This window comes from Listeria kieliensis, from assembly GCF_003369925.1.
Classification (GTDB): Bacteria; Bacillota; Bacilli; order Lactobacillales; family Listeriaceae; genus Listeria; species Listeria kieliensis_A.
In genome coordinates, this window is record NZ_LARY01000003.1 from 1 (window position 1) to 57,671 (window position 57,671).

The window sequence follows — 57,671 nt, forward strand, 5'->3', positions numbered from 1 at the left end:
TTCATCGCTTTTTCGTCTTCTTTTTGTTCAGTTTTCAAAGGTCGATTTCTTGAGTTTCTGTTGCGCATTTAGCGCATCAGCAACGTTTATTAATATACCAATTTTCAAGCCGTTCGTCAATAGATTTTATGATTTTTTTTGAATAAAAATTATATCTGTTCTTTTTTTCTTTTACAAAGCCTTATTTTTCCCTATTCCAGCCACTTAAATGAGCATCATGTTAAATAGATATAAACACCTTTTTCTTCAAATTGCTTAAGCAAAACCTCATCGAGTTCTTTTCCTGTGACAATGCAAGAGATTTCATCTAAGTCTGCGTACTTATAGAGGGAAATTCTTCCAAACTTTGTATGGTCAGTAATCAAGATCACTTCATCAGCCGAATGCAAGATTTCTTTTTTTACAGAAACTAAGTATTCATCATAATGCATTAATCCCTTATCTACATCTAGTGCAGGCGTTGTGACAAATGCCTTATGCACGTGGATATTTTGAATGGTTTCATCTGCAATCATCCCATTCAAAATGTAAGTTTCTGGATAAATCACCCCACCTGTCACAATGATTTTTGATTTTGAAAACCGCAAAATCGAAGCAGCACGAATATCATTCGTAATGATTGTTAGGCCTTGCCTCTCTTTCAACGCTTCCGCAATATAGCCCGTTGTGGTTCCAGCGTCCAGTAAAATCGTATCACCATCTTCTACCATTTCAGCTGCATAAGTCGCAATACGTCGTTTCTCTTCATAGCGGACTTCACTTCGCTTACTCCAATCCGGTTCAGAAACAACCTTCTCCTCGAGCATTACTCCACCATGCGTACGCTTTAATTTTTTATCTTTCTCTAGAGCTGTTAAATCTCGTCGAATGGTCGCCTCATGGACATCAAAATGTTTAGCTAGTTCTGAAACGGTAGCTACTTTTCTTGATTTCACGTAGCGAACTATGGCTCTTTTCCGTTCTATGGATAGCATAAAGTTTTTATCTCCTTTCAAAGAAAAAAGCCTTCAAAAAATTTGAAGGCTTTTTCTCTTGATTTTTAATCGTTCAAACGTTTTTCAAGTTCAGCTTTTTTATCTTCAAAGCCTGGCTTACCAAGTAGCGCAAACATATTTGCTTTATATGCCTCTACTCCAGGTTGATCAAATGGATTTACACCATTTAGATAGCCACTGATTCCCACAGCTTTTTCAAAGAAGTAAACTAAATAGCCAAACGTATATGGATCAAGTGATGGGACTTCAACGACAAAATTCGGAACTTCCCCATCTGTATGAGCAAGTAGGGTTCCTTCAAATGCCTTCGTATTCACGAAGTCTACTGTTTCGCCTGCTAAATAGTTAAGGCCATCTAGGTCGACTTCTTCTTTATTAATGGTTAAGTCATGCCGCGGGGTTTTCACCTTAACAACGGTTTCGAATAAATTACGACGTCCATCTTGGATATATTGCCCAAGTGAATGCAAGTCTGTCGAAAAGCTTGCGCTCGATGGGTAAATCCCCTTTTTATCTTTCCCTTCACTTTCGCCAAATAGTTGTTTCCACCATTCATTGAAATATTGAAGTCCTGGTTCGTAGCTAATCAAAAGCTCTGTTACTTTTCCTTTGCGGTAAAGCACATTACGAGCTGCTGCATATTGATACGCAATATTTTCTTTTAAAGAAGGTTTGGCAAAATCTTTACTTGCTGCTTCTGCCCCTTCCATCATTTTCTTGATATCTACGCCACTTGCTGCGATCGGAAGCAAACCAACGGCAGTGAGTACCGAAAAGCGTCCGCCAACATCATCAGGTACAACAAATGTTTCGTAGCCTTCATTATCTGCAAGGGTTTTAAGAGCGCCTTTCGATTTATCAGTCGTTGCATAAATGCGAGATTTCGCGCCTTCTTTTCCGTATTTTTTTTCAAGAATTTCTTTGAACACGCGAAAAGCAATCGCCGGTTCTGTTGTTGTTCCTGATTTTGAAATAACATTCACAGAGAAATCACGGTCGCCAACAACTTCGATTAAATCGTGTAAATAGGAAGAACTGATACTGTTTCCTGCGAAAAATACTTGTGGCGTTTTGCGATCTTTTTTATCTAATACATTGTAGAAAGAATGATTTAGCGTTTCAATCGCTGCACGAGCTCCAAGATATGAACCACCAATTCCGATGACGATGAGTACCTCGGAATCATTTTGAATTTTTTGGCTAGCCTTCAAAATGCGGTCAAATTCTTCTTTGTCGTAATCGCTCGGCAAATTCACCCAGCCTAAATAGTCGCTTCCTGCCCCAGTTCCGTTATGTAACATATCATGTGCGACTTTTACAGCTGGTTCTAGATAGTCAAGCTCATGTTCGTCAAAAAAACGTAGCGCTTTGGAATAATCAAAATTAATATGAGTCATTTTATTCCCTCCAAAAATTAAAAAAGATTCTGCATTAACTTTATATCATATACCCAACTTTCGCAAGGATAGTCACTGATTTGCCGGAAACTCATTACAATGATCGTAATGGGCTCCTGTGGCATCTAATAAAAGGTTAAGCGAGGAATACTCAAGAGGGAGCAGATTATCTGCTAAAGGAACGGATAGCCACTTCACACGAAAAGCGATTTCTTCTGTTTTAGGGACTATGAAGTTTCCTCTTGGAAAGGCACGAAAAACAAATGTGCAGACATGTTCCCAAGCAGTTCTTCTTTCCCAACAGTGCAACAAATTAGCAACAGAAACATCAATATTTGCTTCTTGCTTGATTACTCGAATTAACGCTTCTTCCATTGTTTCATCACGTGCCACTTCTCCTCCTGGAAGTCCCCAAGATAAATCTTTTTTTCGCACAGCAAGAATTTCATCCCTTTTTCGATTATAAATAAAGCCCTCAACTTTGATCGTTTTTTTCATGGCGCACTCCCTTTCTACTCAAATTCATTCGGTTTCTTCTTAATAGCCTAACTAGAAAAAATAGTCTAAAAATTTACTTAAAAAAAAGTTTTTGTTCATAAGCCCAGTAATATTGTTTAAACATCGAATTGTCAGACATCTCAAGTGAAAAGGAAATGGAAGCCTCTGAAAGAATCAGAAGTTTCCACCGATTGTTACTTGTTTAGCGATCTGCTTTTTTTATCCACTCTTCTAGCTTATCACGAAGGGTGTTAAAGCCTTCGTCTGCATTTTGTGATTCTTTTTTAGATGTCGTTTTTTGCGCTGGTTTTGTTTTTTCAAGGGCACGCATTGATAAACTGATTTTGTTTCGCTCTGAATCAATTTCGAGTATTTTGACTTGTACTTCTTGACCGATTTCAAGAAAGTCATGGATATCCTTGACAAAGCCATGCGTAATTTCGGAAATATGAACAAGACCTTGTGTTTTGTCATCAAGCGCAACAAATGCTCCGTAGCCTTGGATGCCAACAACTTTGCCAGTTACAATATCTCCTGCTTGAAAATTACTCATCTGAACAACACCTACTTTCTCATTTAAATGGATAAAGATTATTATAACACTCGTTCGCCTTTCCTGCCATTTTCTTCTCTTTTTGTTTTTTTAGTTCGTTCTTCTCTTCCAAAAAAAGCGGATATGATACAATAAGTAAAGAGAAATTCTATAAATAAGGGAGGATTTAGCATGAGTCAATTTGATGAAGTTATTCCGCGTCTTGGTACAAACTCTGTAAAATGGGATGGCGCAAAGGAATTATTTGACCGCGACAGAGTAATCCCCATGTGGATCGCTGACATGGATTTTAGAGCTCCAAAACCGGTTTTGGATGCTTTTCGATGTCGAATCGATCACGGCATATTTGGATATACAAATTCAGTAGAGCCGATGCTTGATGCCTTAATCGATTGGAACAAGAAGCGTCATGATTTTACGATTAACCGTTCAGATGTGCTTTTCAATGAAGCCGTCGTCCCTTCCATTTCACTTGCCCTTCGCGCGCTTACTGAAAAAGGAGATAAAGTTTTGATGCACTCACCGGTTTACACACCGTTTTTCCGAGTGGCTGGGGAAGAGCTTGATCGTGAAGTTGTCACAACTCCGTTAGAATTTCGTAATCACCGTTTCGAAATCGATTTTTCAGATATGGAAACTAAGTTAAAAACCCAAGATATTAAACTTTTTTTATTGTGTAACCCACAAAACCCAGGCGGACGCGTTTGGCACCCTGATGAACTCAAAAAAATGGTAGAGCTTTGCAAGCGTTACAACGTTCCGATTGTTTCGGATGAAATCCACTCCGATCTTGTGATGGAACCGTTCATACATACACCACTTGCGAAAGCTTGCCCTGAATATCAAGAACAAATCATCACACTTATGGCGCCGACAAAAACCTTTAACCTCGCTGGTTTGAAAGTTTCTTACTTGATTGTGCCTGGTAAGAAATATCGCGAAAAAATCGAAGCTTGGCAAAAATACGTTCATGCTGCAGGAATCAACGAGTTTGGACAAATCGCACTTTGTACGGCTTATCGCGAAGGGGAAGCTTGGCTAGATGAATTGCGAGCTTACGTGCTTGAAAACTACCACTACGTCAAAGATCAAATTGAGCGCTATGCCCCAGAAGTAGAAGTTGCTAATTTAGAAGCTACTTATTTGATGTGGCTTGACGCTCGCAAAGTGGCTAAAGACGAGAAACAACTCTATCAAGATATTATTGACGCCGGTTGTGGCATTCAACTTGGATCTGATTTCGGTGAAAACGGAAGAGGCTTCATCCGATTAAATATCGCCTGCCCAAGAGCTACTTTAGAAAAGGGAATTGCTTACTTGATTAAAGGGATCCAAAAATAAACAACTTTATCAGACGGTTTCCTGCCATAAGTGGGAAACCGCTTTGTATTTTTGAGCAGTTGTGCTACATTTTCAAGGTATTCCTTGTTATACTTTAAAGTGAACAATTTTTTACAAAAATCGGAAGACTATCTTCCGTTATTTCATTTGAAGGAGTGAATTCTTTATGCGTTTAGGACTTCTCGAGATGCGATACTCGAAACTCCGCTACATACTCGTAACTGGCATCATGGTTTTAATTATGCTTTTATCGCTCATTTTATCCGGACTTGCAAATGGACTTGCCTACGACAACGCTTCATCTGTATCTGGCAACAATGTTCCTTACTATGCCATTTCAAAAGATGCGCAAGGCAAAGTTGCTCGTTCTTTGTTTAGCGAAAACGAGCTTTCGAAGGTGAAAGAAAGCAAAAATGTTGCTGACGCCGCGGTGCTTGGACAATCCATGCAAACTTTAAAACGGGAAAAAGATGATAAAAAATTCAGCATTGCTTTTTTTGCTATTCAACCGGGTAGTTTTCTCGATCCTAAAATTTCATCAGGAAAAGGACTTGAAGTGAGCAAACCGGATGAAATCGTAGTTGATGCATCCTTAAAAAAGGAAGGCATTAAACTTGGCGATGTGCTCATGGATGACATCTTGAACCGGGAACTCACAATTGTTGGGTTCACTGAAAATCAAAAATACAGCCATGCACCGGTCGTTTATATTAATATGCCTACTTGGCAAGCGATCAACCCGATTTTGTATCATCAAAAAACGCCTGAAGTGAGTGCTATTTTGATCAAACCTGAAAACAGCGACAAAAAAGTGCCGCTTTCTGGATTGTCTTTAAAAGTGCTTGACCAGAAGGAATTTCTAGATCAAATCCCTGGATATTCAGCCGAGCAAATGACACTTAACATGATGATTTATTTCTTAATTGTCATTGGCGGCTTTATTTTGACAGCTTTCTTCTATGTAATGACGCTCCAAAAAACAACGCAGTTCGGGATTCTAAAAGCGCTTGGAACGAAAGCTAGCTATATTGCCATGAGTCTCGTTACGCAAGTAATTGTTATTTCATTAATTAGCATTATCGTGAGTGTAGGTATCACGTTGTTACTGCCAAGCGTCCTTCCTGATGCGATGCCATTCCAGCTTTCTACTAGCACGATTATGACTTACAGTTTAATTTTCTTTGTCGTCGCTTTGATCGGATCATTACTTTCAATGTGGCGCATTAATAAAGTGGATCCACTGGATGCTATTCGTGGAGGTGATGAGTGATGTCAACGATTTTAAAATTTGAAGCCGTAGCCAAAAATTACAAATCGGGTCCCGATACGGTGCATGCTTTACATCCAACTGATTTCGAGGCGGCTAAAGGAGAATTAATTGCGATAGTCGGACCCAGCGGTTCTGGCAAAAGTACGTTCCTTTCACTTGCGGGGGCGCTTCTTTCACCAAGTTCAGGGAAAATTTTCTTAAACGGCGATGATATTTCTGGGCTTTCGAAAAAGGAGCAAACGGCGCTTCGCTTACGGGAAATCGGGTTTATTTTTCAAGCGGCCCACCTCGTGCCATATTTGAAAGTGAAGGACCAAGTCGGTTTTTCTGCGGAACGCGCTGGAACTTCTAAACATGAAGCTAGCAAGAAAGCTTTGGAATTGCTTCACGAACTTGGTCTTGAGTCTCGCTCTAAATTTTACCCGAAAGATTTATCGGGCGGCGAAAAACAACGGGTAGCGATTGCACGCGCGCTTATTAATTCGCCTGCTATCATCCTTGCTGATGAGCCCACTGCTAGTTTAGACAGTGAACGGAGCCGTGAAGTTGTGGAATTGCTGCGAAAAGAAGTTGAAGGAACGGACCGGGCGGCGATCATGGTTACTCACGATGAGCGGATGCTCGATTTGTGCGATCACGTTTACCGGATTGAAGATGGTAAATTGCAAAAAGAACGTTAATCCATTTGAAAGCGAGCCACTGCCTTTTGGTAGTGGCTTTTTTATGCACAAAAAAACTAGCAAACTCAACATTTGCTAGTTTTATTTCATTAAAAGCGATTTATTGATGTTCATCCATCAATTTTACGGCTTGGCTATAAACAGCATCGCCGTTCATTGTACCGTAGTCTTGCATATTGATAACATCAACTGGAATACGTCCATCCACAGCTTTTTTTACGTTACCTTCTTCATAACGAATTTGTGGGCCGATCAAAACGATATCGGCATCTTTAATTTTTTCATTGAGCTCGGAAATAGAATAAGCGTCGATATCCGCTTCGTCACCTTTTTTCTCTGCTGCTTCTCTCATTTTCGTGACCAGTAAACTTGTAGACATGCCAGCTGAACAGAACAAAACGATTTTTTTCATTTTTATCTTCCTTTCAAATTGAAACGCTTAATGATTACCCTTTCATTATACATTATTTCTCTACTATTTCTCAAGCAAGAAACTTTAAAAGTATATACTTTTTAAAAATCGTTTTTATCCTGTCTAAAGAAGTGAGTTTTTTCAAATAAAAGAAATTGCACTTTTGTGAAAAAAGGGACATAATGAAAAGGAACAACTGCGAACAGGAGTGAAGACATGAAAGTAGTAAAATTTGGTGGAAGTTCGCTAGCTTCGGCTGCTAATTTTGAACAAATTTTTCAAATTATCGCTGCAGATTCTAGCCGAAAAATTGTCGTTGTTTCAGCACCCGGCAAGCGTTTCAAGGAAGATGTTAAAGTGACGGATCTACTAATTGATCTGGCCACAAAGGCACTTCTCGACGAAGATACCGCAGACTTAGTTGAGCAAATCGTTGCTCGCTATCAAGAAATTGCTACAAACACTGGAACAGATTTTGCGGTTATCCAATCGATCCGTTCTAATCTCGAAGCGCTGCTCGCAAGTGATAAAGCGAATCCAGATTTATTCATGGACCGGATAAAAGCGAGCGGTGAAGACAATAATGCCAAATTAGTTACTGCTTTTTTTAATGCGCGGAATGTGCCTGCGCGCTATCAAAATCCGCGAGAAGCTGGATTATTCGTGACAGAAGAACATGCAAACGCCCAAGTTTTACCGGAATCTTACGAGAATCTTTACAAATTACGGGAAGCGAAGGAATTGATTATTTTTCCTGGCTTTTTTGTTTACACAAAGTCTGGAGAAATCAGCACGTTTTCTCGTAGCGGCTCGGACATCACAGGCGCTATCCTTGCAAATGGTGTCAAAGCTTCTCTTTATGAAAACTTTACCGATGTCGACGCGGTTTTCACAGTCAATCCTGCGCTTGTTCGCGCCCCGCAAGAAATTCATGAATTGACGTACCGTGAAATGCGTGAGCTCTCTTATGCCGGCTTTTCTATTTTCCATGAAGAAGCACTCCTTCCTGCCTTTGCTGCTGGGATCCCTGTTCACATCAAAAATACGAATAATCCCAATTGCAGTGGCACAAAAATCGTCAAAGCTCATGAACAAGCGGCACGTCCTGTTGTTGGGATTGCAAGTGACAGCGGTTTTAGTCAAATTTATATTAGCAAATACTTAATGAACCGAGAAATCGGCTTTGGGCGTCGCGTGCTCTCTATTTTGGAAAAGTACCAGCTTACTTTCGAGCACATGCCCTCAGGTATCGATGATCTCACGATTATTTTGCGTGACAACCAACTAAATTCAGAGCTTGAACAAACCTTAATCAAGAATCTTACAGAGGAGCTTCAGGCTGATTATGTTAATATTGAGCGTGGTATCACGCTTCTTATGATCGTTGGCGAATCCATGCGGCACAACATCGGAACGACTTACCGCGCTAGCCGCGCGCTCGCTAATGCGAAGGTTAATATCGAAATGATCAACCAAGGTTCTTCTGAGGTGAGCATCATGTTCGGCATCAAAAAAGAATTTGAAAAAACAGCAATCCGTGCGCTTTACGAAGAGTTTTTCAAGTCTCATTAAAGGAAAAAGGCACACCGATTGTGGCGTGCCTTTTCGCTATTATTCTTGAATGTTGATTTTTTCAATTACAACATCATGTACGGGTTTATCTTGAGCTGCTGTTTGAACGGAAGCAATGTTATCAACAACATCCATGCCTTCAATCACATGGCCAAACACTGTGTGGCGACCGTCAAGCCAAGGAGTTCCCCCATCTTTATAAGCTTCGATAATTTCAGTTGGGAATCCAGCTTCTTCCATTTGACCAATCATTTCTGGCGGCATGTCCGGTTTTTGAACAATGAAAAACTGACTTCCATTTGTGTTGGGACCTGCATTTGCCATTGATAGAGCGCCGCGTAAGTTAAAAGCATGACGTGAGAATTCATCTTCAAACGGTTCGCCCCAGATGCTTTCGCCACCTGTTCCGTTTCCATTTGGGTCACCGCCTTGAATCATAAATTCAGGAATAACGCGGTGGAAAATCAAGCCATCGTAATAGCCATTTTTAGCATGGGTCACAAAGTTTTCAACCGTTTTTGGTGCGACTTCCGGAAAAAGTTTAACTTTCAACGTTCCGCGATTCGTCACAATTTCCGCAAGAATTTCATTTTCTGCGATTTCTTTTGATAATTGAGGATATGTCATAATTATGCTCCTTTACTTATTTTTAATTTCCAAACCAGATGATAAGCAAGTTGATAAATACAGCAACCATGTATAAAACAAGCAACGTTGCCACAATCCAAATGATAATTTTTTTAACCATGAGTGCTCCTTTTTCTGCAGTCCATGCTGCTCTGATTTTTCAATTCCTACTTAATTCTAATATGAAACGCCTAGTTTTTAAACTAAAAAGAACGGAGTGAACGATTTTGTCGACTGAAAAACGCAATTTATACATTTTAATGCTCGCAAATTTATTGATGTCCGCGAGCACCACGATGATTATGCCATTTCTTTCGCTCTACATCGAAACCTTTGGTAAACATTCTCCCGCCTATGTTCAAAAGTGGGCAGGCCTTATTTTCGGAGTCACTTTTCTTATCGCCTTTATTTTCTCACCGATTTGGGGCAGGATTGGGGATAAATACGGGTACAAGAAAATTTTGGTTTTCACTTCATTCGGAATGTCCGTTAGCATCTTCCTGATGGGATTTGCCCAATCTGTTGGTTACTTATTGATTCTTAGAATCTTCATGGGAATTGTCACTGGCTTTATCGGTATCTCAAATGCCTTTATCGCTCGGCAAACGTCAAAACAAGAAGCAGGAAAAATCCTCGGAACGCTTCAACTTGGCGGCGTTACTGGGATGTTATTTGGACCGCTATTTGGCGGAGCAATGGCCGATGCTTTTGGTTTTACCAATACATTCACCATAACCGGGATTGCCATCTTAGTTTCTTCCATTATTGTGACTTTAGGGTTAAAGGAAAATCGCGAAGCAACGTCTGGAACAAACACAATGATTTATTCGCGTCGAGCCGTTTTAAAACGAATGTTCGATATGCGGGTCTTGCTTACAGTAATGATTATCACAGCATTGATTCAAATTGCTAATTTTAGTGTTCAGCCTCTTCTTGCTCTTTACGTCGGTAAGATGACTCATTCCAGCAATATCGCCTTCATGTCTGGTTTGGCTTTTTCAGCTACCGGATTCGGGAACCTCGTGATGACAAGAAAATGGGGTAAACTTGGTGATCAATATGGCTACGAGAAAATTTTAAATATCCTATTGATTCTTGCGGCATTATTTGTCATCCCCCAAGCCTTCACAACAGAGCTTTGGCTCTTCATTTTATTCCGTTTCCTATTTGGAATTGCACTTGGTGGCATGGTTCCTTGCATCACTGCTTATATTCGTCTCGCAGCACCAGGCGCCACGCAAGGCGAAATGTTAGGCTACAATCAAAGCGCTCGCTTCCTCGGTAATGTGATTGGACCAATCCTCGGCGGAAGCCTTTCAGGATTCATCGGCATCAATAATGTTTTTCTCTTTATGAGTGCTATGTTTTTTGTCGCTTTTTTCATTTTACTTTACGCGCTACATTCAGATCGAAAGCGTCATCTCAATGTGGACTAAGTTACAGTTCTTGCAGAGAATTCCTTCAAGATATTGAGTTCTCTGCATTTTTTCTTGCAAAAAAATATGCTATACTTAGACTAGTATTTTTTTTAACATGAAAAATGTAAGTACTTGCTTTAAAAATAACGCTATTCGTTAATTGATATAAAAAGGAGGAACTGCTATTGTCTTTACTTCACGTTGCAATTCTCTTGCCCTTTGTTGCGGCACTCCTTATTCCACTTTTTTACCGGTGGACTAAGAAACTACATACGGGCTGGCTCGCACTTCCGATTCCCGTCGCTCTCTTTATTTACTTTCTCACTTTCATTCCCAAAACAGCTCAGAAAGTAACGACAGCGACGCTTGAATGGATCCCACGCTACGGTATCAACTTCACAGTCGTGCTAGACGGACTAAGCCTCTTATTTGCACTCCTCATCACTGGAATTGGATCATTGGTTGTCTTTTACTCCATTTTTTATTTAGGAAAAAACAAAGAACGATTAAATAATTTTTATGCTTTTTTACTCATCTTTATGACGGCCATGCTCGGCGTTGTATTAAGCGATAATTTAATTGTCCTGTATTTGTTCTGGGAGTTAACCTCAATCAGTTCCTTCTTATTGATCGGGTACTGGTACCACCGCGAACGCTCTCGTTACGGGGCAAGAAAATCGATGATGATCACGGTTTTCGGTGGCCTAATGATGCTTGGTGGCTTCTTGATGCTTCACATCATGACTGATAGCTTTTCAATTCGTGAGATTCTAAGTAATGCGCCGTCTATCTCAGATAATACCTTCTTTATCCCCGCGATGATTTTGATTTTTCTCGGTGCTTTTACTAAATCTGCGCAAGTTCCATTCCACATTTGGTTACCTGATGCAATGGAAGCTCCAACACCTGTCAGTGCTTACCTGCACTCGGCTACAATGGTAAAAGCTGGCCTCTATATTGTTGCTCGATTTACGCCGCTTTTTGCCGTTTCTGGCGTATGGTTCAGCGTAATTTCAATCGTCGGGATCACAACGATGCTATGGGGTTCTGTTAACGCTACGAAGAAAACCGATTTGAAAGCGATCTTAGCTTATTCTACGATCAGTCAGCTTGGGATGATTATGACGCTTCTCGGAATTGGATCGGCTAGTCTTCATTTCGATTCAATGAACGATAATATTTATGTGATGGCAATCGTTGCAGCGATGTTCCACTTGTTCAATCACGCTACATTTAAAGGTAGCCTTTTCATGGTAGCTGGGATTGTCGATCACGAAACCGGAACACGAGATATCCGCAGGCTTGGTGGTTTAATGCGGATCATGCCAATTACTGCAACAATCGCCTTTATTGGAACTTTTGCAATGGCGGGCATTCCACCTTTTAATGGTTTTTTAAGTAAGGAAATGTTTTTTGAAAGTTTGACGGAAATTATCCATCTCAATCTTTTCAATTTGGAAAGTTGGGGCATTATTTTGCCAGTCGTCGCTTGGATTGCGAGTGTGTTTACATTTGTTTATAGCATGATGATTTTCTTCCGCACTTTTGCTGGCAAAACAAAGCCGTATTTGCTTCCTAAGAAACCACATGAAGCGCCGATCGGTTTACTAGTCCCACCGATTATTCTTGCCTTATTTGTTGTTGGGGTTGGTCTTTTTCCAAATTTCATCGCAGCACCAATCTTAGAGCCAGCGGTGAAGGCGATTTTGCCGACGCTCTCTCACGCAGACAGTTTCCATGTTCACATTGGTTTCTGGCACGGCTTTACGCCTGCACTCTTTATGACAATCGGTGTCATTTTGTTCGGAATTCTTTTATACAAAACACAGCGCAGTTGGAAACCACTTATCTCGAGCAAGGTTCCAAAAGCGCTACGTATCGGAAAAGCATATGATAATGGGATGTTTTATCTGGAACAAGGCTCTTATCGCTTAACGATGTATGTAATGACAGGCTGGCTTAGAACTTATCTAAACTATATGTTGTTTGCCTTCATCGTGCTTGTACTAGGAACACTTTTCATAACTGACTCGCTAAACTTTGACTTTACTAACCTAACACAGATCACACTAGTTGATGGTGTTCTCGCTGCTGTTATTTTTGTTACTTTGATTGGAATTGTGTTTTCAAGATCACGAATTACGTCAATTATTCTACTTGGGGCAATGGGCTACACGATCAGTATTTTCTTTGTTATTGCAAGTGCTCCAGACTTAGCGCTTACACAGCTTGTCATCGAGACCATCTCAGTTGTCCTCTATCTGCTCGTGTTTTATCACTTACCGCAGTTTAGTAATATTGAGGAAAAGCCCAAGCTGTTCTCTACAAAAACGTTGCTCAGCATCGGTGTCGGCATCACTGTGACACTTATTGCTTTGTCGGCTTACGACACCACTTTTTATGACTCGATTTCGAAGTATTATATTGACAATGTATACAAAGAAGCGGCTGGGAAAAATATCGTAAATGTAATTTTAGTCGATTTCCGTGGATTTGATACCCTCTTCGAAACAGCAGTACTTGCCATTGCCTCGATTGGTATCTTCGGTATGATCAAACTAAGGTTAACGAAAAGGAGGAAGAAAAATGAAAACGAATGACGTTCTGCTCAGAAATGTCACGAAAGTAGCAGCCTTCATTATCTTTTTATTTTCACTGCATTTGTTTTTCGCCGGGCACTATAATCCTGGCGGTGGTTTTGTAGCCGGACTTACAAGTGCAGGAGCGATTACACTCACCCTCCTTGCATATGATATTAAAACGGTAAAAAGCATGCTCAATATCAATACACTTATTATCACGGGGGTTGGCTTGTTATTCGCTGTAGGAACTGGCTTTATCGGTATTTTCCTTGGCAAGCCCTTTCTAATGCATGTATACACGTATGTTCATTTACCTGTGCTCGGAAAGGTTTCTCTGCATACTGCTACTTTGTTTGACTTAGGCGTTTATCTTGTCGTCGTTGGCGTAACGCTTACGATCATTCAATCGATTGGGGAGAGTGATTAATATGGAATTACTGATGTCTATCCTAATCGGTTTAATGTTTGCAGCAGCGGTTTACTTGATTTTATCGAAAAGCTTACTGCGAATTATTATTGGAACAGCTATTCTCAGCCACGGCGTCAATTTATTTGTTTTGACGATGGGCGGGATCAAACGTGGAAATGTCCCGATTCTTGGACTCAAAGCCACATCGCTTTATAATGATCCTTTGCCGCAGGCGCTTATCTTAACGGCTATCGTCATCAGTTTCGGCGTCACCGCCTTCTTTTTAGTCCTCGCATATCGAGCTTATCAGGAGCTTGACAGTGAGAGCATATCCAAAACGAGAGGACATGAAGCCGATGATGAATAATATTGTTTTAACACCTATTTTAATTCCATTTTTATTTGCGATTTTCTTGATGCTTTTGCCAAAGAAAATTATTTTGCAACGAATTGTTGCCCTTACTGGTAGTCTTATCCTGATTGTTGCTGCTGGTTTCTTGGTTTTCTATGTGCGTACAAATGGAATTACAACTGTTAACGTTAGTAATTGGAAGGCTCCATTTGGAATTACCATCGTAGGCGACATGTTCGCGAGTTTGCTTGTCTTAACGACCAGTATCATTCTTTCTTGCGTCATTGTTTATTCGTTTTACTCAATCGGTAAAGCACGTGAGAAGTTCCTTTATTACCCAGCTGTTTTATTTATGATCGTCGGGGTAAACGGTTCATTCCTAACAGGTGATATTTTTAACTTATTTGTATTCTTCGAAGTAATGCTAATGGCTTCTTACGTCCTACTTGTTATCGGCGGAACAAAAATCCAGCTCAAAGCAACGATCAAATATTTATTGATTAACGTTGTTGGATCAGGATTTTTCGTTGTCGCAATCGGCATGCTTTACTCGATGATTGGTACACTCAACATGGCGGACATTTCACAAAAAATTGATGCTCTCCATGGTCAGAATACCGGGATGTTAAGTGTTGTTGCCGTGCTTTTCCTATTCGTATTTGGACTGAAAGCCGGGTTATTCCCACTTTATTTCTGGTTACCTGGTTCTTATTTTGCACCGCCGATTCCAGTTCTCGCTTTATTTGGAGGCTTGTTAACAAAAGTTGGAGTTTACGCTATCATTCGGACATTTAGCTTGTTTTTCACCAAAGAAACTACTTTCGTAATGCCGCTACTTGGCATACTGGCCCTGATTACGATTGTGCTCGGGGTAATTGGTGCCATTAGCTATTACGACTTAAAAACGATTGTTATTTACAATATCTTGATTGCCATTGGTGTGATTCTATTCAGCATCTCGATCATGTCTCGCGAATCCGTGATGGGCGCCGTCTATTATTTGATACACGATATGCTGATTAAGGCTGTTTTATTCCTAATCGTTGGTATCATTATGGCAATTACCGGCACGTCATCCGTCAAGAAGTTCAGTGGCCTGATGACCGAGAAACCCGGGCTTGGATGGACTTTCTTTATTGCCATCTTAGCACTTGCTGGGATCCCTCCATTAAGCGGATTCTTTGGGAAACTGTTGATTGTAGAAAGTGCTTTTAGTGCGCATGAAATCGTAGGGGGCATCTTGATTTTAATTTCAAGCCTGTTCGTGTTGATGTCGCTCATCAAAGTCTTCACCCGCGGGTTCTGGGGAGAAAAATCGGGGACATTCACGCTTACGATTCCTTACCGAAAAATGATGCTTCCGGTCGTTATTCTACTTTCGCTTTCGGTGCTTTACGGTTTGTTCTCCAATGCGGTATTCCCGTTCATTGAAGATGCGGTTAACCCGATTATTGATCCAACAGTTTATATCGATGCTGTGATAAAGGAGTGATGAAATGGCATTTCAGTTAATTATCAATGTAATTCTAGCTTGCCTCTGGATGTTTCTTGAATCGTCGTTTACATTCGGAACCTTTGTGATCGGCTTTTTCATCGGAATCATTTTACTATTTTTCATGCGGCGCTTTCTCGGATCTACTTTTTATATTTTTCGGCTTCTGGCGCTCGTGAAATTGCTTTATAATTTCTTCCACGATTTGGTGCTTTCAACGATTCATGTTAGCCGGATTGTGCTTAAAAAAGATATGAACATTCGGCCGGGGATTTTCCGGTATGATACGCTTCTTGAGACGGACTGGGAAGTTACGATGCTTGCGCTCATGATCACACTCACGCCTGGTACGCTTTCGATTGATATTTCAGATGACTATAAATCGATTTATGTCCATTCACTACATGTACCAAATATTGAAGAAGAAATTGCTACCATTCGAAATTCTTATGAAGGTGCGATCATGGAGGTGTTCCACGGATGATTATCAAAATTGCCTTATCAATTGGTCTTTTGCTTTATTCGATTTCCACTTTTCTATACTTGTATCGAATTTTAAAAGGACCAACAACTTCCGATAAAGTTATTGCCCTTGACTCCATTGGGATGAACCTAGTTGCTATCGTAGCGCTACTTTCGATGTTTTACCGGACCAATGCCTATCTTGATGTCATTCTTTTGATCGCACTACTCGCTTTTATCGGAACGGTTTCATTCTCCAAGTTTATTGAGAAAGGGAAGGTGATCGATCGTGAACGTGATAATTGAGATCATCGTAGCCATCATGATCGTGTTAGGCGGACTCCTGAGTATCTTAGCAGCAATTGGCGTTATCCGCCTTCCCGACGTTTATACCCGAACGCATGCGGCTGGTATTAGTAATACATTTGGCGTCAGCTTGATTTTATTCGCGACAGTGGGCTTTTTCCTTCATTCCGGCGAAGGTTTCCATCCGCGAGTGCTGCTCGCTATTCTCTTCATCTACCTTACTACGCCAGTTGCTTCACACTTAATCAACCGGGCTGCTTATGATACCGGGGTGCCACTTGCCATTCGAATTCGTGACCAGTTGCGCTCTGTCAAAAAAGATGATATTAAAAAACGTCGTAACTTGATTATTCGCCAAGAACAAATCGAAAAAGCCCGCCAAGAAAAAGAAGAGCTTGAGGATCGGCTTGATTGGGAGCTTCGCGAGGAACAAATTGATCAGCGTGAGCGTGATGAAGACCAAGGTCGCGAGCAAGATGAAACGGCGATTAGTGAAGAATCGGACGACTCAGAAAATCAAATTATTGAAGAAGAAGACGAGAAAAATAAGAAAGATGAGTAAAAAAGCTGGATGCGGCTTCTCCCGCTCCAGCTTTTGCTTTGTCATTTTATGCGTTTTGTGCGAACTGCCACCGTGCAGCGACTTATACAAATCAGTTCACCTGCATCATTTGTAATCCGAATTTGCCAAACTTGTGTAGAACGTCCAATATGCATGGGAGTTGCTTCCGCATGAACGAAGCCCTGCTCCACACTTTTTATATGATTGGCATTAATTTCTTGTCCGAAAACAACTTGATTCTTTTCGATATTTTCTCCTGCTCCAAGACTCGCCGCATGTTCTGCAAGAGCAACGGAAACCCCGCCATGTAGATAGCCAAACGGTTGTTTAACTTGATCGGTCACAAGCAGTTCAAGCTCCACGCGGTGTTTTGAAACCATCACTTGTTTTATGCCAATATACTCTCCAAAATCCATATTCTCACCTCTTTGTTTCCATTATATCGGAAAACTCGGTTTTTTGCGGGCTTTTATGTGGTAATATAAAAAGAGAATATATGTAGTAGACTGGGGCGATTTTGATGGTATTGGAAAATGTGCCACTCGTGGCATCGATCGTAGCAATTTTATTTGCGCAATTTGTAAAGGTACCGATTCGATTAATGATTTCACGGAAAATAGAATGGGGCTTGATGTTTTCAACAGGTGGGATGCCAAGTTCTCATTCAGCAGCAGTAACAGCACTTATGACAACACTTGCGATCGAGCACGGATTTGATTCCCCTTATTTCGCCATTGCTGTTGTATTCGGCATTATCGTAATGTTCGATGCAACTGGTGTAAGACGCCAAGCTGGTGAACAAGCAGCTGTCCTCAATAAACTTGTCACTGATTTCCAAGAATTTGTTGAACATGCCAAGGGACTAACGGCACCAGAACAAGCAGAGAAACAAAAACACTTGAAGGAACTTCTTGGTCACAAACCGATGGAAGTTTTTTTCGGGGCAATTACAGGAATTGGCATTGGACTTTTGATTGCTTGGTTAATGGGTAGTTTCTAATTCATTATTCACCAATCTGTCACACACTTTGTTTTTGGAACATGCTACAATGGTTCTATAAAGGAAAAGGAAGTGAACCTCGTGGCACGTGTTATTCGCTTTTTAGAAGAACATTCAGACGAACTCATCAATTACTGGTTTAGCACTTATTATGTTAAATCTGAGGAATATCAAGAGCGTAAGTGTATTCCTGGCTATTTAGACGCACAATATTCGGAAGCAAAACGCTTATTCGTCCAATCGCTAAAAAAATGTTCTACAAAAGACGTTACTGAATCTGTCCGAAATATTGGAGAAGACAGACGTGACATGAATATAGACATCGAAGACATGCTTAAAAGTCACTTTGATTTTTATACAGCCCTCATGGAATTTATAACGATCCATCATGATAAGAAAAACTTAGACTGTTCTGTGAAGGAACTTTTTTCTGCACTGCTTGAACTGCGAAAAATCGAAACGTCATCTGCCCTTGAGCTTTATAAGGGATATACGATTGAACCAAGCTCTACGCGTTTTTAATTGTTATTTTTATTATCTATGAAAAAGCATTTTCCGTTAGTGGGAAATGCTTTTTCGATCTAGTCAGCTTCTCTTCAAACTGTAAAAAAAATTAGTCTCATCTTTTATTTTTAGGCCGTGCTTTCTATGTTACAATTGCATTAGCGAGGAAGGGGGATAATTAATGAAAATACCTGTTTATGTAGCAAGCGCTTTTAGCAAAGACCATAAAGGCGGAAATAAAGCTGGAGTAGTATTCGAACAGGATATAAACGCACTGACTGCTGTTCAAAAAATCGCCATAGCCAAACAGTTAGGTTATGCAGAAACTGCGTTTATATCAGCATCCGAAAAGGCTGACTACAAGTTTGAGTTTTTCACTCCAAAAGAAGAAGTTGATTTGTGTGGTCATGCAACAATTGGCTCTTTTGCAATTCTCATGCATTTAAACAAGCTCTCTCGCAGTCATTATACGATCGAGACAAACAACAGTGTCCTGACTATCACTATACAAGATGATAACTTATTCATGGAACAAAACAATCCAGTGTTCGGTGATACCATCCCTAAAAGCCAGTTCAGCGACTGTTTTGATGTTAGCTTGATAGAGGAAAAATATCCCATTCAAATTGTCTCTACCGGATTAAAAGATATTTTAATCCCAATAAAAAGTAAAACCGCATTACATACCCTACAACCCAATTTTGAAAAAATCAAAGAAATCAGCGAACATTATAATGTTGTAGGAACACATCTATATGCTTTTGATAATACTCAAATTATCACTAGAAATTTCGCCCCACTATATGACATCAATGAAGAAGCTGCAACTGGAACTTCAAACGGCGCATTAGCTTGTTATCTTTATGAGCATCGCTATTTACAACAAGACACTTACATATTTGAACAAGGTTATTCTTTACATTCACCTTCTGAAATTTTAGTTACATTATCTACTACTAGTAAAAATGAAATCGACAAAGTATGGGTCGGCGGAAAAGGTTATTATAGCGAGACTAAATACTTAAATCTAGATAGCTTAAAATAATTAAAAAAAAGCACATTGCTTAAGTTAAGCAATGCGCTTTTTTTATGCCTTATTTATAGAATTTGAACTTTCCTTTACTCATCATTGTACCAAGTCCACCAATTAATAATAGCGCACGGTCATCAATGACTTTCTTCATAAAGGAAGCGGGATAGCCTTTGATATTTTTACCAAAAACAACACCAATTGCATCGTTATCGCCTAGCGAGCAAACCGTTCCTTTTTCATGATATTCAAAATCAACAAGATCACTTTCACCTTTTATCAGTTTAGCTAAGTTGATCGCAGCAACATCTGCTTGTTGCATTGCAATTTGAGCAGTTGTTGGGTACGGGCGATCATTCGCTGGATTGATAATAAGTGAGCAGTCACCAATGATTAGAATTTCTTCATTACCAGGAACCGTCAAATTATGATTTACTTTAACACGTCCACGACCTGCTTCAAATCCAGATGCTTCGATTACGCTGCTACCACGTACGCCAGCAGCCCAGATAATAGTACCTGCTTTAATTTCTTTTTCTTCTGTTTCACTTTCTGCATAACGAACACCTTCAGGAGTTGCCTCTTTAACAGGTTTTCCTACAAGGAACTCAACGCCGCGATCTTCCAGTACACCAACGCCGTAATCTACAAGAGTCTGATCAAATTGCGGTAATACTTTTGGAGCCGCTTCTAAACAGATAATCCGAACTTTTTCACGCGGAACATCATATTTTTTAACAAGCTCAGGAATCCGGTTAGTTAGTTCTCCAAGGAACTCGATACCAGTAAAACCAGCGCCACCAACAATGATCGTAAGCAGTTCATCTTTTTGTTCTGTTTTCCATTTCGAGAATTGTTCTTCGATATGAGCACGAATTTCTTTAACAGATGGAATGCTCGTGATCGTAAGTGCGTATTCTTTTAGTCCTTTAATACCGAAAGTTTCAGCTTCTGAGCCAAGACCCACTAAAAGATAATCATAAGAAATATCTCCTTGATTTTTTAGTGTCACGGTTTTTTCGTCTTTATTGATCTTAACGACTTCATCTTGAATAAAAGTCGTCTTATTGGAATCTACAACTTTTGAAATTGGATAAACCAATTTTTCTGGTTCTAGCGTTCCTGCTGCTGCTTCATGTAACCATGTTGTTTCTTGGTGATAGTCATTCTTGTTCACAAGAACAATTTCTGCTTCAGCATTTGCTTGTTGTAACTTTCTAAGCGTCTTAAGTCCACCGTATCCTGCGCCTAAAATGACAACTTTTGGTTTACTCATCTGTAATCACATCTACTTTCCCTTTATATTTTTTTCACAAACTACTATGCAAATGATTCCTTTTGGACAGTAAGCGTAGAGACCTGCGCTGATACATCTACCCTGCGTGAAAAATACCACTTATAACTATAATGATAGTCGTTTTTCAACTAGATTTCAAGCCATAAAACGCCATTACCTAAAGGAATTTAAATGGTCTGGTTTTTAAACAAACAGAAAAACGTCTAACTAATCATTTTGACTGTTTTGTTACATTTTTAACAAACAATTGGTCTATCAAGAAAGCGCTTTCTTTTTTTACTATTCAAAAAAGATTGTGAAATAAATCACTTCATTTTTTATGTGCTTTTAAGTTAAACTACCTTCTTTTCAATTGAGTTTATGCTAGAATAGATGTGTTATGTAAGTGCATAATAGTTCTTTGCAATTGGAGGGGAACATATTTGGATAAAAATACCAAAATTTATGATATTACAATCGTCGGAGGTGGTCCAGTTGGACTTTTTGCGGCGTTTTACGGAGGCATGCGAAATGTAAGTGTTAAAATCATTGAAAGTTTGCCTCAGCTTGGTGGACAGCTTTCTACACTCTACCCTGAAAAATATATTTATGACATTCCAGGTTTTCCGAAAGTTCGGGCGCAAGAACTGGTAAATAATTTGATTGAACAAATGAATCCTTTCTCACCGGAAATTTGTCTCGGTGAAACCGTTACTTCGATTGAAAAAGAAGCGGATGGGACTTTTGAAATTTTGACAGATCAGGATACTCATTACAGCAAAACAATTATCATTACTGCTGGAAATGGCGCTTTCGAACCACGCAAACTCCAACTAGATGAAGCCGTACAATATGAAAATAAAAACTTGCATTATTTCATCAACGATTTAAACCGTTTTAAAGGCCGCAATGTAGCTGTCTGCGGTGGTGGAGACTCTGCTGTCGACTGGGCCTTGATGCTTGAGCCGATTGCAAATTCGGTTGCAATTGTTCACCGTAGAGCGACTTTTCGCGCCCATGAACATAGCGTAGAGCGACTGCAAAATTCAAACGTCGAAATTTTAACACCTTTCATTCCAACAGCGCTAATTGGAAATGAATCAGGAATCGAAAAAGTTATTTTAAATGAAGTAAAAGGCGAACAAGAAAAAGAGCTCGTCCTTGATGACTTTATCGTTAATTACGGCTTTGTTTCATCACTTGGCCCAATCAAAAATTGGAATCTTGAAATTGAGCGAAACTCGATTCTTGTCAATTCAAAAATGGAGAGTTCAATTCCAGGCATTTACTGTGCGGGCGATATCTGTACCTATGATGGTAAAGTCAAACTCATCGCAACTGGTTTCGGGGAAGCCCCAACTGCAGTAAACAATGCGGTTGCGTTTATCGACCCTGGAACAAGAGCACAACCCATGCACTCTACTTCGTTATTTTCTTAAGTACAACTTAAAAGGGACTTGGCGTTTGCCAAGTCCCTTTTCTCCGTTAAAGACTCTATCATGGTTTTGTTTTTCATCTATTCTCTTGCTTTATTAAGCGTCTCTCTTTATCACTGTAAATCTGTTGTTGAATGCGGTGCATCCGGGCTCTAAGTTCTTGCAATTCCCGTTCAAGTGAAGCATTCTCTTCTTTTTGCTTCTTGTTTTGAAGTAAACCTTGCTTGATCCTCCTTAGCATCTCTTCATCACCTCATCTATTTATCTATCTCTCTATAGCTAAATACTATCATAATTTACAGCCCTATAACGAAAAATGTCGTAAAAAGTCTATTCTAGGTCATAAACAACTAATGTAAGCGCTTTATTTTAAAAATTAGTGTTGTAGTTTAAATAATCTGTAATTTTATACGTTTTCTACAGAACAAATTCGGGAAAAGTAAATTATTCCTTATGCTAAAGGAGGAGACGATTAAATGAAAGTTTTAATTATAGGGGCAAATGGACAAATTGGCAGAAAAATTGTTCGTCTGCTTAGTCCCACAAATTTTGTGCGTGCAATGGTACGTAAAGCAGAACAAATGCCAGATTTAGAAAGTCTAGGAGGTCATCCTATTATCGGTGATTTGGAAAAAGATTTCAGCTACGCTTACGACGAAATCGACGCTGTCGTGTTTGCTGCAGGATCCGGTGGGCAAACGGGCGCGGACAAGACGATTGCGGTCGATCAATTTGGCGCGATAAAAGCGATAGAAACCGCAAAGGAGTATGGCGTAAAGCGTTTTGTACTCATTAGTTCCCTTTTCGCTGGTGAGCCTGAAAAAGGGCCTAAATCGCTTGAGACTTATCTTGAAGCCAAAGGCCGAGCAGACGATGCCCTGATAACTAGCGGACTTGAGTATACTATCTTGCGGCCAACTACACTTTCGAATGATGAGCCTACTGGGAAAGTTGCCGACGTTACTTCATTTGGCGAATCAACTGTGACTCGCGCAGATGTTGCTGCTTTCGTTACGGCAGTTTTACCAGAAGAAAAAACTTTTAAAAAAATTTATACGTTTGCTAATGGCGATATACCAATTAAGGAATATCTCTAACCATATTTAAAAGCATCTCTATTAAATTTGAGATGCTTTTTTCTATTTGTATGTTCCCTTTCCACCATATTTATTTCGTGAATGAAAATGAAGCTTTAAAAAGAGACTAAGAAAAAACATTGAAGTGATTTTGAGACAATTATGTGACATGAAAATTTTAAATATAATGCACCTTTTTCTTGCCAAATATATTCGTGAACACGAAGCAGAAGAAACAACCTGGCTAGGCGTAAATTTCATCATTCTTTTAAGTAAAAAAATAGACGTAAACGGTTGATGGTTCAAACAACAATTTTTTTCGAAGGCTAGGTGGCCTGATGTTCTTTAAGGCAATATTCCGTTTGAATAGACAAATACTTATTTCTTTCTCTAGTAGTGATCCAAGAAGGTTAAAATTTCAATCACCCTTTGTTTATAAGTGGCAGATAGTTTTTTTACCCTTTCGTATCCTTTTTGTTTCATTCGTCCTACAACATCTAAACGATCAGAATAAAAATCAATTTTAGCATGCATCTCCTCTGAATCTGAAAAAAAATCAGCTTCTTCTCCTTCTACAAATAATGCTTTATGTTCATCTGTCCGCTCTGCTAAAAGAAAACCACCACAAGCTGGAATTTCAAAGGTGCGGGCTGTATGCTGCTCGTTAGAAAGATGAGTTAAAAAGCCTAGTGAAATATTGCTTGCCTCAAATACTTTTGCCATGTTTTGCATATATACGCCTTCATAGGTACAAAAACGACGCAATTGATTATCTTTGGGTAACTTATTCCAGTTTGTCCCCCAAACCTTAAGGTCATAACCTCTTTTAGCAATTTCCTCCAGCCATTCGGATCGCTTTGCTTCCATTCTCCCGACAAAAGTCAGCATTGAGCCATAGTAACTTCGCTCAAATTCAGTCATGCCAGTTGGATGATGGATAGAAGGATCATAAGCATATTGGGTTTGTACAACATTGGTACAACCATATTTCTTATATTTGGTCACCTCTGTTATTTTTGGAGTGACAACAATATCATATTCGGTAATCGCTTTGTTGAGTACTTTTGATGTATGATAGCGGTCGTCAAATAGAAAGTCAGGATGAAAATGAATAGTTTTCGCTCCAAGTTTTTTAGCATAAATAATTGTTTCTTTATCTACCCATAACCCTTTGACGACAAAAAAAAGGTCAGGCTTAGTTTTCTTCAAGGCATCCATGATTCGTTCATTAAACTGTTGATACTTTCGGGAATACGGCTTATTCATGATTCTCATATAGACACGTTCAGCTGGTGTGTAATGATAAAAGTAATAGTCAGTTGAAATAGTAATCACCTGAAAATCGAGTGATCGAAAACCGTCAAAAAATGATTGGCTATTAGCTCCTGGAAAGGTAGCGCCTACACACAGCACTGTTCTTTTACTCATAATTCACCTCTAGTGACCTGTTCAAATTTTAAATATAGTTTTTTATAATAGTCCGATTGATAGTGGGAAACGGAATGTCCAAATGGGTAGCGAACGTCTCCGATATAAGCTTCCCCCCGCATATTGATCACTTTCGCCTTTGGGAAAATGGTTAAAAAGTACTGATCAAGTTCCCGCCAAAGTTGATTGTATTTTGCGATTCGAGAAAGATTTTCATAAGAACGCTCTCTCCCTTTTTCATCGATATAACGGGTCGTTAACTCTGCTTGATTTAAAATGAGCTGTTCTTCATCTAAGTAAGGCGAAATCTTTTCTTTAAACTGGCGAACCGCAGAAAGCCAATAGTTTAAAAATTGCTGCCAGTTGTCTTGACTAACTAATCTTTCAATAGACAAATCTTGTTGAATTCGGCTCTGCTCAATAATAGGTGAGATAGTCACAGCTTGTTTAGCGCTAATAAATGCTACTTTTTTGAGTGCGTCTGCATATAAATCTATCATCAAAAAGTCTGGGGATTCTTGCTTTAGTTTTTGAAAAAAAGTTTTTTCAAAATCAGCAACAACAAACTTCTTTTTTTCAGGTGGAATATCTTCATAGTGATCAATTTCGAAGAAAAACGGCTCCGTCATGAGCGTGATCAGCGAAGAGTGAAACTGCGTAAAGACAACGGTATAATTTTTTTTATACTCAGGATTAAAATAATCATTCGAATTTAAGAAATTTCGACTAAAACACGTTCCGAGTACACCTATTTTTTGTACCATATTATTTTTTCACTCCTTCGTCAATTTTTGCAAACTTTCCCGTAAAAATGGCGGGAAATAATGGGCCACTTCTTGATGTTTAACATATTCTTGCTTGTCTAAAACAAGACGGTAATCCTGTTGTTTCAAGTCTTTAATTAAATCTGCGATATGTTCATTATACGTGTGCTCTTTTGTTGAAAAATGTAGATAGAAATCTGTTTGGCTTCCTTTTTTTTCATATATTTTATTTCTGAGAATCCCATCCAAATAAGAAACTGAGTAAATTCCTGATTTCCCCACCATGCCTTCAAATGTCTCTTTTTTTTCCGGAATATCGGTTAAATATTTGCCCAAAAAATATTGCGGCGCCCCCGAAATAATGGCATCTGCCCCAAGTTTAAGTCCAAAGTACATAGCCGCGTATCCCCCTTTGCTCGTCCCCACGCAGATGATTTGTCGATAGTTTTTTTGTACACTTGTTTTAGTAATAAGCTCAGCCACAGCTTTTTCCGGGTTATTGCTCCCTTCATGAAACAAATAATACCCTCCCTGCTTGTTATGACCAAAATCATCTAAAATAAACAACCGAACAGCTTCAATATCTTTTGTAGTTGCCATATAATTATAAGTTGCCGGAATGCCTGGACGGGAAAATGCGCTGAATACAATCACTAAACTATCGTTCCGAGAATTTTTTTTCATATAATATTTTACAACTGTGTGATTACTTGCATGATATTTCCTGCTGATGAGTTTAAAATAGAGACCAATGAATCGTTTTTTCATATTTTTTCTTCCTTTTTTCTTAAATTTAGATGGACAATAGCTAATGCAATCCCTACGCCAAGCCACACGACACGCATTTCAAAAATACTGCTACTACCGATTGAAATTGCAACAAAAGCAATAAGAATACTCAGAGAAGTTCCTGTCAATAGTCCCTTTTCATTTACAAACTGTCTACATGCATAAACAAGTAGCCATATAAAAAAGAACAACACACAGCATAACCCTAAGATTCCCACATCTGCGAGTGTAGCTAACCAAAAATTGTGTGCACTCATTGTCTGCTGCATATCATCAGGAATATTGACAGTTCCATAAAGCGCCTGAAAAATATAATTTGGAACCACCCCGATGCCGACACCAAGAAAGTGGCTCTCCTTTGCAACATTTAAGCCTGTTTCATAGATCAGCAAACGCTGATCGGTCGATGTTTCTTTACCAACTAAATAACCAAATTCTTGTTTTCCAATAAGTTGCATGACAAGTAGAAAGATACTAACCAAATTAATGCCGATAAACAGTAGAATACCAGAAATAAGCTTCGAGAATAATTTGATGATAAGTAAAAGTAGCATGATTCCAAACGCTAAAAGCCCAGTTCGTGACTCACTTGCTACCACTAAGAAAAACAAAATCCCCATACTGCTTAAAGCAATGAGCCATCTCCACCACATATTTTTCTGAAATAGCAAATAAATAAATAATGGGAAATAGATTGACAAGTAGGAGCTAAAATCATTCGTATTGGTAAGTAGTCCTGTTGGACGGTAATCTGGATATCCCTTTCCAGCTAAGCTTGAATACCATAAATGATTTCCTGTGAACATTTCATAGCAGCCAACCCCAATAGATAGAAGAAAAGGTGGAATGATCCAATACAGCAATTTTTTTAGGTCTTGCATCTGCCTTACGTAATACACAACAAGGAAAATAAGATAAAAACTTTCTAATTGAAAATAAATGGCCCGTAGACTTAATTGTAAATCTTGACTCCATATAAGCGTCACAATAGAAAACCCTATCCATGATCCAATTGCCAGTAACGGAACTTTAATTGCCTTCAGAAATTGCCAATCTTTCTTCTCAAATAAGAACAAAACAAAATGAAGGAGGAGCACTATCCGGAATAAAAATAACCCGCCCATTCCTGGAAAACTTAAATAAGGTCCAAAGATCGCAGCAATAGCGACGATAGCAAATAAAAATTGTGTAATACGCTTAAGTAAAGTATCCGCTAAAATGATACAAAGTCCTATGGCTATAGCCAGAAGAATGATAAACGGGTAAACCGCCGCAATTATGCTTATTAAAACAAATAAAGCGCCAACTGGAATTTTTTTAATAACCATAGTAATCATATTTCTTTTTGTTATATTTAACATTATTTAATACAGCACCAGTTGCTTTAACGCCCGACTTATCTAGTAGTTTTTTTGCACTGGAGAGTTCTTCTTCCTTCGTTTTGTTATTATTAACAACAAGAATTCCTAGATCACAGGATGACGCTATCAGTCTAGAATCGGTAAATAAGTTAATTGGTGGACAATCAAAAATAATATATTCATAACCCAATTCAAGTGCTTTTTGCGTAATGCTTTCCACTCCTTGGATTCGTAATAGTTCAAGTGGATTAGGCGGAATTGCTCCAACTGCTAGAAAATCTAAGCATTCTGTTGCATGATAAACCACATCTTCCAGTTTTGAGCGTCCCGTCAAAACATTTGATAGTCCTTCCCTGCCTTTTAGACGGTACAATTTTGTAAGACTCGGGGAATAAAAATCTGCATCAATTAATAATACCTTTTGTTTAAAATTAGCCGTTGTTTTGGCAAAATTTGTACTAAAAAAAGTTTTTCCTTCACCTTTATTTGATGAAGTAATGGCAATGATTCGAAATATGTCATCTTGGCTATGCATATACTGAATATTAGTTTGAATTGCCGAGAATTTTTCTTGGAGGATCCGATTCAAGGATGGTAATTGTTCTACTTTATTTTTTTTCCCCATGTAACTCAGCTCCTTAATCTTTAATTTCAGGGACATCCCCCAGATATGTGATATTTAACAGCGTGATTTGCTCCTGTGATTTAATTGTTCGATCTGTGAACGTCATCAGTAAAATAAATATCGTAGCTAGAATGGTACTGACAAAAAGAGCAATTAAGTTCATAGAAATTCCTTGACTAATTAATCGGACACTTGGCTGTTCTAAAACAATAACTGTACTGCCTTTAAATAACTTGGGTATTTCCTTTTCAACTGTTTTCACATAGGCTTGACTCACTTGTTTCGCTTGCTTCTGGTCTTGATCAGTATACGTAATATGAAAAACTAGTGAATTTTGATCTGAACTGATCGAAAGCCGACTAGCCAGCCCTTTACTATCTTTTCCAGCAATTTGTTCTTCTGTATTGACTAATGCCATAATTTTACTGCTTTTTAAAACTGAAGAATACGTTGTAATGAGTTGAATGCTGTTTCGAATTCCTTCTTGTGTATAAAGTTCATTTTCTTTTTGCTCTACATTAATCAAAAGTGATGTTTCTGCTTGATATTCATCGGTATGAATGTACTTTTGATATACCCAAACACTCATTTGCGCCACCAAAAGAATCAAAACAATCCAAAGTATATTTTTCTTAACCGTTTGAAACAAATTCCCCACCGTCACATTTTTTTTACTCATAAATCCCCAACCTTATTTTTTTCCCAAAGTCTTCATATAACTCAACTAATTTTTCCGATTCGCACTGCCAGTTATATAGCTTTTTAAAGGCTCGGAAGCCATTCTCTCCCATCTCTACAGTTCTTTTCTTATCCTCTTTTAGCTTGATTACTAGGTCTGCTAATCCTTCTGGGTCAAAAGGATCTACTGTATATCCACAGTCTGCTTCTGTTAAAATTTGTGTAAAATCTGGGAAATTGGATGCAATGATGGGAATCCTTGCTGCCATGTATTCAAATAGTTTTGTGGAATGTGAATTTAAGTTATTTGGTGTAGGATGCAGCAAGCACAGCCCGATATGACTTTGATAATAGTGTTCCCAGATATCTTTATATTGCATTCGCTCAAGCTGCTCAATATGTTTTTCAAGTTTATTCGTTACAATAAAATCCGCAACTTTGTCTTCATCTGTAAACACAGGCCCGATTAGTTTTAACTTAAAATCAAGACATCCTTTTTCACGTAAGGTCTTTGCAAGCTCCAACATATTGAAAAGCCCTCTTTGCTCTGTTAAAACACCTACATAGATTAGCGTAAATTTTTGTGTAGGTATTCCTTTAATCTCCGGCGGCATGATTGGATAATTTAACACATCCACCGTTTTTATAGCTTGATTTTTAGCATAATTTTTTTTGTATGAAATCTCTGCATAAATTACTGCATCCACCCATTTCAAATAGTACTTTTCGATTGCCGCTATGAATTTAGATAAAAAAGTCCTACTGAAGCGGGGAATCCATTGCTTCGTTAAAATAGCTGCTGGTAAATGCTCATGCATGTCATAAACTGTCTTTACTTCACTACCATATTTTTTCTTGATTTTTTTAGCTAGAAACAAAAGCTCTGGATCATGAAAATGAAAATTCCTTGCTCTTGATTCTACAAAGGCTTGAAACAAAACCCGCATGTGATGATGTCGATCTTTCCGCTTAAGCACTGGCAAATAATGCATTTCCAAATTAGTAATACTTTCTTTTTCGCCATCAAAGTCTAGTGCATAAAATTCGACTTGAAACCCTTTCTTTGCAAGTGATTTTGCTTCTTTAAAATAAATTCTTGTATCCGACCAAACATGTACAGAACTACACATAAAGATTCTGTTAGCTTTTCTTTTTTCCAATCCTTTTCATCCTCTACATTTTTTTAATAAAGAATCATTCCATGTCTCTAAGTTGAATTCACAGACAATCGTATTTCGTGCTGCTTTGGATATTTCGTTCCACTCTGATTGTTTCATATGCAAAAGGTCTATCATACATTTTGCAGCATCTTCAGGACTATCTTCAGGCACTAAAAACCCATTTTCACCATTTCTAATCAGTTCAGGTATTCCGCTATGATACGTAGAAACCACTAATTTCCCCCTTCCCATCGCCTCCATCAGCACCATTGGAATTCCTTCCATATCTCCATTTTTAGCAGTTTGACTTAACTGGATAATGCAACTAGCCTCTTCCACTGCTTTTTTTACAACTGTTTGGGTTTGTGCTCCGTGCAGTGTAACCACATCGTTCACATCCAGCTCATCAATAAGTTCCATCAACTCTTTTCTCAGTTCCCCGTCGCCTAATATATCTAAATGAAAAGGGATAGATAGACGTTTTTTCAAGATAGCCATTGCTTGAATAGCTGTTTTCATCCCCTTCTTTTCCGTTAATCTTCCGATTGTCAAAAATCGAAGTGGATTCTGTTTCTGAGATTGATGATAGCTGAACTCATCTGTATTAATCCCCATACGATGAATGGTAATATTTTCTTCGATCCCACCATAAATTTGTAGTTTTTCAGCAAAATAGCGGCTAATTGGAAGCAATTTAATATCACTTCTAAATAAGTCGCTATAAATCCCTTGTCCCCATTTTTCAACAAAAGAAGTAATATCCTGACCATGAAAGAACACCATCGTCCGTTCATTAAGAAGTCCTAAGCTTTTGTAAAAGTTAGCAATATTTCCATTGGGACCATAGTGAATAATAACCGCATCTGTTTGATGACGTGAAAGAAAATAAGACGCACTATAAAGTAAACGAAGTGATGATGACATTTGACCGTATTTTCGCCATTTCAAAGTTTCTATAGCCACTTTTCTATTTCGAACAAATAATTTTGCAAACAACAGACTGGCTTTTAAAAGTCGCTGTCCCTTTTTCGATGGAATATCAAGAAAGGTTGTTTTTGAAAGTAAATCATATTCTGAAACTGTCTGATGATCCTGCTTGTTAACAACCTTATTCCAAGCAAGAATCTCTATCTCTACACCTCGATCGAGTAGCCCTGTAATCTGGTTTAAAATAAAAGTTTCCGAGAGCTTTGGGAAGCTGGAAATAAAAAACAATACTTTCATTGGTTTTTCTACTCTATTTTCTAGAATAAATGAGTGCTTTCTTTTTGTTATGGTCATTTATAAGCCTTCCTTATCAGTTCTATTTTTTCCCGGCAAAAACTGCTGAACAAATCTGAAATCCATTATTGTTGTAAGTAATCCATATACGATAACTCCAATTACCGCATAGAAAACTAAATTGATGATTTCTGATGAAAAAGCAATCGATTCTTTTACTACATAGATGATACCTGCCATGATAGCCGCATTAACAACAGATTTTCCGGTTTCTTTAGCAATAGCTGCAAATTCATATTTGAAAGACATTTTTTTTGCTAAGACTAGAATAGCTAGAATGAGTGCGAACAAGGCTACAACTAGTGGAGAAATCATCAGAGTAATTACTCCTATTTTAAAAACACCAACGATTAAAAATAAAATTTGAAAGATAATCGTTAATGTACTATTCACAACGGGAGTAACGGTGTCCCCCAGACTATAAAAAATTTTAAAAGTTAGCTCTTTAAACACTGTAAACGGAAGGCTAAGCAGCAAGAACAAAAGAAATTGAAAGACTTGAGCACTTGATGCACTATCAAAGCTTCCACGTTCAAACAACAAACTAATCACTTCGCGCCCCAGAACCAGCATACCGGCAACGACTGGCACAATTAGTAAAACTAATAGCTTCATATACTGAATAAATTTCGCCTTGCCGATTTGAAGTGACTCTTGAAAACTTCTGCTTAAATTCGGATAAATCATGGAGAGTAAGTTGGTGACTAGTAGCACTTGAAAAATACTTATAATTTGGTTTGCATAGGTCATCATAGAAATATAGCCAGTCCCAAAATAGCTTCCTAATAAATTGGGCAGTAAAATCGTCACTTGATAGAGAATAGCTCCGAATAGTGAAGGAAGTGTAAGCCGTATTAATCGTTTATACTCATCTGAACGAAAAGCAAAGGAAAATCTAAATGCCCATTTCCGATTTGAACAAGCAAGTAGAGTGGCTTCGATGAGAAATGAAAAAGCTACAGAAAGAGCAATTTGATAAATGGTGAGCTGCGAGCCGTAAAACAGAAGAAATAATAAGTTAAGAAAGGTTGCTATGAACCCTACAGCTTTAATCCAGATAAACTTTCCCTCAACTTCTAAATTGGAAATTTGTAGCCAAGAATACATTCTAAATAGTTGTCCAGCCCCCATAATAAAGGTCAGTAGGTAGGTCATATAATAAAACGGCTCGCTTACTTTCCAGTGAAAATACTCCATGCCGACAAATCCCATTAAATAGACAAGTATCAAAAAAAACAAACTTACAGATAGGATAGTTACGAGATAGGAATTTAATACTCTTCTTGCTTTTTGTAATTGCTCTTCTGATACGTTTGTTAAAAATGGGATTACAACTGTCGGAATTGCTGCTCCTCCGATATTAACAATTGCAACCATCATTAAATTAGCCAGATTAAAGGCATCCATTTCACTCGAAACTCCAAATTGCTTTGCAAGTAAAGTAGTTCGCAGCATCGATAAAACTTGAATGCCAACAGTGAAAATAATCACACTATAAAAGACATTTACGATTTTGGTTTTCGGCAAACTCATCACGATCTTCCCATTTAGATATTATAAACATTGCATAATGTTGGCTCTTTTTTGCGGGATTTAACTACAGCTGGTGTTCCAAGAGCTATCGAATCTGCAGCGATATCCTTAATAACAGTTGCACCTGCACCAACTAAACTCCTTTTTCCTACTGTAAGTCCTTGAATAATTGAAGCCCCTGCACCAATAAAAGACACATCATTTATACAAACATTCCCACATAAAGTGGTGTTTGGTGAAATATTTACAAAAGATCCTATTTGGGATTCATATTCAATAACACTTCCAGTTAAGATGCTTGTATGGTGCCCCACCTTAACTCCATGCATGACTGCGGCATTCGCCGAAATATAGGTTCCAGCCCCGATTTCCACTGTCTTATCTACATAAGCAAAAGGATGTATAAGAGTTGCATAACGCTCTAAAGGAATATCTACTAATCGTTTTACCACTTGAAAGCGATCTTCTACTTTCCCAATAGCCAAAATAAAGTAGACATCTTCCTGTAGCAAAAGCTCGCTATATTCAAGAGGCGCTTCAAATGAATCGCCCTTTTTGCGAGGAATTTCAATTTGATCATCTAAAAATCCCGAAAACCTGTATCCAAAGTCATATTGTTCAAGCATATTTTTTAACATTCTGCCTTGCGAACCATATCCAATGATTACAAGATTCTTTTTAACCTTTAAAACGTTCTGCTGTAATGCTCTCATTTTGATTAATTCCCTCCCTTAAAAGAACAACCCGAATGGTGCGAAATAGAATTTTGACATCTAGCCAAAATGAAACAGAATTTACATATTGGACATCTAACATGAACTTCTTTTTCCAACTAATTGCATTCCGTCCATTTACTTGTGCCAAACCAGTGAGTCCAGGTTTAACTTCAAGTCGTCTTTTTTCGCTTTCCGTGTATAAAGCAATATAGTCACTTGTGAGGGGACGTGGACCTATGAAACTAATATCCCCTTTTAAAATATTTACAAGTTGAGGAATCTCATCAATACTCCACTCTCTCAAAATTTTCCCAATCGGACTAATGCGTTGCTTTGCCCCACTTTCCTCACTCAAAATATCATCATACATAGACTTAAATTTATATTGCTTAAACGAACGTCCTCTAAGACCTGCCCTTTCGCAAGTATAAAATGGATTCCCTTGATAGTAACAAGCTAAGAATAGAGTGAGAAAAGAAAGTGGTATTACAAGAATTCCCAAAATCAACGCGGCCATTAATCGATCTATCATTTCCTTTATTCTTAGATAAATTTCAACTTGCATGCTGACCCCTCCTTCATTTGAGAACCAACGATTTTTTTTCTCCTCCACGTCCGATGGATTGATAATAAATCCCCAGTTGTACCATTTCATTTGGGTCGAAGCAATTTCTACCATCAACTATAATTGGACATTTCATCCATTTTTTAAAGTCTTCAGCTTTTAGTTTTTTAATTTCTTCCCACTCTGTCACAATAAGTGCTGCATCTGCCTGATTAAGCGCCTCCTCAATCATATCCACCATTCTAATATTTTGTGGCAAAGCTTTATTACTTTTTTCCACAATTGGGTCATAAGCATAAACAAGCGCACCTTGATTCGACAGTTCTTCAATTATTCTTAATGCAGGTGCTTCTCGAATATCATCCGTATTCGGCTTAAATGCAACCCCAAGAATCGCTATTTTTTTTCCGTTAATCGTGTCCATTTTTGTTAGTAACTTTTTGACAAGGATTTTTTGCTGCTTAGAATTTGTTTTAATAACTTCTTGTAAAAGCTGAAACTTCATACCCGATTCTTTAGCGATTTGTAATAATCCCAGTGTATCCTTAGGAAAACAAGAACCACCGTAGCCAGTTCCTGCTTGTAAAAATTGACTTCCAATTCGTTTATCTAATCCCATCCCAAAGCTTACTTCTTGAATATCTGCACCTACAAGATCACACAGATTAGCAATTTCATTTATAAAACTAATTTTAGTAGCTAAAAAAGCGTTTGACGCGTATTTAATCAGTTCAGCACTTTTAGGACTTGTAATAACCATCGGAATATCAAATGGAGTATTAATTCTTTCCATCGTTTTTATCGCTTCTTTGTCTTCTGACCCAATGATAATTCGATCTCCTTCAAATAAATCGCTAAGTGCTCTTCCTTCTCGCAAAAACTCAGGATTTGAAACAACTGTAACTTTATGCTGTGCACGTTCATTCATCATTTTTTGCAAAGAATTATTTGTCCCAACTGGCACAGTGCTTTTGATAACTATAATGGTTGGTCCGTTAATTGAGTCAACAATTTCATTAGATGCTTTATCAAAAGATGTCATATCAATTTCTCCATCAATTCCAGTAGGTGTACCAACTGCAAGATAAATAGTATCAGCAAAACGAATGCCTTCATCAAAAGATGTCGTAAAATCTAATCTTTCTTTAGAAATATTCTTTAAAATTAAGGATTCTATTCCAGGCTCATAAATAGGTGAAATTCCTTTTTTTAGTTTTCTTATTTTTTCTTCGTTAATATCAATGCAAGTAACATGATGTCCAATTTCTGCTAACCCAACACCAGTAACCAAACCAACATATCCTGTTCCGACAATAGAAATATTCATCTTTTCTCACTCCACTCATTAGTAACATGTTCAAAAATCCCAACTAAATCTATGACAGCACCTTTAGTACTATATTTCTCTTTAGCTAGATTTTTTATTTTTCCTTTCAAACTATTTAAATATTTTTTTTTGTCCTTTAATTCAATTAGCAAATTAGCTAATTGTTCTGGTTTTTTGGCATCGACATAATAGCCAATACCTCTCTCTTCAACGATATCTTTTGTCCAGCCATTCGAATTCACGATGATTGGTTTCCCTGCAGCCAAAGAATCAAAAAATTTATTTGGAGAATTTGTGGCTAGAATTGGTTTTGGTAAGAAACTTGTAATTGTAATATTGGCTATATCTAAATACGTGGGAACATCTTTTTTTTCAATACTGTCAATAAAAATTACATTTTGTAAATTGCGTCTCTCACTTTCAGTAACTAAGAAAGGTTTTACCTTACCACTTCCTACAACAAGAAGTTTAATTTCTCGAATATTTTGTTTTTTAATAAGTTCAGCGGCATCTAGTAAATAATGCAAACCATTTGCTTCCCCCATGGCTCCAATATGGGATACTATAAATTGATCTTTAAGCGAGTACTTTGCCATAATATCTTGTTTAAGTTTTTTATTAATATTTTCTTCTGAAAAAAGTTCTATATCTGCTAGGTTAGGAATAACAGAAATCTTTTCTTTTGGGACACCTCTTGAAAGCACTCCATCTGCCATACCTGGCGATAAACACACTACGTACGCTGCCTTCCTATAGATTTGTTTTTCTACAAAGCGAAGTAAATGTTGAAGAGGTTTAACATTTATATAGCCCATTTGAATAGGTGCTTCGGGCCACAAATCGCGTACTTCAAAAATGAAAGGAACATCTAGTTTCTTACTTAATTTCATAGCAGGAATTCCTATTGTTAGAGGTGTTGAGGTAGCAAATATCAAATCAATATTTCTTAATTGCCTACCAATTCGTTCTGATTTTTTCATAAATTTCAAAAATTCCTTAATGCGTTCTTTTTTATTCATGAAATTACTATAACAACTACTAACAGCTAATATTTCTACGCCTTTGATATTATAAAACTTTACATCCGCTTTTATCTTATATGGTCGTTCCTGTTTCATAAATGCATCTGTCGTAATAACAGTAACTCTATGTCCATTCTCAACAAGTTTTTGTGAAAAAATAAAACTTCTAACGGAGGTGGATGACGATAGAGTTGCAAAATATTGATGTAAATATAAAATATTCATTCAGCCCCACCTTTTTTATACATATTTTAAAATGAAAGGTTTTTCCATACTACTCGTTCTGTTGTATTAACTGGACTATAGGTTAAATCTGCTTTTTTTAAGTCATCCGCAATAATATAATAACCTTTTCCACGCACTTCTTTTCCTGGCCTCACAACTTCATTAATATTTTTCAAGCTGCCTTTTGCATAAAAATAATGTTCGTCATTATCTGACAGAAAAAAATCTGCTGCAACAATACCTTGCTCTTTTTTAGAAATGTTCTTTGCTTTATATGAAATTACAAGCTCCTTTTTACCTTTCTCGGAACTTTTTTTCACCTCTATTTTAGTGGGGAGGATTTCCCATGACTTTGTTTTTTTATTCTCTATGTCTTTGGATTGCGTTTGCTCTCCACAAGCTACTGAGATAAATAATATCAACATCAAACTTATTATTAATCCTACCTTTTTCATCAAATTGCTCCTTCTACATATTTAATAAATCACTGATACTTTCTTCAGGGATCATTAATCCATCCTTTTCTGTAAAAATATATTTTCCATCTTTTAATTTATTCAATAACCTTGATACAGTTACTCTATTGCAATTACAATATTTGGCTAAATTTATCACCTTGATCTCTTTCGGAAACACTAGGCATGGCAAATTGAAAGCTCGCTGATTTAATCTAGCAATCTGTAACATACTATGAATAATTCGTTCATTTGAGTTTGAGAAATTTACTTTTAGAAAGTCCATATTCTTCTCAGCTTTTAGATATTGCTCTAAAAATAAGTGAACAAGTAAACCATCCTTTTCTAAATTATCAAAAATCATATTTGAATCAAGTACTGCGATGTGACTATTTTTAATGTTGCTTAAATTACAAGTTTTATCATCTCCCACATTAAAAATAAAACTTCCTTCTATATCAAAACTGTACTGACACATCTTCGTTATTCGATTACAATCTTCTTTAACTAAAAGCCCTCCCAATATAATAATAAATTCATTAGATTTAACTTTATATGCGCCCCCTTTTTTTAAATCAATCTCTTTATATCGGAATTTACTTAATAAATAACTTGGAAAATTGTGAAATTCCGTTATTTTTTCGTGCAAACTAAAAAAATCCATGTATATACCCCCTATAACCATTATATATAAAATGAATTTAACTTCAACGCTTTAAAACGTAACAAAAGTTACATTTAGATCGTTTTCTTCACAAAATCTCCACTTCTAAATTAATAAAGGTAAGTTCTCAAAAAATGCAATTAAATAATTATCTATCAAAGCTTTTATGCCACATAATTTTCCTTTCACCACTTTCCCCCTCGACAAAGAGCTTTCTAAAATAATAATATTTTGTATCATTTTTTACTATAAACCTCCAGAAAGATCTATATATTTGGTAAAAAATTTCGATACAGCAATTACACGTTTCAAGTTGTTAGCAGATCCAAATAGAAATTAAACAAAGAGGAAGAATTTTTGACTTCCGCCGCAAATTCTTCCATTCTTTGTTCATTAAAATACCGTCTTCTTTATTCAACTATACTGACAGAGATGCGATTAATTTCTTGATAATGTGAATTAACCAGTACTATCTCCAAAGCATCCCCTACAGAAATCTCTAAAGATTTTAAGCCATTAAATACAAACTTGCCCTCAGCATTTTCTGCTTGAGATTTTACTTTCCCATTAACAAACAGACGAACTTTAAAGCCTAATGTCCCATATGTCCCACTCAAAGTATCTGCACCGAGTTTATAATTACTTCCATCCACTGAAAGTCCATTCAATTCATCTGGATTAACTACATTTATAATCAATCTTTTTACTTCCACATATTGTGAATTAACAGCCACAAGTTCTATTTTATCCTTCGGATTTGTGATAAAACTTGATACATTATTAAATTTAAATGTGTGTGTAGCTTCATCCATACTTGCTTGTGCTTTAACTTTTCCATTGACAAATAAGCGTACTTTTGAAATTCCTTTGCCGTATGTTCCACTAAGCACTTGGTCACCTGCATTATAAGCATTTGCAGTTAAAGTGTATAGTACACCACTCAATTGAACATCCTTGCGTCCAATCTCTTGGTAAATTGAGTTAACTGCTACAACTTCTACTTTTGCTTGATTAGATGTGATTAACTTGTCAACATTTTTGAATGTGTATGTGCCATTATCATTAATAGCTTGTGAAACGATTTTACCATCAACAACTAAGCGTATTTTTGAAATTCCTTTGCCATATGTTCCTGTTAATGTTGTACTACCCATTTCATATGGTTGTACAGTAAGTGTGTTTGCAGCAGAATTTTCCACTGTAACATTTGCACGATAAATTTCTGCATATTGTTTATTTACAGCCGTAACTTCCACTTTATCAGTTGGACTTGTAATCAAGTTTGCTGCATTGTTAAAAGTGAATGTATGAGTTTTATCATCCATTATTGCTTGGGCTTGAACTTTGCCATTAACAAAAAGACGAATTTTATAGGCACTATCCTCATATTTACCTGTTAGTTTGCTCGATCCATACCCATATGCATCTGGTATTAAAACTTTAGTTAAGTTCCCTTTAACATTAATTTGTATTCGGTTTACAATAGCATACTTACTATCAACACCTACTACTTCTACTTTATCAGTCGTAGAAACCACAAACTTATCTACATTCGTAAATGTATACTCTCCATTTTTGGTTGTTGCTTGGGAGACAACTGCACCATTAACAAAAAGTCGAACTTTTGAAATTCCCACTCCAAATGTACCACTGAATGAACTTGTGCCAATATTTAATGTGTCTGGGACAATTAAGTCAAACTTGGTGGAGCGAGTAACTGTTTTACTTACAGCAGTTGATGTGTTTTTAGCTGCATCTTCAAGAATGACAGTCACAACTGCATTTTCTGATTGCGGTTGAATAGAGATTTTGAACTGACCATCAGCTTCAACAATTGCATATCCAATTTCTTGCCCATTTACTTTAGCAATAGCTTTTGTTCCCGCTTCACCAGTGCCTGTAATTATTTTATCATCTGCTGAAATATTATTTACTACTGGTGCATCTGGTGCTGTTACGTCTTTCACTTTAATAGTTTTTGGTTTACTTATCTGATCCCCCTTTGTTAAAGTCATCGTCACGGTGTACTCAGAAGATAATTTGTCTACTAACAATATAGAAAATTTACCGGTCGAATCCACTGTTCCGACATATGGATCGGATACCTCTAAACCTTCTTTATTTTTCAGAACAATCTTAAAATTAGCGTTTGGTGTCGCACTTCCTTCAATTCTTGTAGATTGATCAGTTACTTCATTAATGATTGGTTGTGGCAAATTACCAGGTTTTACCACTATAACTGTTGCATCACCCTTTAATCCAGAAGGTTTAATTTGAGCTACGCCAATTTTTGCACCCTCTTCTTGTGTCGGAATAGTAACTTTGAAGGAACCATCAGCGGCAACTGAAACTGGATCTAAAACACCTGTTGGTAACGTCACTTGTACTTTATTTCCGACAGTACCTTGACCTTTAAGTTCGGTCGTATCAGTATAGACTTCTTCAATGATAGGTGCTACAGGCTTAATCACATCGCTAACTTTTGTTTCACTTGTAGGACTTACTTTACCATTACCAGAAGTCACAACTTGTACTATATCTCCATACTCAGGCTTAGTAATCTCTATTGAAAAATGCCCTTTGGTATCAGTACTTCCTAAATAGGCTTTTTCAGTACCATCCTTTTTTATCACTTTAACATTAACGTTAACTGCTAAATCTGCTTCACCGCTAACTGTCGTGCTATCATTTGTCACTTCATTAACTGCGGGTAGACTCAGCTCTCCCTGTCTTATTGGTAAAGAAGTTGTGGAATCACTGATATTTCCTGCAATATCTTGGTTTACAACTGTAACAATGCGCCCCATAATCTGGCGAGGTAGTTGAACAGAATAGTCCCCATTTGCATTTACTGCTCCTTTAACGAGCTCTCCATCTTCAGTCGTTAAAATAACTGTTGTATTAGGTTCAGCCTTACCAGTTGCAAGGTTTGCATCTGTATAAATAGGATTAATCGTCGGCGCCGCTGGAGGTGTTATATCTGTATTTTTAAATGCAAGGTTTGTTAGTGTCATATATGCTGAACCAGAAAAATTATTCCCTCTTAAAACTCCCACAGTCACGTCAATATCTCCTGTTTCGGTTGCAGTATAATTATAGTTAAGATTTCCGACATTCTTAGCCGCCACACGAGTTTCTTTGGTTCCAACTTTATAATAAAAATCTGCTCCAGCGTCAAATAGTCCTCCGATATCTCGAACAGTAGCATTTAAACGATAAGTTTCTCCTTTAAACACATGGATCTTTTGAGTAAGGGTTCCTTTCCCACCTGCAGTTGAAAAACGTAATCCACCTGATATTGATCCTACAGTTACATCATCTTTTTTGAAAATAAAATAACCTGCGTTATCTTTGCTCATTTGACCAGTGATCACTTTATCATTATAAGCAGGTACCCAATCATCAAATCCTAGTGTATTTGATGTAAATCCAGGATTTTTAAGTAAATTTTCTGGCGTTACCACCGTTGAGCGTGTTTCTATGTTTACTTTTGAATTGGTTCCGGCCGCAACCGCTGTAAATGATGCTGCAGCTGTAGAAATAAGTACATTAAATACTATGAGTGCTACGGCACCTTTCTTTAAGATTTTTTTCTTTTCCATTTTTTCCTCCCAATTTATAAAAATATTTTTATTTATTGAATTTTCTTCTTCCCTCCTCTTTCTTTTATTTACTGTCTAATATTAATCTTACACTTTTAAAAAAAAGTTTTTTAAACTTTTTTTGTTTAATTAACTACATTTTTGGAAGCTTCTTGATCATTTTTCACGCCTATGACAAAAACTTCTTATTGAAAATTAATATTACCTTTTATACACATTTAATTAAATTTATGCATTTTTATACACAAAAAAACCAGTCATCAAATTAAATAACTGGTCAATCATTTATGCGAGAAAGCTCCATTCAAACCTTGTTGATCAAATCGGATTTTCTTCAATAAATTGATAAATATTTTTCACGAGTTCATCTGGTGTTGCCCCGCGTACTACTTCCCCGTCGACAAGTGCAAATAAACTCATTGCGCACAGATCGCAATACGTCAAGCAATCATATTCCACCACATCTAGGTTTGGATCCTCATTTAGCCGGTCAAAGGCTTCCTGCGAACCGCTTGCCAGATTGTTAACACAGAATTCCACAATCGGATTCATTTCCTACTTCCCTTCTAATTCTCGGAAAGACAAACGTGCTCAGTTATTCTTACATCGTTGCTACGTAACCTCGATCAGTCATAACTTGATAGATATCTTTAAGCCGCGGATTGCCTTCCGCAATGATTTTGCCATCTACAGCAACAACGGGATACATATAATCCTCGTCGACAATTTTTCTTGCTAATTCACGAACCTCAGGATTCGTCTGCTCGGGATCGTAAATATCGACATACTCCACTTCAAATGGCTGATCCGCAAATTTGCGTCCAACTGCAGCCCGGAGCCATTCTTCAGTTTCTTTGGAAGACGGTGCACCGACACAACTTGCACAGATTACTGTGGAACCATAAACATACAATTTTACTTGTTTTTCCATCGCTTCCTCACCTCAAGCCCATTGTAACCAATATCTATTGAAAAATCGAGTTTATTGTTTGTGTAGTCACTCACAGGAAGTTTGTTCTTGCCACGCGGGTTCGTCTTTTTCACAATGGCTCGGAGCTGTGTTATAATGAGTTATATTCTATTTAAAGGAGCCCGTTTTGTATGGAAGAAATCAGTTTTGATTCAGTGGACAAAGCGCTGAAAAAGTTTCGGCCATATTTACTTCGCGACGGCGGCGACTATGAACTTATTGATGTGACGCCGGAGGGTATCGTAAAAATCCGCTTGCTCGGCGCTTGCGTTTCGTGTCCAAGCTCAGATATGACTTTAAAAATGGGAATTGAGCTGACACTCGCTGAAAAAATATTTGGCTTTAAAGAAGTTGTTCAGGTTTATTAATTGGCATAAGAAACGCGGCGAAGTTCGTCGCGTTGTTTTTAATTGAAAAATTGGCCTTAAAGGAGGTTTTTGGATGGTTGAAAAACAAAGTATTTTAGAGAAAAAAGCACGAAGTTGGTTAAAAGAACGTGGTGTTTCCATAGACGACATCGCAGAACTGGTTCTTTTCTTGCAAAAACAATATCACCCTGAATTAAAACTTGAAGTTTGCCGGGAAAATGTGGAACGTGTGCTTCGTAAACGTGAAGTGCAAAATGCGATTTTAACGGGGATTCAATTAGATGTTATGGCGGAGGAAGGAAAACTTGAACAACCGCTTCAAAATATTATTTCCAATGATGAAGGTTTATACGGCGTCGATGAAATTTTGGCTCTTTCAATCGTTAATGTATATGGTTCGATCGGCTTTACAAACTACGGCTACATCGACAAAATTAAACCGGGCATTTTAGCCAAGCTTAATGAACATGATGGCGTAAATGTGCATACTTTTCTGGATGATATTGTTGGTGCAATTGCAGCCGCTGCAGCTAGTCGGCTCGCGCATAGCTATCACGATGATATTGTGCAGTAAGAAGGGAGAAGCGGATTTGGATATGAAAATTGCGGTTTATTGTGGATCGGCTTTTGGCGCGAAAAAGATTTATCAGGAAAGTGCTGAAAAAATCGGGAACTGGATCGGTGAAAAGGAATATACTCTTGTTTACGGCGGTGGAAATGTTGGTTTGATGGGAGTTGTGGCGGATACGGTGCTTTCGCATGGCGCTCCTGCTTATGGAGTTATGCCCACCTTTCTCGAAGAACGCGAAATCGCCCATCGTGGGCTTACAAGGCTTATTCAAACCAAAGACATGTATGAACGCAAGAAAACGATGATGGAGCTTGCAGACGCTTATATTGCCTTACCGGGCGGCCCGGGGACGCTCGAGGAAATTAGTGAGGTCATTTCTCTTGGCAGGCTCGGCGTGCATAAAAACCCGTGTATTTTTTATAATGCAGATGGGTATTATGAGCCGCTAAAAGCCTTCTTTGACGAGATGGTAGCAGCGGAGTTTTTGACGGAAGCGGCCAGAAAGCAATTTTTATTTAGCGATTCGCTTCCTGAAATTGAAGACTTTATTGCCAATTTCAAACCCAACAAGCCAAAAACGTATCAAAAAAGAAAGACTAACTAAAAAAGAAGTGGAGGCCTAGCGCCTCCACTTCTTTTTTAATTACTTCATTTTCTTTACTTCCACTTGGCGGACGGAGTTTTTATTCATCGATTGGACTTTGAATACCCAGCCGTTTTCAGAAACGATATCTCCTGTATCAATGTTGAAGTTTTGCAAGAATAACCAGCCAGATAGCGTATGTACACCCGCGCTTTCTAGTTCGAATCCCAGCACTTCTTCCACACTCACAAGTGGCTCACTTCCCGAAATAACAAAGTGATTCTTCCCGATTTTGCGAATCCCTTTCGGCCCGGAAACTTCTTCCAAATCGCCAACAATAATTTCCATGATATCTTCAATCGTCGTGATGCCAGAAGTTCCGCCATATTCATCCGTCAAAATCACAAATGATTCCCCTTTTTCCTGCATCTTCACGATCAATTCTTCCAAAATGGTTCCCTCAAACACTTCCATTCCCGCACGAACAAAGGATTTAATGGACTGATTCAAAATCGTTTGGTCCTTTCCAAGTCCAGCCATCACACTGCTGACTTGCAAAATCCCGACAATTTTATCTTTATCATGATCTGTCGTGACTGGAAAAATGTGATACGTATGTTCAGAAGTTAGCTTCAACAAATCAAGTACCGTCGCCGTTTCGTCAATGGCAATGACTTCCATCCGCGGAATCATCACTTCTTGCGCCGGAACATCTCCTAACTTAAAAATATTTTTCATATATTTAAATTCTTGTGGATTCAAAAGCCCTTGCTTGTAACTGTCTTCAAAAATAATTTTTAATTCCGTTGGTGTCATCTGGTCTGCATCCACATTTTCTTTCGCACCAAACAGCCGCGTAATAAAATTAGCCGAATGGTTAAGTATCCAGTTAAGCGGAAATGTAAAATAATACCAATAAACCAGTGGTCGAGCAATAAGCAGCGCCACTTTTTCCGTGCTTTGAATCGTCAACGTTTTAGGCGCAAGCTCTCCTAAAACAACATTTAAGAAGGTAATCAAAATAAAGGAAACAAAAATCGAAACGGGACCTTCCACTGAAGCTGGAAGCGGAAGGAGAGTAAAGATCGGTTCTAACCAGCCACGCATCGTATCTTCGCCGACCCACCCCATCGCAAGAGCCGCAAGCGTATTACCAAGCTGACAAGCGGCCAGATAATCATTCATATTGCCAGTAATTTTTTGAACATAGCGTGCCCGCTTATTCCCCGATTCAACAAGACTTAGCACAGTGGGTTTTCGGATGGCAACAATCGCAAATTCAGAAGCCACGAAAAAAGCAGTTCCGATAATCAGCACGACAACGAAAAGATCATTTAATAGTTCCACGTTCTTCCCCTCTTTCCCGCAAATGAGAACAAAGAAAGCACTCTACAAGTGCTTCCTAAAATTCCCATTCAGTTAAATCATTCAACACATAAGTTGGTTGGACTGCCTTTTTTTCCAAAGCCTCACGAGTTGTAAAGCCCGTTAAAACATGCAACGTGTCCATCCCGGAATGAATTCCTGCAGCAATATCTGTTTCATAATTATCGCCAACCATGATCGCTTCCTCTTTCGTAACGCCTAGGCGAGCAAGCGCTTGGTCCATAATCACTCGTTCCGGCTTTCCGATCACAACAGGCTTTGTTTCACTCGCAACCGAAACAAGCGCCGTAATCGAGCCATTTCCAGGAAGTAAGCCTCGCTCCGTTGGAATGGCCGCATCTACGTTCGTTGAGATAAACGTTGCCCCGCGCCGAATTGCGAGCACCGCTTTCGCAGCCTTCTCATACGTCAGCTGCATATCCATTCCAACAACCACATATTGTGGATTTTCCTCGTTTATTTCAAACCCATTTTCTGCAAGAACTTGTTTCAGTCCTACTTCACCGATCGGGTACACCGTTTTCGGTTGATTTTGCTTAAGCATATAAGAAACCGTTGCTTCAGAAGACGTAAAAACGTCTTCCGGCCGAGCTAAAATTCCCATCTTATTTAACTTCTCCGCAACTTGTTCCGCTGTCTTTGTCGAATTATTCGTCACAAATAAATGCGGGATTTCAAGTTCATTCAACTTCTGGATAAACGGAATTGCTTCTGGAATCACGCGGTCCCCATGGTACATCGTCCCATCCAAATCAATAAAATACGCTTGATACTTTTTCAAAATTACTCGCCCTTCTCTTTCTTTCCAGTTTGTTTCACTTTCTTCAAAACAAAATACGAACAACCAAAGTTGCAGTATTCATATAAATATTCCTTCAAAGTGCTGATTTTATTGTCATAGGCTGCTTTTTTATTTTGATCGTCAAAAAAGCCTTTCAAGCGAAGCTGATCGTAGCCAAAATCGCCTACAATATAATCATAGCGCAGTAAAATGTCGCTAAACCGTTCATTCAATTTTTCTTCATCAAAACACTCGCGATAATCTTCAATCAACTCGTATTCCTGATCTTGAATCGTAATCATTCTTTTTCCTCCCCGTAAAGTTGTTTCAGCTTCCACGCAAAAATATCGCGTAACAGCTCCGGTGTATAAACTTCTTTTTCACTACTTTGTTTAATAATCGGGAAAAATGGCGCAAAGACAAACGTATCATGCGTCACAATCCGGTATTTCCGAAACGTTGAAATCGGTTCCCCGTCCCAAAGCGGAATCCCACGAATCGCATCAAATCCTGCTCGTTTCATTAATACAGAACCAAATACCTCGCCGCGGAAACCGAAGCCTCGTAGTGGCAGATCCTTCAGCTCATCTCGCTTTCGAAGAATCTCTTGGATTAAAACCTCGAGTTCACTTCCAGAAAGCGTTACGGCAATCAAATTGAGCGGATGCGGCAAGAGCTGGTGCACATCAAAGGCCGTCACATCACCTGGCCCAATATCCGTCATAAAAATGCCCGCATTCGTCAGGAAAGCATCCCCTTCCGCCCATTCTGTTGCGGCCGCGTACATGATCTCCGCGATGCTAGAATCGCCAAACCAATTCGTTTCAAGTTTTTCTGGCAGGTGCACAATCACTTCCGAAAGCTCTTCTTTTCCTTTTTGGAAAAAACCCTGAATTTGTTCAGCTTCATCTTTCGGCGGGACTAGCTTGGCCGTCTCATGAACCCTTGCCTCTTTCTTGCGTAACTCGCCTGCATCATTCCACGTAAGCGTCACTTCGCCAACGTATTCGCCCCATCTTCCAGCCGCCGCAAGTAGCGTTTCCCCAACTTGTTTCCCTGTTTCAAGCAAATGATGCGTGTGTCCGCCTAAAACGATGTCAATCTCAGGCAACTCTGTCGCGATTTGTTCATCAAACTGCAAACCTAAATGCGACAGCAATATGACCAAATCGGTATCCGAATTGAGCTCCGCCAGCTCGCGCTTCAGCGCCTGGATCGGTTCTTCAATTCCCCATCCGAGTGACTCGTAATATTCTCTAAAAGCTGCTGTCGCGCCAAGCACAGCGATTTTCAAGCCCGCTTCATATTTATAAACAACAGGCACTGCCCAGTCAGTCCGCTTCGTCCGTTCTGGATTTCCATAAATATTGGCACAGACTACCGGAAACTTAGCTTGATCATAAAGCGTTTCAAGCGCTTGATGCGGAAGCGTTGTGCCTTCATTATTTCCAATTGTTACAGCATCAAAGGGCAGCTCATTTAAAAGTTCGACATTTGCTTTCCCGGAAGTTCCTTCCGTAAGCGGATGAACTCGATCTAAAAAGTCCCCAATGTCAAAAAACAGAACATTTTCTCCCGTTTCCTTTGCTCGCTCCTTATTCGCTTTTAAAAAAGAAGATATTCTTGGCCAATTATCCAAATGGCTATGGATGTCATTCGTATGCCAAATTGTTAACTGTTTCATAAAAGCATCCCCTAAAAAGCATTTACTTTCTCTATTGTAGCTTAAAATTTCCATTTTGACACGCCACAAAGTCAAATTTCACTTTTCAAGTATCACTTTTTGGCGTATGATAAAAAGACAAATAAAGAGAAGGAAGTGAGTAATTTTTGGATATCACACAAACACTTGAAATCCTCCTGATTGCCATATTCGCTGGCATTATCGGCTCCATTCTTGGGCTAGGTGGAGGCATCATCATGACACCAGCACTCACACTTATTTTCGGCATTGACATCCAGTACGCGATCGGCGCAAGCATCATCTCCGTTATCGCGACGAGTAGCGGCTCAGCCATTGCCTACATACGAGACCGAATCACAAACCTCCGCGCTGGAATGTTTCTTGAAATCGCGACAACGCTCGGGGCAATCACCGGCGCTTTCATCGGCGGACTGCTCTCCGCGACAGCGCTCTACATAATTTTCGGACTCCTACTTCTTTATTCCGCTTTCAACATGATTAAAAAAGTCGGTTCGGAATTCCCACAAAATGTAAAACCCGATCCGATTGCAACCAAACTCAAACTGCATGACAGTTACTACGACAAAGCCTTACGCAAAGAAGTTCCCTACGAAGTCGCAAATGTGCCAGCAGGGTTCGGATTCATGTACGGGGCAGGAATCGCAAGCGGGCTGCTTGGAATTGGAAGCGGCGCGTTCAAAGTCATGGCACTGGACGTTTTCATGAAGCTACCGCTCAAAGTCTCAAGCGCAACGAGCAATCTGATGATGGGCGTTACAGCTGCGGCAAGCGCAACTGTTTATCTATTTAAAGGTGACATTGACCCCACGATCGCTGCTCCCGTCGCAATTGGCGTCTTAATTGGCGCAACACTTGGCACAAAAGTCATGCAGCGCTTAAAAAGCAAAGTCATCCGCCTCGTGTTTATCCCTGTCTTGCTTTATGTTGCCCTACAAATGATTCTTGAAGGATTGGGGTGGATTTAAATGAATAAAAAAAGCAAAGACGAAGAAATGTACCAAGTAGAAGCCGTTGTTGGCGGCTTACTCCGCATTGGCGTCATCGTGAGCGCCGCGATCATCATCTTAGGGCTCGTTCTTTACATCGCAACCGGATCAAGCGGCTATCCCGGCACAACTTATCCAACCACAATCGCAAGCATTTTTTCCGGACTTGCTGAACTGAAACCTTTTGCGATCATCATGTTCGGCTTATTTTGCCTCATTTTGACACCCGTTTTCCGCGTGGTCGTCTCACTTTTCACTTTTCTCAAAGAAAAGGATTACCTTTACGTCGGGATTACAGGAATAGTCCTAGTCATCCTCATCATCAGTTTTTTAATTGGAAAAGGGTGAATTTAGCATAGAAAAAGCCAGGTGAGACTACGTGCCACCTGGCTTTTCCCTGTCATTTAAAACTCCGAAAACAAATCCATTTGCATCGGAGCAAGACCATCAAACTTGATCTCCAGTTCCTTCTGAAGCGCCTTCGCATTATCAGCCGCATCCCCGCCGCTGTTGTTATTAAAAATCACCACAATTTCATTCGAATGCTCACTCAGACGCTTAATATAGCTAGCCCATTCCGAAATTTCCTCCGCATTATACCGGTATAGCGTGCGCACTTCCCGCCATTCAGGGCTATTCGCTTTCATCCAGCCATATTGATTGCGTCCATGAAGCCGCACAAGCGTCAAATCGGGATTCGTCGCCCGAAGCACAATCGGAACGCTCCGCGTTCCGATTTGCGGCTCATCGACCACCACGTGGATGAATCCCAGTTCCGCGAGTAACGCGAGTGTTTTTTCTTGATTCGCATCACTATACCAACTGCTATTCCGAAATTCGATCGCAATCGGCAAATCGCCCATTTGTTCTTTCACATGCCGCAAATAATTCACATTTTCTTTTGTGCAATTAAAAAATGGCGGAAACTGAAATAAAATCGCTTTGAGCTTCCCTGATTCGCTAATCGGTGCAATCGCATCCATATAGCAGCGATACATTTCCACTTCTGAATCGTAATAATCTTTCCATTCTTTATGCGTCGTCATCGCTTGAAAAGCTTTTACTACAAAGCGAAACACATCCGGCGTGCCACTCGCCCAATTGGCTGTCGTTTTCGGCGAAGGTATCGCATAAAAGCTCGTATCCACTTCAACAAGCGGAAAATGAGCCGCATAGTCAGCAAGTTTATGTTTAGAAGACAACTGCAACGTATCATGATCGCTCCAGCCCGTTAGTCCAATTGTAATCATCGTTTTCCCACCTTCCTTGCAAGCCTTTTCTTTATTATAGCGCATCTTAAAATGCGACTCAAAAAAAGAGAACGGAAAACTCCGTTCTCTTTTTTTAGAATAAGAAGAATCGTTTCTTTATTTCTGTTGGCTCATCAAAATCAATTTGCTCATTTTGCAGAACAAGCTTCGCATTATCTAAAAGCAAATCCGCTTGTTCTAGCCCGATGCTTTGTTTTAAGTTTTGTACGGCTTGATCTACTTCCATTGAGCGGCCTTCGTAAAAGTGCGCGTCGGTTGCCATAAAATGGACGAGGTTCGCTTCAAGCAATTGATCGCTGAACTTTTTGATTTTCTTACCTAGTACGCCTGCATAGCTTCCCCACGTTAATTGCGCAAGCGCACCGCCTTCTACGAGTTTATACAGCACTTCATAATTTTTACGAATTTCAACGTTTCGTTCCGGGTGCGCGATAATCGGAATATAGCCCTTCATTTGTAAATTAAAGAACAATTCCTGCGCGAAAAACGGAACCGATTCTGTTGGAAACTCAATTAAAACATACTTTGAATCAGCAAGTGTCAGCACAGAACCATTTGCCAAGTTTTCAAGCATTTCGCCATGAAGTCTAACTTCCTGACCAGGGTGAACAACGAGCGGGATATTTTCTTCGACGAGTTTATTGTTAAAATCTTCCACTCGTGCTCGAACCTCATCGCCCGGATTCGAAAAACGCCCTTTCAAGTGATGCGGCGTTGCGATCACATCTGTAAAACCTTGCTCAACAGCTTGCTTTGCCATCATTAAACTATCTACTAATTCTTTCGGACCATCATCAATCCCATTTAAAAGATGGCAGTGAATATCAATCATTTCGTCAAACCTCCTTCACCTTAAAAAAGCGGATGAAGCGATTTATTTTCCTGCACGCCTCTAATAGCCTGCGCAAGTAAACCACTGATGGAAATCATTGTTAACTTATCATCCAATTTTCCTTCTGGTATATCAATCGAATCGGTCAGCACAATTTCGCTGATTCTCGATTCGTTCAGTCGTTTTGCTGCTCCCCCAGCCAAAACGGCATGAGTCGCGCACATCACAACTTTTCTAGCACCTTCTTCAAGCAATTTATCACAAGAAGTAGTCGCTCGGTAAGCCGTATCGATAATATCATCGACGACGATCGCGAGCTTTCCTTTCACTTCACCAATAACAGATGAAATTTCCCGCTCATTTGGGCGTGGTTTGCGGTTTAAAATTGCAATTGGCGCATGAAGTTTATCCGCCACTCGGCGAGCCCGAACAACGCCGCTATGGTCAGGTGCAACCACCACGACATCTTCATCGCTATAATTTTCCTCAAGATGATTGGAAAGAAGCGGTACAGCCGAAACATGATCAATTGGGATATTGAAAAACCCTTGAATTTGGGCTGCATGCAAGTCTACTGAAATAAGCCTTGTTGCCCCTGCTTCCTGCAAAAGATTTGCAATCAGTTTTGCCGTAATCGGCTCACGGCTTCTGGCTTTTCGGTCTTGCCTAGAATAGCCATAGTATGGAATCACGAGCGTAATTGATGCAGCAGAAGCACGTTTTAACGCATCAACCATGATAAGCATTTCCATAATCCGTTCGTTTACATTGGCGTCCATTGATTGAACCACGTAACAGTTCATTCCCCGAACACTTCTACCAATGTTTACCTTCACTTCGCCATCGCTGAACTTTTGCAGATCAACTTCGCAAAGCGGTACATCTAGTCTTTCAGAAATCTTTTGTGCAAGCGGGCGTTCATTCGTTACTGAAAAAAGCCTCATTTCATTCGACATTTTGATCTCCTTTCAAATGTAGCAATTCATCTAGTTCTATTATATAAAACGAAACAGCTTGCCGCAATGAGTTTGGTTATAAGTTTTAGAAAAAAGACCCTCTAATTGTAATCAGAGAGTCTTTTCCCACACATTTATTTTCATTTAAGCATTTAATTCGGCTTTTACATCTTTTAACTTTTGCGGTGTCACATCATCGCCAAGCGGATCAATGATGGTCACATGATGTAAGTTGTCTTGAACAGTTCCGCGGATCATCGCACAGTATTCCTTGCGAAGTTCAGCTTGATGCTCTTTTTCGCTCGCCGTTAGCTCACCTTTCTTTTGCTTTGCAGCATAGTTATTAATTTTCGCCAACAGTTCTTTCATGTGATCCCTCCTCTTATTAGTTACTATTTGTAAGTAACTATGGAAATCATAACACATTGGTCAATAAAAGTCAAACTGATTTGTTTAAGACTCTTTAAACGAAAAAAAGGAGACTTGGCGTTATTCTTGTAAAATATTTCATAAAATTTTAGTCTGCTGTCTTTTCGTGCTAAAATAAAAAATATGATTTAAAACCAGTCGAAAGAAGGAATGAACTTGAAAGAGTTTTTTCAACTACTCAAGCACGGAAACACCTCCGCTCTCACTGCGGCTATTGTAAACGGAATCGTCTCACTCGTTAAAGGAATAACTTATTTTTTTACAGGAAACGTCGCCATGTTTGCTGAAACGCTTCACAGCTTGGGAGATGCGGCGAACCAACTCTTTGTTTTCACAGGATCAGCCCTTAGTAAAAAACGGCCTACGAAAAAATTCCCGAAAGGTTTTGGCCGAATTGTTAACCTTGTTCTTCTTTTTGCAGTCATTGTTGTTGGTATTATGGCTTATGAAACTGTAAAAGAAGGCATTTCGCATATTTTTCATCCAGCCGAATCCACTGGCTTTTTAATCAACTTAATCGTTTTGCTGGCTTGTACAGCCCTCGAATCCACAGTTCTTTTAAAAGCCATGCGAGAAATCGTTGCTGAGTCTGACGAAGTGGCTTCCGGATTTAAACTAATTCCTGCTGCGATCCGCAATTTAAAATCAGCCAAAGCAGCTACCAAACTTGTTTTTATGGAAGATTCTGTGGCAACCGCTGGAGGCTTACTTGCCGCACTTGCCGTTATTATCTCCCATTTTACGCCTTTCCATCAAGCAGAAGGAATTGCTTCAATTTTGATTGGACTTCTAATGTTTATCGTTGTCGGTGAAGTCTTTCTCGATAATGCAGGTGGCGCGATTGGAAAATCAGATGAAGGTATGAATCTCCAAGTTGGACAGCGCATCATGTCAGATCCAGATGTACGTGATATCCAAGTTTTAACGGTCATAAAAGAAGGCGACACTTTCCATGTTGATGCCGAAGTGGAACTAGATACTACATTGACACTCGCAGAAATTGATGACATTCGTGATAGGATTGAAGATGATGTCCTTACAATAAAAGGGATTTCTGACGTTGTCATCACTTTTGACGAAGTGGATAACACGCTTGATTGGCAATACGGGGACGGTCGTTAATTTTCCATCTCCTTCCTCTAAAAAAGAAGCATAACTGAAAATCAGTCATGCTTCTTTTTTATTTTATTCAATGTGTTCCAAAACAACTCGCCCATTCAGCGGTTGTATCTTACGATTATTGGAATCATAGTATTTATCAAATAACGCAATTTGCGCTTTCGAAACTTCAATTGGATTTTTCATAACATACCATTCCACATTTTCAGAAAGTGGTGGTGTCGTAAGTGAACCCATATAGTGATAATAGGTTTTATTAGACGGAAGCATTTGCGTTACATCAATCGTTTCCGCCACATCTGATTTCGTCCCAACCTTAATATTATCTAATACAGTTTGAAAAGCACCATTTTTCTTTCCTTCCGTAAAGAAAACAGCGATAACCGCCAGACGCCCATCTTGCGCTTGATTAACGAAATGAGCTTCAATTGGATAATGCTTCTCGTTTACAGTATGCTCACTTTTAGCATGAAAATGAAACTGTTCCAAATCGAAATTTCGCCCATCAATGACTGCGGAACCAGTATCATCAACTTGGATACTGTGACCGTTATCTACTTCGTCCACAACCGTCTTGCTATAATTCAACGCCATTTTTCCTTCGTCTTTCATTTGTTCCGTTTTTCCTGTCTCAATGTTAATTGGGGACTGCGAATCGCCCGCCTCGAATTTCCATCCCTTTTGATCTTCATAATCCAGATGTTCCTCAGATTTTTTCTCTACTTTCTTTTCTGATTGGTTTTCATTACCTGCATTCATCTTTTTCGCCGCATCATCATTCGAACAGCCCGCAAAAAGAAGCGATAATGAAAGAGCAGATGTTACTACAAATGCTGTCTTTTTCAAAAACATTTCCTCCTCAAAATTATTATTGCGTGAGTACCACATATTAAAAGTCAAAGAGGCGAGAGACAAAGCAAGAAAAACTATCTTCTATATCTATTTGTTTCTCAATTTAAAGTGAATGTCCCCGATTGACTTCCTCTAACTTATTCCCCGTAATTCTCTTTCCATAAACACAAAAAAGCACTAGCCACAATCGGCTAGTGCTTCATACTTCCATTAAATAATTTCTTCTTCGAGCCAGTTCAAATCATCCAAGAAATAAACCACATCTTCTTCCAAAATATCTTTTTCTCCGTCGTTCACGATGTCGTGTCCGCTAGTTTGGTAGAAGCAGAGTTGTTTATCTGGCGTATGAATGTGTTTAAAAATATAATTGGCGTCATCCGCTTCAATTTCCTCATCTTGGCAACCTTGACCAATCATCGTTGGAACTTTGATTTTCTCAATATTTTTTGCAACTTGTTTATAAAAATCCGATCGCGCATTTGCCATCGTAGCAATTTCAGGTTCATAGCTTTGTAACATTGCTTCCGCTTCATCATCTGAAACCCCTTCTTTACGCAGTTGCTTCATCAAATATTTTTCAACCGGGATGTAACGCATTTTCTTGTTTACGTTAGCGCACAAAGGAATGATCGCTTTTGGCGAAAAAGATTCCGCCATTCGAAGAGCGAACACGCCACCCATCGCGACACCAACAATGGCAATCTCATGATACCCTTCTTTTTCTAAAAAAGTGTACCCCGAAACAGCATCTTCGTACCACATATCAGGCGTTGTCTTTAAAAACAGCGCCGGCTCATCTCCGTGACCTCGAAAGTTCGGCGCATAAACCGTATAGCCATTTTCAGCTAAATGTTCGCCTAAACTCCTCACATCTTCTGTCGTTCCCGCAAACCCATGCAGGAGCAAAACAGCACGATTTCCTGCTTTAATCATAAAGCTACGATCCGCACTCATTTGTAAGCAGTCCTCCTAAAAAATAGATCATTCCGCGAAAAAATCGCAAATGCAATAGCCATATCATAACGCGAACCAAGACGCCTGTCAACACCTAAAACACGACTTTTTTCATACCTTTTGCAAGAACCATGAAATAAGGCTTCCCGCCTAATTTCGCTTCTTTCATCTACAAACAATTTTGCCAATCAAAAAGCCCGCCAAAAACAATTTGACGAGCCAGATTTTGCTTTATTAAACTAAACTTTCTTCCTTTGCTTCTTGCCCAGTGAAAATCCGCCCGGCTGGAGATTCCTTCAGCAAGCAGAGCCATAAGCCCATCAAAATGCTCGTAAACGCCGCAAACAGTATCCAAAACTCAGCAACACTCAACAAAGGTTGTTCCCTAAAAGTGCTGACCGTAAAACCGATATTGGTATGTTCCACAACTTTCCCGTTCACATAAAGCTGCCCTGACGGATAAAGCGAGAAATTCTTAGAGTTATATCTGCCGAGACTAAGCGCGTGCCCATGCCCCTTGTCGCCCTTTGTAATCTCCGTAAATTTCAGCTTATAGCGACCACCATCAGCATGAACAGGCTTGGCTAAATTAATGACTTGATCCGAACCAACAAATTCGCTTCCTTTCAAGTCAAACTGCCGTAATTTCTTGCCGCTCGTATCATCATAAAGCGCGATGCGGTATTTCCGAGAATCATCTGGTTTTTGAAGCACCTTAAACGTCAACTGATTAAAGGATTCATTGGCACTAAACGTCTCCGCGACAATACTATCTACCATAACTGGCGTTCCGATGTAGGCATAGTCCTGCTTCACTTGATACACATGAAAGGGCCGTTTTTCCTGCGCCAGCGTGCTAAACTGCAAACCGAAACAAACGATTGCTGCTAAAAAGATAAAGGCACTTCCAGCAAGAAACGGTCGACGTAATTTTGGCAGCCAATTATTCGTTTCGCGGTCCGCCATAAGCTCCACTATAAATTTAATGCCGTAAAGAGCTGAGAGAAGCATCAGCGGCGTGAATAGCAGAATATAGCGCTGATTGGCTTCCCAGATCAAGTGGAACAAAATGACACCAACAAGCGTGACATTCAAGAAAAACGCGAAATCAAACTTCTTGCTTCTGAAAAAGCGAAGCGCCCCAATCGCAATACATAGCAAACTCATAATGTGGAAAATCTGTGCAAACGAATAAATTAAAGCTTTACGATCACCAAACAAATAGTTGAACGTCGGAGTGAAATCATTGGTCGAATTAATGTACCACGCATAGGCTCGCGTACCATCCGTCCACGTATTTTTTAATTTATTATTATAAAGCGTCAAAAGTTCTTTAGTTGAATAATTTTTCAAGCGATCTTTAATCACTTTCACATTGGCTTCTTTTTTAGCCTCTTTACTGTGGAAAGAAGACGTATAGTTAAATTCATCTGCATTATAGCGACCAGCTGGTTTGGCAAGCCCCATCATCACAAAGTGTGTGGGTGGGACTTCATAGCGATCATTTTTTTCGAAACCAAACAGTGAATAAAATGGCATCGCAGCAGAAGTAACCAACAAGAAAACAGCACCAATCGCAGCGAGACTAAGCAAAAACTTCTTATAGTTTCTAGCAAGCCAAACATGAATGAGCAAGGCAGGCAACAGGATAATCAAGTTAGGCTTTGCCTGATAGCCAATTGCAAATAGCAAACCGATAATGAGCAGCAACCACCAGCTACCTTTTTTTAAATAGAGATAGTAAACCAAAATGATAAGTGATACAAAAGGCATCGCAATCGTATCTGTGTAGAAATATAACGTATAGGTAAGTAGCGGAACACAAGTAATGACAACTAGTAAAAATAAGTTAGCCATGCGAACGCCAAGCGCATCTTTCACCACATAAACCAAGGCAAAAATTGTGACAAACATGGAAAACATGATCCACAAATTATCGAGCAGATAAAAATTATGAATTCCGACATGCGAACCCAAATTATAGATTCCATAGCGCAGAATTGTAACGAAAATATTATTTAAATAGGTTTGAAAATACGTATAATCTTGAAAATGACCACCATTTGCAAGCATTGTCAGCACTTGTTGTTTAACCACAAAGCTATCGACATACATGTTCATTTTCATTGTAATGGCTAAAAACAGTTGAATAATGACTACAACAGCAACTAGCGCAATAAAAATAATCCAATTAGCCTTCTGGCTCAAAAGTGTCAATCCTTTAAAAACAGCGAGAAAAAGAAAAATGGCTGCTAAAGCAAAAAGGAATAAATTAAAAGGATTACTAATCAATTCCATAAGTGGATGAGCCGTACTCAAATAGGCCAAATAAGCGATAACTATCACGAAAGCTGAAGTAAAGCTATAGCCAATTACTCTTCTAAACATTTTTTCCAATACACCCTTCCTTACCAATTCCAAAGTAATACATAAACCATTCTAATCTTATGTATAAAAACTTTC

The 57,671-nt window shown here is 38.8% G+C and carries 61 protein-coding genes; 23 read left to right on the forward strand and 38 right to left on the reverse strand.

What is annotated here, in order from left to right; all coding sequences use genetic code 11:
* Positions 1 to 215: 215 nt before the first annotated feature.
* From UR08_RS11395 to yugI, 4 genes are all read right to left on the reverse strand, one after another.
* Positions 216 to 974 (reverse strand): DeoR/GlpR family DNA-binding transcription regulator, encoded by a 759-nt coding sequence (locus UR08_RS11395; protein WP_115753803.1) that lies wholly within the window; start codon positions 972 to 974, stop codon positions 216 to 218.
* Positions 975 to 1,039: 65 nt separating this feature from the next.
* On the reverse strand, positions 1,040 to 2,392 hold the full coding sequence (locus UR08_RS11400) for a glucose-6-phosphate isomerase (RefSeq protein WP_115753804.1): 1,353 nt from the start codon (positions 2,390 to 2,392) through the stop codon (positions 1,040 to 1,042).
* Between the two features lie 72 nt (positions 2,393 to 2,464).
* The gene (locus UR08_RS11405) at positions 2,465 to 2,890 is read right to left on the reverse strand and encodes an NUDIX hydrolase (RefSeq protein WP_115753805.1); all 426 of its coding nucleotides are present in this window, start codon (positions 2,888 to 2,890) and stop codon (positions 2,465 to 2,467) included.
* Positions 2,891 to 3,092: 202 nt separating this feature from the next.
* Positions 3,093 to 3,443, reverse strand: a complete 351-nt coding sequence (gene yugI, locus UR08_RS11410) for a S1 domain-containing post-transcriptional regulator GSP13 (protein ID WP_115753806.1) — start codon at positions 3,441 to 3,443, stop codon at positions 3,093 to 3,095.
* A 171-nt stretch (positions 3,444 to 3,614) separates the two neighbouring features.
* Here yugI and UR08_RS11415 point away from each other — a divergent pair, with 171 nt between their 5' ends.
* From UR08_RS11415 to UR08_RS11425, 3 genes are all read left to right on the forward strand, one after another.
* The gene (locus UR08_RS11415) at positions 3,615 to 4,784 is read left to right on the forward strand and encodes a MalY/PatB family protein (RefSeq protein ID WP_115753807.1); all 1,170 of its coding nucleotides are present in this window, start codon (positions 3,615 to 3,617) and stop codon (positions 4,782 to 4,784) included.
* Positions 4,785 to 4,950: 166 nt separating this feature from the next.
* The gene (locus tag UR08_RS11420) at positions 4,951 to 6,054 is read left to right on the forward strand and encodes an ABC transporter permease (protein ID WP_115753808.1); all 1,104 of its coding nucleotides are present in this window, start codon (positions 4,951 to 4,953) and stop codon (positions 6,052 to 6,054) included.
* Positions 6,054 to 6,734: an ABC transporter ATP-binding protein gene (locus UR08_RS11425; RefSeq protein WP_115753809.1), complete on the forward strand. Its 681-nt coding sequence runs from the start codon at positions 6,054 to 6,056 to the stop codon at positions 6,732 to 6,734. The genes UR08_RS11420 and UR08_RS11425 overlap by 1 nt, the downstream gene beginning before the upstream one ends.
* A 100-nt stretch (positions 6,735 to 6,834) precedes the next feature.
* Here the strand turns inward: UR08_RS11425 and UR08_RS11430 are convergent, their stop codons facing one another.
* Positions 6,835 to 7,146 (reverse strand): PTS sugar transporter subunit IIB, encoded by a 312-nt coding sequence (locus UR08_RS11430; RefSeq protein WP_036072966.1) that lies wholly within the window; start codon positions 7,144 to 7,146, stop codon positions 6,835 to 6,837.
* 216 nt (positions 7,147 to 7,362) lie between these two features.
* On the opposite strand from UR08_RS11430, the gene UR08_RS11435 reads away from it, so the two are divergent.
* On the forward strand, positions 7,363 to 8,718 hold the full coding sequence (locus tag UR08_RS11435) for an aspartate kinase (RefSeq protein WP_115753810.1): 1,356 nt from the start codon (positions 7,363 to 7,365) through the stop codon (positions 8,716 to 8,718).
* A gap of 39 nt (positions 8,719 to 8,757) precedes the next feature.
* Here UR08_RS11435 and UR08_RS11440 read toward each other — a convergent pair whose 3' ends face one another.
* Entirely contained in the window at positions 8,758 to 9,345 is a 588-nt protein-coding gene (locus tag UR08_RS11440; protein WP_115753811.1) for a peptidylprolyl isomerase, read from the reverse strand.
* Between the two features lie 227 nt (positions 9,346 to 9,572).
* Between UR08_RS11440 and UR08_RS11445 the strand changes: the two genes are divergently transcribed.
* From UR08_RS11445 to mnhG, 8 genes are all read left to right on the forward strand, one after another.
* Positions 9,573 to 10,781: a lmo2377 family MFS transporter gene (locus tag UR08_RS11445; RefSeq protein ID WP_115753812.1), complete on the forward strand. Its 1,209-nt coding sequence runs from the start codon at positions 9,573 to 9,575 to the stop codon at positions 10,779 to 10,781.
* Positions 10,782 to 10,948: 167 nt separating this feature from the next.
* Entirely contained in the window at positions 10,949 to 13,363 is a 2,415-nt protein-coding gene (locus tag UR08_RS11450; protein WP_115753813.1) for a Na+/H+ antiporter subunit A, read from the forward strand.
* Complete coding sequence (locus tag UR08_RS11455; protein WP_036072978.1) at positions 13,350 to 13,772, forward strand: Na(+)/H(+) antiporter subunit B; 423 nt, start codon at positions 13,350 to 13,352, stop codon at positions 13,770 to 13,772. Before UR08_RS11450 ends, UR08_RS11455 begins: the two co-directional genes overlap by 14 nt.
* A 1-nt stretch (position 13,773) precedes the next feature.
* Positions 13,774 to 14,121 carry a Na(+)/H(+) antiporter subunit C gene (locus tag UR08_RS11460; protein WP_115753814.1) on the forward strand — a complete coding sequence of 116 codons (348 nt, stop codon included), beginning with the start codon at positions 13,774 to 13,776 and terminating at the stop codon, positions 14,119 to 14,121.
* A complete protein-coding gene (locus tag UR08_RS11465; protein WP_115753984.1) occupies positions 14,114 to 15,598 on the forward strand; it encodes a Na+/H+ antiporter subunit D in 1,485 nt (494 codons plus the stop codon). The genes UR08_RS11460 and UR08_RS11465 overlap by 8 nt, the downstream gene beginning before the upstream one ends.
* A 4-nt stretch (positions 15,599 to 15,602) precedes the next feature.
* The gene (locus tag UR08_RS11470) at positions 15,603 to 16,082 is read left to right on the forward strand and encodes a Na+/H+ antiporter subunit E (protein WP_115753815.1); all 480 of its coding nucleotides are present in this window, start codon (positions 15,603 to 15,605) and stop codon (positions 16,080 to 16,082) included.
* Entirely contained in the window at positions 16,079 to 16,366 is a 288-nt protein-coding gene (locus UR08_RS11475) for a Na(+)/H(+) antiporter subunit F1 (RefSeq protein WP_036072987.1), read from the forward strand. The genes UR08_RS11470 and UR08_RS11475 overlap by 4 nt, the downstream gene beginning before the upstream one ends.
* Complete coding sequence (gene mnhG, locus UR08_RS11480; RefSeq protein WP_115753816.1) at positions 16,350 to 16,928, forward strand: monovalent cation/H(+) antiporter subunit G; 579 nt, start codon at positions 16,350 to 16,352, stop codon at positions 16,926 to 16,928. The genes UR08_RS11475 and mnhG overlap by 17 nt, the downstream gene beginning before the upstream one ends.
* A gap of 41 nt (positions 16,929 to 16,969) precedes the next feature.
* Here the strand turns inward: mnhG and menI are convergent, their stop codons facing one another.
* A complete protein-coding gene (gene menI / locus UR08_RS11485) occupies positions 16,970 to 17,344 on the reverse strand; it encodes a 1,4-dihydroxy-2-naphthoyl-CoA hydrolase MenI (protein WP_115753817.1) in 375 nt (124 codons plus the stop codon).
* Between the two features lie 104 nt (positions 17,345 to 17,448).
* Here menI and UR08_RS11490 point away from each other — a divergent pair, with 104 nt between their 5' ends.
* The 3 genes from UR08_RS11490 to UR08_RS11500 all read left to right on the forward strand — a co-directional run bounded on the left by UR08_RS11490 (position 17,449) and on the right by UR08_RS11500 (position 19,477).
* Complete coding sequence (locus UR08_RS11490) at positions 17,449 to 17,928, forward strand: divergent PAP2 family protein (RefSeq protein WP_420812337.1); 480 nt, start codon at positions 17,449 to 17,451, stop codon at positions 17,926 to 17,928.
* Positions 17,929 to 18,009: 81 nt separating this feature from the next.
* Positions 18,010 to 18,450, forward strand: a complete 441-nt coding sequence (locus UR08_RS11495) for a hypothetical protein (protein WP_115753819.1) — start codon at positions 18,010 to 18,012, stop codon at positions 18,448 to 18,450.
* Between the two features lie 163 nt (positions 18,451 to 18,613).
* Complete coding sequence (locus UR08_RS11500; protein ID WP_115753820.1) at positions 18,614 to 19,477, forward strand: PhzF family phenazine biosynthesis protein; 864 nt, start codon at positions 18,614 to 18,616, stop codon at positions 19,475 to 19,477.
* A 49-nt stretch (positions 19,478 to 19,526) separates the two neighbouring features.
* On the opposite strand, the gene UR08_RS11505 is transcribed toward UR08_RS11500, so the two are convergent.
* Positions 19,527 to 20,738 carry an NAD(P)/FAD-dependent oxidoreductase gene (locus UR08_RS11505; protein WP_115753821.1) on the reverse strand — a complete coding sequence of 404 codons (1,212 nt, stop codon included), beginning with the start codon at positions 20,736 to 20,738 and terminating at the stop codon, positions 19,527 to 19,529.
* 443 nt (positions 20,739 to 21,181) lie between these two features.
* Here UR08_RS11505 and UR08_RS11510 point away from each other — a divergent pair, with 443 nt between their 5' ends.
* Entirely contained in the window at positions 21,182 to 22,177 is a 996-nt protein-coding gene (locus UR08_RS11510; protein WP_115753822.1) for an NAD(P)/FAD-dependent oxidoreductase, read from the forward strand.
* 473 nt (positions 22,178 to 22,650) lie between these two features.
* On the forward strand, positions 22,651 to 23,271 hold the full coding sequence (locus UR08_RS11515) for an SDR family oxidoreductase (RefSeq protein ID WP_115753823.1): 621 nt from the start codon (positions 22,651 to 22,653) through the stop codon (positions 23,269 to 23,271).
* 369 nt (positions 23,272 to 23,640) lie between these two features.
* On the opposite strand, the gene UR08_RS11520 is transcribed toward UR08_RS11515, so the two are convergent.
* The 18 genes from UR08_RS11520 to UR08_RS11605 form a co-directional block, all read right to left on the reverse strand.
* Positions 23,641 to 24,678: a CgeB family protein gene (locus UR08_RS11520; RefSeq protein WP_115753824.1), complete on the reverse strand. Its 1,038-nt coding sequence runs from the start codon at positions 24,676 to 24,678 to the stop codon at positions 23,641 to 23,643.
* Positions 24,675 to 25,442, reverse strand: a complete 768-nt coding sequence (locus UR08_RS11525; RefSeq protein ID WP_115753825.1) for a DUF6270 domain-containing protein — start codon at positions 25,440 to 25,442, stop codon at positions 24,675 to 24,677. Before UR08_RS11525 ends, UR08_RS11520 begins: the two co-directional genes overlap by 4 nt.
* 9 nt (positions 25,443 to 25,451) lie before the next feature.
* Complete coding sequence (locus UR08_RS11530) at positions 25,452 to 26,210, reverse strand: Two component regulator three Y domain-containing protein (protein WP_115753826.1); 759 nt, start codon at positions 26,208 to 26,210, stop codon at positions 25,452 to 25,454.
* Complete coding sequence (locus UR08_RS11535) at positions 26,207 to 27,592, reverse strand: O-antigen ligase family protein (RefSeq protein WP_115753827.1); 1,386 nt, start codon at positions 27,590 to 27,592, stop codon at positions 26,207 to 26,209. The genes UR08_RS11530 and UR08_RS11535 overlap by 4 nt, the downstream gene beginning before the upstream one ends.
* Positions 27,549 to 28,217, reverse strand: a complete 669-nt coding sequence (locus tag UR08_RS11540) for a CpsD/CapB family tyrosine-protein kinase (RefSeq protein WP_165849994.1) — start codon at positions 28,215 to 28,217, stop codon at positions 27,549 to 27,551. The genes UR08_RS11535 and UR08_RS11540 overlap by 44 nt, the downstream gene beginning before the upstream one ends.
* 13 nt (positions 28,218 to 28,230) lie before the next feature.
* A complete protein-coding gene (locus UR08_RS11545; RefSeq protein ID WP_115753829.1) occupies positions 28,231 to 28,896 on the reverse strand; it encodes a YveK family protein in 666 nt (221 codons plus the stop codon).
* Positions 28,889 to 30,055, reverse strand: a complete 1,167-nt coding sequence (locus UR08_RS11550; RefSeq protein WP_115753830.1) for a glycosyltransferase family 4 protein — start codon at positions 30,053 to 30,055, stop codon at positions 28,889 to 28,891. Before UR08_RS11550 ends, UR08_RS11545 begins: the two co-directional genes overlap by 8 nt.
* 6 nt (positions 30,056 to 30,061) lie before the next feature.
* Complete coding sequence (locus UR08_RS11555) at positions 30,062 to 31,336, reverse strand: glycosyltransferase (protein ID WP_240616094.1); 1,275 nt, start codon at positions 31,334 to 31,336, stop codon at positions 30,062 to 30,064.
* Entirely contained in the window at positions 31,337 to 32,869 is a 1,533-nt protein-coding gene (murJ, locus tag UR08_RS11560; protein WP_115753831.1) for a murein biosynthesis integral membrane protein MurJ, read from the reverse strand.
* Between the two features lie 14 nt (positions 32,870 to 32,883).
* Complete coding sequence (locus UR08_RS11565; protein ID WP_115753832.1) at positions 32,884 to 33,582, reverse strand: acetyltransferase; 699 nt, start codon at positions 33,580 to 33,582, stop codon at positions 32,884 to 32,886.
* On the reverse strand, positions 33,548 to 34,150 hold the full coding sequence (locus UR08_RS11570) for a sugar transferase (RefSeq protein WP_115753833.1): 603 nt from the start codon (positions 34,148 to 34,150) through the stop codon (positions 33,548 to 33,550). Before UR08_RS11570 ends, UR08_RS11565 begins: the two co-directional genes overlap by 35 nt.
* A 13-nt stretch (positions 34,151 to 34,163) precedes the next feature.
* Positions 34,164 to 35,477, reverse strand: a complete 1,314-nt coding sequence (locus UR08_RS11575) for a UDP-glucose dehydrogenase family protein (RefSeq protein WP_115753834.1) — start codon at positions 35,475 to 35,477, stop codon at positions 34,164 to 34,166.
* Positions 35,474 to 36,724, reverse strand: a complete 1,251-nt coding sequence (locus tag UR08_RS11580) for a glycosyltransferase family 4 protein (RefSeq protein ID WP_115753835.1) — start codon at positions 36,722 to 36,724, stop codon at positions 35,474 to 35,476. The genes UR08_RS11575 and UR08_RS11580 overlap by 4 nt, the downstream gene beginning before the upstream one ends.
* A 26-nt stretch (positions 36,725 to 36,750) precedes the next feature.
* Positions 36,751 to 37,179 (reverse strand): DUF4352 domain-containing protein, encoded by a 429-nt coding sequence (locus tag UR08_RS11585; RefSeq protein ID WP_115753836.1) that lies wholly within the window; start codon positions 37,177 to 37,179, stop codon positions 36,751 to 36,753.
* Positions 37,180 to 37,192: 13 nt separating this feature from the next.
* Positions 37,193 to 37,843, reverse strand: a complete 651-nt coding sequence (locus UR08_RS11590; protein ID WP_115753837.1) for a cyclic nucleotide-binding domain-containing protein — start codon at positions 37,841 to 37,843, stop codon at positions 37,193 to 37,195.
* A gap of 410 nt (positions 37,844 to 38,253) precedes the next feature.
* Positions 38,254 to 41,445 carry an Ig-like domain-containing protein gene (locus UR08_RS11595; protein WP_115753838.1) on the reverse strand — a complete coding sequence of 1,064 codons (3,192 nt, stop codon included), beginning with the start codon at positions 41,443 to 41,445 and terminating at the stop codon, positions 38,254 to 38,256.
* 318 nt (positions 41,446 to 41,763) lie between these two features.
* A complete protein-coding gene (locus tag UR08_RS11600; protein WP_115753839.1) occupies positions 41,764 to 41,997 on the reverse strand; it encodes a YuzB family protein in 234 nt (77 codons plus the stop codon).
* A gap of 49 nt (positions 41,998 to 42,046) precedes the next feature.
* Positions 42,047 to 42,376, reverse strand: coding sequence for a YuzD family protein (locus UR08_RS11605; RefSeq protein WP_115753840.1), 330 nt, complete (start codon positions 42,374 to 42,376; stop codon positions 42,047 to 42,049).
* Between the two features lie 170 nt (positions 42,377 to 42,546).
* On the opposite strand from UR08_RS11605, the gene UR08_RS11610 reads away from it, so the two are divergent.
* From UR08_RS11610 to UR08_RS11620, 3 genes are all read left to right on the forward strand, one after another.
* Positions 42,547 to 42,783: a NifU family protein gene (locus UR08_RS11610; RefSeq protein ID WP_115753841.1), complete on the forward strand. Its 237-nt coding sequence runs from the start codon at positions 42,547 to 42,549 to the stop codon at positions 42,781 to 42,783.
* Between the two features lie 73 nt (positions 42,784 to 42,856).
* Positions 42,857 to 43,357 carry a phosphatidylglycerophosphatase A family protein gene (locus tag UR08_RS11615; RefSeq protein ID WP_115753842.1) on the forward strand — a complete coding sequence of 167 codons (501 nt, stop codon included), beginning with the start codon at positions 42,857 to 42,859 and terminating at the stop codon, positions 43,355 to 43,357.
* 22 nt (positions 43,358 to 43,379) lie between these two features.
* Positions 43,380 to 43,958, forward strand: a complete 579-nt coding sequence (locus UR08_RS11620) for an LOG family protein (RefSeq protein WP_115753986.1) — start codon at positions 43,380 to 43,382, stop codon at positions 43,956 to 43,958.
* A 39-nt stretch (positions 43,959 to 43,997) separates the two neighbouring features.
* Here UR08_RS11620 and UR08_RS11625 read toward each other — a convergent pair whose 3' ends face one another.
* Genes UR08_RS11625 through UR08_RS11640 form a run of 4 tightly spaced genes read right to left on the reverse strand, consistent with a single transcriptional unit; the run spans position 43,998 to position 47,788 of the window.
* A complete protein-coding gene (locus UR08_RS11625) occupies positions 43,998 to 45,284 on the reverse strand; it encodes a hemolysin family protein (RefSeq protein WP_115753843.1) in 1,287 nt (428 codons plus the stop codon).
* Positions 45,285 to 45,339: 55 nt separating this feature from the next.
* The gene (locus UR08_RS11630) at positions 45,340 to 46,104 is read right to left on the reverse strand and encodes a TIGR01457 family HAD-type hydrolase (protein ID WP_115753844.1); all 765 of its coding nucleotides are present in this window, start codon (positions 46,102 to 46,104) and stop codon (positions 45,340 to 45,342) included.
* Between the two features lie 2 nt (positions 46,105 to 46,106).
* Positions 46,107 to 46,406 (reverse strand): YutD family protein, encoded by a 300-nt coding sequence (locus tag UR08_RS11635; RefSeq protein WP_115753845.1) that lies wholly within the window; start codon positions 46,404 to 46,406, stop codon positions 46,107 to 46,109.
* The gene (locus UR08_RS11640; protein WP_115753846.1) at positions 46,403 to 47,788 is read right to left on the reverse strand and encodes a bifunctional metallophosphatase/5'-nucleotidase; all 1,386 of its coding nucleotides are present in this window, start codon (positions 47,786 to 47,788) and stop codon (positions 46,403 to 46,405) included. The genes UR08_RS11635 and UR08_RS11640 overlap by 4 nt, the downstream gene beginning before the upstream one ends.
* A 146-nt stretch (positions 47,789 to 47,934) precedes the next feature.
* Here UR08_RS11640 and UR08_RS11645 point away from each other — a divergent pair, with 146 nt between their 5' ends.
* Together UR08_RS11645 and UR08_RS11650 are read left to right on the forward strand one after the other, a co-directional pair.
* The gene (locus tag UR08_RS11645; protein WP_115753847.1) at positions 47,935 to 48,774 is read left to right on the forward strand and encodes a sulfite exporter TauE/SafE family protein; all 840 of its coding nucleotides are present in this window, start codon (positions 47,935 to 47,937) and stop codon (positions 48,772 to 48,774) included.
* Complete coding sequence (locus UR08_RS11650) at positions 48,775 to 49,143, forward strand: DUF1634 domain-containing protein (RefSeq protein WP_115753848.1); 369 nt, start codon at positions 48,775 to 48,777, stop codon at positions 49,141 to 49,143.
* A gap of 56 nt (positions 49,144 to 49,199) precedes the next feature.
* Here UR08_RS11650 and UR08_RS11655 read toward each other — a convergent pair whose 3' ends face one another.
* The 4 genes from UR08_RS11655 to UR08_RS11670 form a co-directional block, all read right to left on the reverse strand.
* Complete coding sequence (locus UR08_RS11655) at positions 49,200 to 50,045, reverse strand: DUF72 domain-containing protein (RefSeq protein ID WP_115753987.1); 846 nt, start codon at positions 50,043 to 50,045, stop codon at positions 49,200 to 49,202.
* A gap of 94 nt (positions 50,046 to 50,139) precedes the next feature.
* Positions 50,140 to 50,898 (reverse strand): tyrosine-protein phosphatase, encoded by a 759-nt coding sequence (locus tag UR08_RS11660; RefSeq protein ID WP_115753849.1) that lies wholly within the window; start codon positions 50,896 to 50,898, stop codon positions 50,140 to 50,142.
* A 20-nt stretch (positions 50,899 to 50,918) separates the two neighbouring features.
* The gene (locus tag UR08_RS11665; RefSeq protein WP_115753850.1) at positions 50,919 to 51,854 is read right to left on the reverse strand and encodes a ribose-phosphate diphosphokinase; all 936 of its coding nucleotides are present in this window, start codon (positions 51,852 to 51,854) and stop codon (positions 50,919 to 50,921) included.
* A 144-nt stretch (positions 51,855 to 51,998) separates the two neighbouring features.
* Positions 51,999 to 52,223, reverse strand: a complete 225-nt coding sequence (locus UR08_RS11670; RefSeq protein ID WP_115753851.1) for a DUF896 domain-containing protein — start codon at positions 52,221 to 52,223, stop codon at positions 51,999 to 52,001.
* Positions 52,224 to 52,439: 216 nt separating this feature from the next.
* Here UR08_RS11670 and UR08_RS11675 point away from each other — a divergent pair, with 216 nt between their 5' ends.
* Positions 52,440 to 53,405, forward strand: a complete 966-nt coding sequence (locus UR08_RS11675) for a cation diffusion facilitator family transporter (RefSeq protein WP_115753852.1) — start codon at positions 52,440 to 52,442, stop codon at positions 53,403 to 53,405.
* Positions 53,406 to 53,468: 63 nt separating this feature from the next.
* Here UR08_RS11675 and UR08_RS11680 read toward each other — a convergent pair whose 3' ends face one another.
* From UR08_RS11680 to UR08_RS11695, 4 genes are all read right to left on the reverse strand, one after another.
* A complete protein-coding gene (locus UR08_RS11680; protein ID WP_240616095.1) occupies positions 53,469 to 54,248 on the reverse strand; it encodes a carbonic anhydrase in 780 nt (259 codons plus the stop codon).
* Positions 54,249 to 54,464: 216 nt separating this feature from the next.
* Positions 54,465 to 55,208, reverse strand: coding sequence for an alpha/beta hydrolase (locus tag UR08_RS11685; protein ID WP_115753853.1), 744 nt, complete (start codon positions 55,206 to 55,208; stop codon positions 54,465 to 54,467).
* Positions 55,205 to 55,396 carry a hypothetical protein gene (locus UR08_RS11690; protein WP_115753854.1) on the reverse strand — a complete coding sequence of 64 codons (192 nt, stop codon included), beginning with the start codon at positions 55,394 to 55,396 and terminating at the stop codon, positions 55,205 to 55,207. The genes UR08_RS11685 and UR08_RS11690 overlap by 4 nt, the downstream gene beginning before the upstream one ends.
* A 46-nt stretch (positions 55,397 to 55,442) precedes the next feature.
* A complete protein-coding gene (locus UR08_RS11695) occupies positions 55,443 to 57,596 on the reverse strand; it encodes a glycosyltransferase family 39 protein (RefSeq protein WP_133296354.1) in 2,154 nt (717 codons plus the stop codon).
* Between the last annotated feature and the right edge of the window lie 75 nt (positions 57,597 to 57,671).

Coding starts and splice junctions, on each gene's coding strand:
- UR08_RS11415 (WP_115753807.1), top strand. CDS start 3,615: ATGAGTCAATTTGATGAAGTTATTCCGCGTCTTGGTACAAACTCTGTA.
- UR08_RS11525 (WP_115753825.1), bottom strand. CDS start 25,442: ATGGTACAAAAAATAGGTGTACTCGGAACGTGTTTTAGTCGAAATTTC.
- UR08_RS11635 (WP_115753845.1), bottom strand. CDS start 46,406: ATGATTACGATTCAAGATCAGGAATACGAGTTGATTGAAGATTATCGC.
- UR08_RS11590 (WP_115753837.1), bottom strand. CDS start 37,843: ATGGATTTTTTTAGTTTGCACGAAAAAATAACGGAATTTCACAATTTT.
- yugI (WP_115753806.1), bottom strand. CDS start 3,443: ATGAGTAATTTTCAAGCAGGAGATATTGTAACTGGCAAAGTTGTTGGC.
- UR08_RS11650 (WP_115753848.1), top strand. CDS start 48,775: ATGAATAAAAAAAGCAAAGACGAAGAAATGTACCAAGTAGAAGCCGTT.
- UR08_RS11615 (WP_115753842.1), top strand. CDS start 42,857: ATGGTTGAAAAACAAAGTATTTTAGAGAAAAAAGCACGAAGTTGGTTA.
- UR08_RS11535 (WP_115753827.1), bottom strand. CDS start 27,592: ATGTTAAATATAACAAAAAGAAATATGATTACTATGGTTATTAAAAAA.
- UR08_RS11580 (WP_115753835.1), bottom strand. CDS start 36,724: ATGAATATTTTATATTTACATCAATATTTTGCAACTCTATCGTCATCC.
- UR08_RS11440 (WP_115753811.1), bottom strand. CDS start 9,345: ATGACATATCCTCAATTATCAAAAGAAATCGCAGAAAATGAAATTCTT.
- UR08_RS11435 (WP_115753810.1), top strand. CDS start 7,363: ATGAAAGTAGTAAAATTTGGTGGAAGTTCGCTAGCTTCGGCTGCTAAT.
- UR08_RS11620 (WP_115753986.1), top strand. CDS start 43,380: ATGAAAATTGCGGTTTATTGTGGATCGGCTTTTGGCGCGAAAAAGATT.
- UR08_RS11520 (WP_115753824.1), bottom strand. CDS start 24,678: ATGAGTAAAAGAACAGTGCTGTGTGTAGGCGCTACCTTTCCAGGAGCT.
- UR08_RS11575 (WP_115753834.1), bottom strand. CDS start 35,477: ATGAATATTTCTATTGTCGGAACAGGATATGTTGGTTTGGTTACTGGT.
- UR08_RS11465 (WP_115753984.1), top strand. CDS start 14,114: ATGAATAATATTGTTTTAACACCTATTTTAATTCCATTTTTATTTGCG.
- UR08_RS11665 (WP_115753850.1), bottom strand. CDS start 51,854: ATGTCGAATGAAATGAGGCTTTTTTCAGTAACGAATGAACGCCCGCTT.
- UR08_RS11505 (WP_115753821.1), bottom strand. CDS start 20,738: ATGAGTAAACCAAAAGTTGTCATTTTAGGCGCAGGATACGGTGGACTT.
- UR08_RS11595 (WP_115753838.1), bottom strand. CDS start 41,445: ATGGAAAAGAAAAAAATCTTAAAGAAAGGTGCCGTAGCACTCATAGTA.
- UR08_RS11530 (WP_115753826.1), bottom strand. CDS start 26,210: ATGAAAAAACGATTCATTGGTCTCTATTTTAAACTCATCAGCAGGAAA.
- UR08_RS11565 (WP_115753832.1), bottom strand. CDS start 33,582: ATGAGAGCATTACAGCAGAACGTTTTAAAGGTTAAAAAGAATCTTGTA.
- UR08_RS11660 (WP_115753849.1), bottom strand. CDS start 50,898: ATGATTGATATTCACTGCCATCTTTTAAATGGGATTGATGATGGTCCG.
- UR08_RS11455 (WP_036072978.1), top strand. CDS start 13,350: ATGAAAACGAATGACGTTCTGCTCAGAAATGTCACGAAAGTAGCAGCC.
- UR08_RS11475 (WP_036072987.1), top strand. CDS start 16,079: ATGATTATCAAAATTGCCTTATCAATTGGTCTTTTGCTTTATTCGATT.
- UR08_RS11420 (WP_115753808.1), top strand. CDS start 4,951: ATGCGTTTAGGACTTCTCGAGATGCGATACTCGAAACTCCGCTACATA.
- UR08_RS11685 (WP_115753853.1), bottom strand. CDS start 55,208: ATGAGTGCGGATCGTAGCTTTATGATTAAAGCAGGAAATCGTGCTGTT.
- UR08_RS11670 (WP_115753851.1), bottom strand. CDS start 52,223: ATGAAAGAACTGTTGGCGAAAATTAATAACTATGCTGCAAAGCAAAAG.
- murJ (WP_115753831.1), bottom strand. CDS start 32,869: ATGAGTTTGCCGAAAACCAAAATCGTAAATGTCTTTTATAGTGTGATT.
- UR08_RS11470 (WP_115753815.1), top strand. CDS start 15,603: ATGGCATTTCAGTTAATTATCAATGTAATTCTAGCTTGCCTCTGGATG.
- UR08_RS11490 (WP_420812337.1), top strand. CDS start 17,449: ATGGTATTGGAAAATGTGCCACTCGTGGCATCGATCGTAGCAATTTTA.
- UR08_RS11540 (WP_165849994.1), bottom strand. CDS start 28,217: ATGGGGAAAAAAAATAAAGTAGAACAATTACCATCCTTGAATCGGATC.
- UR08_RS11585 (WP_115753836.1), bottom strand. CDS start 37,179: ATGAAAAAGGTAGGATTAATAATAAGTTTGATGTTGATATTATTTATC.
- UR08_RS11605 (WP_115753840.1), bottom strand. CDS start 42,376: ATGGAAAAACAAGTAAAATTGTATGTTTATGGTTCCACAGTAATCTGT.
- UR08_RS11430 (WP_036072966.1), bottom strand. CDS start 7,146: ATGAAAAAAATCGTTTTGTTCTGTTCAGCTGGCATGTCTACAAGTTTA.
- UR08_RS11695 (WP_133296354.1), bottom strand. CDS start 57,596: ATGTTTAGAAGAGTAATTGGCTATAGCTTTACTTCAGCTTTCGTGATA.
- UR08_RS11545 (WP_115753829.1), bottom strand. CDS start 28,896: ATGAGTAAAAAAAATGTGACGGTGGGGAATTTGTTTCAAACGGTTAAG.
- menI (WP_115753817.1), bottom strand. CDS start 17,344: ATGGATTTTGGAGAGTATATTGGCATAAAACAAGTGATGGTTTCAAAA.
- UR08_RS11460 (WP_115753814.1), top strand. CDS start 13,774: ATGGAATTACTGATGTCTATCCTAATCGGTTTAATGTTTGCAGCAGCG.
- UR08_RS11555 (WP_240616094.1), bottom strand. CDS start 31,336: ATGACCATAACAAAAAGAAAGCACTCATTTATTCTAGAAAATAGAGTA.
- UR08_RS11425 (WP_115753809.1), top strand. CDS start 6,054: ATGTCAACGATTTTAAAATTTGAAGCCGTAGCCAAAAATTACAAATCG.
- UR08_RS11570 (WP_115753833.1), bottom strand. CDS start 34,150: ATGCAAGTTGAAATTTATCTAAGAATAAAGGAAATGATAGATCGATTA.
- UR08_RS11515 (WP_115753823.1), top strand. CDS start 22,651: ATGAAAGTTTTAATTATAGGGGCAAATGGACAAATTGGCAGAAAAATT.
- UR08_RS11395 (WP_115753803.1), bottom strand. CDS start 974: ATGCTATCCATAGAACGGAAAAGAGCCATAGTTCGCTACGTGAAATCA.
- UR08_RS11400 (WP_115753804.1), bottom strand. CDS start 2,392: ATGACTCATATTAATTTTGATTATTCCAAAGCGCTACGTTTTTTTGAC.
- UR08_RS11600 (WP_115753839.1), bottom strand. CDS start 41,997: ATGAATCCGATTGTGGAATTCTGTGTTAACAATCTGGCAAGCGGTTCG.
- UR08_RS11610 (WP_115753841.1), top strand. CDS start 42,547: ATGGAAGAAATCAGTTTTGATTCAGTGGACAAAGCGCTGAAAAAGTTT.
- UR08_RS11640 (WP_115753846.1), bottom strand. CDS start 47,788: ATGAAACAGTTAACAATTTGGCATACGAATGACATCCATAGCCATTTG.
- UR08_RS11405 (WP_115753805.1), bottom strand. CDS start 2,890: ATGAAAAAAACGATCAAAGTTGAGGGCTTTATTTATAATCGAAAAAGG.
- UR08_RS11655 (WP_115753987.1), bottom strand. CDS start 50,045: ATGATTACAATTGGACTAACGGGCTGGAGCGATCATGATACGTTGCAG.
- UR08_RS11500 (WP_115753820.1), top strand. CDS start 18,614: ATGAAAATACCTGTTTATGTAGCAAGCGCTTTTAGCAAAGACCATAAA.